Genomic DNA, 54,254 nt, shown 5'->3' on the forward strand with positions numbered 1-54,254 from the left:
TTCGGCTACACCCTCACCAGCGGCAACGCGATCACGGGGTTCACCTTCTCGGGCCTCGAGAACTACCAGCGTCTCGTCACCGACACCCGGGTGCGGGACGCCCTGCTGCTGACCGTCCGCTACGCCGTGCTCATGACGATCCTGCAGGTCGGCTTCGGCTACCTGCTGTCGCTGATGTACGTCTTCGTGCTGCGGAAGTGGTCGAGCGCGGTGCGCACGCTCGTCTTCTTCCCGGTCGTGCTGCCGACGGTCGCCGTGGCGCTGCTCTTCCAGCAGATGTTCGCGATCGCGCCGCAGAACGGCCTCGTGAACACCGCGCTGGAGGCCGTCGGCCTCTCGTCCGTCGACTGGTTCGGCGACGGCGGCACGGCCTTCCTCGTCATCATCGTCATGGACGTGTGGCGCTCCATGGGCTTCTACGGCGTGCTGCTCTACGCCGGCCTGCTCGACATCCCCGAGGAGGTCTTCGAGTCGGCCCGCATCGACGGCGCCTCCGGTCTCGGCCTCGTCCGCCGCATCGTCCTGCCCCTCTCGCTGCCCGTGCTGATCTCGTCGCTGATCTTCTCGGTCAACGGGACGCTCAAGGTGTTCGACAGCATCCTCGCCCTGACGAACGGCGGACCCGGCACCTCGACCAGCCCGCTCACCATCTACATGTTCGACACGTCGTTCCGGTTCGGGCAGTACGGCTACGGCAGCACGGTGGCGTTCCTCCTCACCGTCGTGTCGCTGCTCGTGACCGTGTTCATCTTCCGCGCGAACAGTCGCGACCTCACGAAGGACTGACCGATGACCTCCGTCGACACCACCGTCCCGGCGACGACCGCACCGCGACGGACGCCCGGGCCGGGCACCCGCCGCCGCCGATCGACCCGCGTGAGGGTCGGCCAGGTCGTCAGCGGCGCCCTGGTCGCGCTGCTCCTCGTCATCGTCGTCGGCCCGCTCGTCTGGATGCTGCTCGGCTCGTTCAAGACGCAGACCGAGTTCCTCGAGCAGCCGGTGTGGGCCCTGCCCGCGCAGTGGAGCCTCGACAACTACGCCTTCGCGTGGACCCAGGGCAACTTCGCCCAGTACGCGTCGAACTCGGTGCTGACGGTCTTCCCGTCGCTGCTGCTCGTGCTGCTCTTCGGCTCCATGGCGGGCTTCGCCCTCGAGGTGCTCGTGTGGAAGGGCCGCGGCGCGATCCTCATCACGTTCCTCGCCGGGATCATGGTGCCGACGCAGATGATCCTGCTGCCGCTCTTCGCCGCGTACTTCCGGCTGGGCCTGACCGGCACCCTCTGGCCGCTGCTCATCACGTACACGGCCACGAGCCTCCCGCTCGCCGTCTTCCTCATGGCGACCTTCTTCCGGGCCGTGCCGCGCGAGATCTTCGAGGCCGCGACGCTCGACGGCGCGGGCCTGATCCGCTCGTTCTTCCTCGTGGGCCTGCCCATGGTGCGGAACGCCCTCTTCACGGTCGGGCTCGTGCAGTTCTTCATGCTCTGGAACGACCTGCTGATCGCCCTGACCTTCACGAACTCGGGCTCGCTCCGCACCCTGCAGGTCGGGCTGCTGAACTTCACCGGCCAGTTCGGCTCGGTGCAGTACGGCCCGCTCTTCGCGGCCATCTGCCTCAACGTCGTGGCGATCCTCGTGATCTACCTGTTCCTCAACAAGCAAGTGCAGAAGGGGCTGACCGCCGGCGCGGTCAAGGGCTGACCATGAGCGCTACAGTCACCGACCTCCGGGTCGAGCACGGCCGGGAAGCGCTCGGCCTCGGCATCCCGCGACCCCGTCTCAGCTGGCGGCTCGACGCCCCGGCCGGGTGGCGGCAGGCCTCGGTCGAGGTGGCCCTCGACGCGGCGACGCGTGAGACGGCCACGGTCGTCCTCGACACCGTCGACCAGGTGCTCGTCGCCTGGCCCTTCGCCGACCTCCGCTCGCGCGACCGCGTGGCGCTCCGCGTCCGCGTCACCGGCGCGGACGGCTCGGTGTCGCCGTGGAGCACGAGCACGCCGGTCGAGACCGGCCTGCTGCAGCCGACCGACTGGACGGCGCGGCCGGTCGGCGGCGCCTGGGCCGAGGAGCCCGGCACCGACCGCCGGCCCTCGCGGGTGCGGCGGGCGTTCCGGCTCGACGCGCCCGTCGCCTCCGCCCGTCTGTACGCCACGGCGCACGGCGTGTTCGAGGCCGAGCTCAACGGGCTCCGCGTCGGCGACGACGAGCTCTCGCCGGGCTGGACGTCGTACGACGCCCGGCTCCGCTACCGCACCCACGACGTGACCGACCTCCTCGCCGAGGGCGACAACGTGCTCGGCGCCTGGCTCGGCGACGGCTGGTACCGCGGACGGCTCGGGTTCAACGGCGGCTACCACGACCTCTACGGCGCCGACCTCGCGTTCCTCGCGCAGCTCGAGGTCGAGCTCGTCGACGGGAGGCGCGTGGTCGTCGCCACGGACGACCGGTGGGAGGCGCAGCCCAGCCCGGTCCTGTTCAGCGGGCTCTACGACGGCGAACGCCACGACCTGCGGCTCGACGACGTCGGGTGGTCGACGCCCGGCGGCGACCCCGAAGGCTGGAGCCCGGTGGCCGTGGGGGAGCGCGACCCGCGCACGCTCGTCGCGCCCGAGCAGCCGCCCGTGCGCTGCACCGACGAGCTCGCCCCGGTCGCGCACTGGACGACCGACCGCGGCACGGTGGTGCTCGACTTCGGCCAGAACCTCGTCGGGCGCCTGCGCGTCACGGTCGACGGCGAGGCCGGCCGCGAGGTGACGCTGCGCCACGCCGAGGTGGTCCAGGACGGCGAGCTCTACCGTCGCACCCTGCGTCTGGCGGCGGCGGAGGACGTCGTCACCCTGCGCGGCGACGGCCCGGTCACCTGGGAGCCGCGCTTCACGATCCACGGCTTCCGCTACGCCGAGGTCGAGGGGTGGCCGGGGGAGTTCGACCCCGCCGCGGTCGTCGCCCGGGTGCTGCACACCGACATGGAGCGCACGGGCTGGTTCGCCTGCTCCGACCCCGGCCTCGAGCGCCTCCACCAGAACGTGCTGTGGAGCACCCGGGGCAACTTCGTCGACATCCCGACCGACTGCCCGCAGCGTGACGAGCGGCTGGGCTGGACGGGCGACATCCAGGTGTTCGCGCCCACCGCCTCCTATCTGTACGACTGCGCGGGCATGCTCGGGTCGTGGCTGCAGGACCTCGCCGTCGACCAGCTGCCCGACGGGACGGTGCCGTGGTTCGTGCCGCGCATCCCCGGCGGGCCGTCGTGGGAGCCGATCGAGCCGGGCGCCGTCTGGGGCGACGCCGCGGTGCTCACGCCGTGGACCCTCTGGCAGCGGTTCGGCGACGCCGCGGTGCTCGCGCGACAGTGGGACTCGGCGAAGGCGTGGGTCGACCTGATCCTGTCGCGGGCGGGCGACGACCGCGTCTGGGACGAGGGGTTCCAGCTGGGCGACTGGCTCGACCCGGCCGCGCCGCCGGACGACCCGGCCGACGCCCGCACCGACCGGTACCTCGTCGCCACGGCGTACCTCTGGTGGTCGACGACGCACCTGGCGAAGACCGCCGCGGTGCTCGGGAAGGACGCCGACGCGGCCCGCTACGACGCGGTCGCCGAGGAGGTGCGCGCGGCCTTCGTCGGCCGCTACACGGACGGGCGCGGGCACACGACGAGCGACGCGCAGACCGCCTACGGGCTCGCGCTCGAGTTCGGGCTGGTCCGCGGCGACGACGCGCAGGCCGCGGGCGACCGGCTGGCCGAGCTCGTCGCCGAGGCGGGCAACCGCATCGCGACGGGCTTCGCCGGGACGCCGGCCGTCGCGCCGGCGCTCACGGCGACGGGCCACGTCGACCGGGCGTACGACCTCGTGCTGGAGCGCTCGTGCCCGTCGTGGCTCTACACGGTCGACATGGGCGGCACGACGATCTGGGAACGCTGGGACAGCATGTTGCCCGACGGCACGGTCAACCCGGGCGAGATGACGAGCTTCAACCACTACGCGCTCGGCGCGGTGGCCGACTGGATGCACGCGACGGTCGCGGGGCTCGCCCCCGCCGCTGCCGGGTGGCGTCGCGTGCGCTTCGCGCCCCGCCCGGGCGGGGGGCTGACGCACGCGTCGGGTCGTCACCTCTCGCCCTACGGCCCGGTGTCGTCGGAGTGGCGCGTCGACGGCGACAAGGTCCGGCTCACGGTGGAGCTGCCCGTCGGCACGACCGGCGAGGTCTCGCTGCCCGACGGCACCGCCGTCGAGGTCGGGCACGGCCGGCACGAGTTCGCCTGGGCGGCGCTCGCGCCCGTCACCGCGAGCTGAGGAGGCGCGGGTCCCGTCCCGCGGGCCCGCCCGCTCGGCGGTCGTTCATCGGGACACCTTGGCGGGCTCGCTCTGGCCGGCCGAGGCCAAGTGGCTCCTGGCCTGCGGATTCGCGTATGCGTGTCCCGCAAAAATGCCCGGTGATGGGGTATAAACGCTACAGTCCTGAGATGCTCATCGGATACGCCCGCGTCTCCACCTCGGGACAAGATCTCGCAGCACAACGCGACGGTCTTGCAGCACTCGGTGTTGACGATCAACACGTCCATGTCGATCACGGGCTGTCCGGCACGACTCGAGCCCGGCCGGGCCTTCGGGAGGCGCTGGCTGCGTGCCGTGCCGGCGACGTCCTCGTCGTCACGAAGCTCGACCGCCTCGCCAGATCCCTGCGGGACGCGACCGACATCGCAGACGAGCTGACGAAGAAGGGCGTCGCCCTGAACCTCGGGGGAGCGGTCTACGACCCTACCGACCCCGTCGGCCGGCTCCTGTTCAACGTCCTGGGCATGGTGGCCGAGTTCGAGGCCGACCTCATCCGTGCTCGCACCCGTGAGGGTATGGCGATCGCGAAGGCCGCTGGCAAGCTCCGCGGCCGCAAGCCCAAGCTGACCCCCTCGCAGGAGAAGCACCTCGTGCAGCTGCACCGCACCGGCGAGCACACGACCAGCGAGATCGCTGAGCTCTTCGGGGTTGCCCGCTCGACGGTCTACCGAGCCATTCAGCGCGCGACGGCATGAGCGGCCTGGCGATCCGCGGGGAGCTGTACAGCTAAGCGCTACTGATTGTCGACTCGTCCACCCAGCGAGCGAGCAGGCTAAACGCTGCCAGCTGCTCAAGGGCGAGATGCTCATCGTCCGTGCCAGCGGCTTGGTGCATGCCCGGATTACGTATGGCCGCGTAGAGGCCTTCCGCAAATGCTCGGGCACCACGATGCAAGCTCTTGAATGTGTCCCCACCATCGTCTGCTGCGAGGCGCAGTCTGCTTCTCCCACTCTTTGGCCCCTCCATTGAGAAGGCTTCATTGAAGAGAGCTGTCTCGGACACGTCCATGCGGCCCAGCTTTGCCTGAGTCTCGGCGTTGATTCGAATGGCCGCCTGCATGACCGCCTGGTGGAAATGTCCCGTGCGCCAGTATGAGGCGCCGTTTTTCCACGCCCACGGGTGTAGGTGCGCGGCGTCCATCTCGGGTGCCGTGTCGCCAAGCCGCGCCGCTACCTCCTGGCCGCGTTCGATGGCTGCTCGTCCACGAGATGCCTGAGTTCTCAGCCAGGAATAGTCTTTGTCTTTCGCGGGGCGCTCTAGCTGCCACTGAGGAAGACTTCTATCCAGGATCTGCTCGACGATGAGGCTTCGCTCGTCAGCCTCGGAGCGCGGTCCACGCATGACCGTTCCGAAGTAAACGACTCCGGGGCCAGTCCGTGGAACAACCTGAGCGGTGACGCTCAGGAAAGCATCCAGTTCGGCGACAGCCCAAGCTGCATCCATCTTCGACATCGTTGCTCACTTTCTTGCCTACCTGCTCGTACTGCACGGTAGCGGCGTCCTCCGTCAGAGCGGACGGAGTGCGCCCGAGAGGGATCCTCAGCCGATGCGCTCGATTCGGTGGGCTGCTAGCTTCCGGGCATGACCTGGCCTGTCGTCCACATCTCACACTCGCTCGACCACGACGTCGCCGCCGTCTCCAGTGTCGCCGGGAACCCCGAGAACCTCCCCGCGTGGGCGGCCGGTCTGAGCGCCGGGATCCGCCAGGAGGACGGGCGGTGGATCACGGACTCGCCCATGGGCGTCGTCGAGGTGGCCTTCACCGGGCCGGTGGAGCTGGGGATCCTCGACCACGACGTGACCCTTCCCGACGGATCTGTAGTGCGGAACGCCTTCCGCGTCGTGGCCAACGACCAAGGCAGCGAGGCCGTCTTCACCCTCTTCCGCCGTGACGGGATGTCCGAGGCGGACTTCCACTCCGACGCTGACGCCGTCCGCAAAGATCTCGATCGACTCGCGGCGCTGCTCGAAGAGCGCCTGCCTCGCGCCCGATAGGGGATCCTTGACGGGGAACCTGGGCGAACCCAGGAACCCCGCCATTCACAGCGGGGTCTGGGCTGCCCTCGCAACGTAGCCGTATGTCGGCCGAGCACCTAGTGCCCGGTGAAGGATTCCAGAGCGGACAGTGACACTGGGCATGCGCGGACGACCGGTGAGCGACGGCGGTCCCGCGGAGGCCACATCGCTTGCGGTGTCATCGAGCTTCGCTAGGCCGAGTCGTTCACGCGCTTCCAAGCAAGCTCCAGAGCCCCGACGACGGTGTTGGGGATGACCACAGTCATAGTCCTGCCCGAGACCACCGCGGTGACCACGGTCTCCTTGCCCGCTGTCACACAGGAAAGGACCTCGAAGTCGCTAGCAACTACCCTCTCCATCTTCGGCGGTTCACGCGAACTCGCTGGCGCGGAGCCGAACAGCAGGAGACCGTGGTGCAACTCGGCCGCGTAGGAGATGCCGTGCATCGTCCACTTCGAGCTGAAACGCACGCTCAACTGTAAGGCGGCTCCAAGCGCCGCTCGCGACTGACGCTGCCCGATAGACGATCGCTGACAGACCCAATCTGAGACCGCTGGCTGCGGCCGCGGCCATGACGGGGCCGGGTGCCCCGAGGTGCTCTGTCGCGAAGGTGTCGGGTGCCTGTCGGGTCGGTGTCGTGGACCTCGGCGCCGGTCGTTCTTAGTGTGAGGTTCATGAACGAGACACGGATCGTCGACCTCCGGGCCCAGATTGGTTGGACCCAGGAACGCCTCGCAGACGAGAGCGGCGTGACCGTCCGCACCGTCCAGAGGCTCGAGGCAGGCAACGACGGGAGCCTCGACACGCTGTCGCGAGTGGCGAAGGCATTCGGGGTTCCGGTTCGTGATCTCTTCGTCACCGTCGCCGAGGACGACTACGGCCGCTCGGTGACCGCTCTCGACGACCGGACGACTCGCCAGCAGGAACGGCGGGGCCGGATCGAGGAGGGCTTCCGAGCCCTGTACTACGGGGTGGGCGTGCTCTTCACGATCGCCGTGTTCGTCGCAGTCGCCACCGACGTCGTGTCGAACGTCGCGATCCTCTCGATTCCCGCCTACTGGGTCGCCGGGTGGCTGCTGTCGATGTTCCTGTTCCTCGTCGTCCTCAGCCCACGCCTCGACCGCGCCTATCCCCTCTCCTGCGCAGCCACGGACGAGGCGACGAGCAGCTAGAGGCAGCGGCCCGATAGGGGATCAGTAACTGCGACGACTTTGACGGCTGTACTTCTGGGGCAGCTGCTCACGCAGAATTCTTGCCGCCAGCCGACCAAGACATTCCGCCCGCTTCGCCGCGTGGTCCTTCCTGCTGGCGCTCGGCGTCTGCTTGAGCCCGAAGGCCTGCCCCTGGGTCGGTCGCGTCGAGTCGGGTGGCAAGAGCACGATCGCGACGTTCACGAAAAACTATGGCGAAGGTCGCCGCGAAAATACCGATAACGATCAGGGCGATGATGACGGTAGCGGTGTTCATTCGGCTCTCCTTTGATCGCGTGTGACCACCGTAGCCAGCATGAGCACGAGAGTCGACGCTAGGAGTGCGTCCCTACTTGGGAAGAGGGACTGCCCGATAGCCGATCCATCACCGGCCCCACTGCGTCACGACGGGCGGTGACCAGGGTGGCTGGCCGTGAATGCCGACCCGCCACCTGACTCGACGTCGTCCGGCTTACTGGCCAGAAGGACGGGGAGCGCTGTGCCAGCGGCGGGGGTGCCGCGGGACCGGTGTCGCGAGGCTGGACAGCATGAACAAACCGACCCCCCTGCCCCTCGAGGTGCGCGGACTCCGCAAGGCCCACCGCGGCCGCCCCCGCGTCTCCGACGTCTCCTTCTCCGTCCGGCCCGGTCGTGTCGTGGGCCTGCTCGGCCCGAACGGCGCCGGCAAGACCACCACCATCCGCCTCCTGCTCGACCTCGTCTCTCGGGACGGAGGCGCCGCTCTCGTCCTCGGCGCCCCCTACCGCGAGCTGGTGCACCCGGCTCAGCAGGTCGGCGTCGTCCTCGACGCAGGCGGCCTGCACCCGGCCCGGACCGGCCGACAGCACCTGACGATCGCCGCCCTGCGGGCGGGCGTCGGCGCCGACCGCGTCGCCGCAGTCCTCGCCGAGGTCGGGATGAGCCAGGACGCCGACCGCCGTGCCGGCACGTATTCGCTCGGCATGCGCCAACGGATCGCGATCGCCGCGGCCCTGCTCGGCGAGCCGCGCCTCCTCGTCCTCGACGAGCCCGCCAACGGCCTCGATCCCGCGGGCATGCACTGGCTCCGTCAGAGGCTCCGCGCCTTCGCGGAGGACGGGGGCGCAGTGCTCGTGTCGTCGCACCTGCTGTCCGACATCCAGGAGATCGCTGACGACGTCGTCGTCATCACCGAGGGCCGTGTCGTGGCCGAGACCACCATGGCCGCGGTCCTCGCCGACCGCACCGGGACCCTCGAGGGCTACTACCTCGAGGTCACCGGCACCGAAGGGGTGGTGCGCTGATGTTCCGCGCAGAGATCCTCGGGCTCGTCACCACGACGGCCACCAAGGTTGCCGCCACCGTTGCGCTGCTGGGCCTCGTCCTCACCCAGCTCGTGTTCGTCGTCCTCCTCCCCGCCCTCGCGTCGGGCCAGGTGGGACCCGGAGCGGAGGCCCTCGGCGACGATCTTCCCGTCGTCGACCTGACGGCCGCGGCGACACAGCTCGACGCTCTCTCTCCCCTCGGGACCACGCTCGGCGGCGGGTCGATCGGCCTGGCCCTCGTCGCGATCGTCCTGCTCGGGGTCCTCGCGGGGACGAGCGACGACCGTCACGGCGGCATCGTCGGCGCCGTCCTCGCGAGCCCTCGTCGCAGCCGTGTCGTCATGGCGAAGGCCGCCGCCGTCGGCGCCGGCGCCGCGGTCGTCGGGATCGTGCTGGCGATCGTCAGTCTGCTCACCCTGGTCGGTTCCCTCGCGCTGACCGCGACGCCTTTCACGGCAGCCACCGGCGCCGTCGTCGCGACATTGGCACGGGGGGTCCTCGCCATCACCTGCCTCGCGGTCGTCGGCCTCGCCGTCGGCATCCTCTGCCGGTCCCAGCTCACGGGGGTGCTCGTCATGATCGGCGCCCTCGTCGCCGAACCGATCGTCGCCGCCGTCGCCCAGCTCGTCGGCGGGGGAGCGGCGGCCTCTTGGACGCAGTTCCTGCCCGTCGCCCTCGCCCAGTCCGTCATCCACGGAGGCGCGGGCACGGTCAGCGGAGGGGTCTCGATCGCTGCCCTCCTGGCGCTCACGGCCGCGGCGCTCGTCGCGGCGTCCATCACGCTGTCCCGCCGCGATGTCTGAGCGGGAGGGGCGACCCCGCAGCCGCACGAAGATCGTCGTCGTCACCGCCTCGGTGTTGATCGTCGGCGCGGTCGTGTCCGGCATCTGGTCCCGTGTGTCCGGTCCGACCGGGGAGCCGGCATGGATCGGCGTGATCGAGACGAGGACAGGCCTGTGATGTTCCTCGCGAGCAGGGCGCGATGACCTCCGCCGCCCGCCCTGACGCCGATCCCACTGGGGGTCGGCGTCGGTCGTGGTTGACTCGCCCCATGGATCCGCTGCCGCGTCGCACACCCGCGTCGCGCTTCCGGTCGGCGTTCCCGTCGTTGCTGGTCGCGGCCGTCGCGCTCGGGTACGTCGCACTCGACCTCGGGGGTGAGCAGATCCCCGCGACGGTGCCGGGCGACGTGCCGCCCCTGGTGCACGCGGCCCTCGTGCTCGTGCAGGCGCTCGCACTGCTGGCGCGGCGGCATCGTCCCCTCGCCGTGTTCGCGGTCGTCGTCGCTGCCGATCTCGTCGTCCTCGCCACCACGGCGGGCGAGCTCGGCATCGGCGCCCTGGGCGTCATCCTCGCTGGGTACACGGTCGCCCGCCGCGTGGACCGCACCGTCCGGCTCGTCGCGCTCGTGGCCGCGGCGTCCGCGACCGCCCTGGTCGGGGCGGCGGCGATGGTCGTCGGCCCGGTGGGTTCGCCGGCCGGGGTCGTGCTCGCGACCGCGGCTGCCCGGGTCGTCGTGCTGTACCTGCTGCCGGCGGTGGTCGCCGAGCAAGTGCGTGGTCGTGAGCGCCTCCGGGAGGCGCTCGACGCCCAGGAGCGCTCGGTGGAGCGGGAGCGGCGGGAGGATGCCGACCGCGCCGTGCGGTCGGAGCGTGCCGCTCTCGCCCGTGAGCTGCACGACATCGCCGGCCACCACCTGTCCGGGATCATCGTCGGGGCGCAGGCGGCCACGGCCCTGGTCGCCAGCGACCCCGAGCGGGCGCGGGAGATGCTCCGAACTGTGCAGGACGATGCCCGCATCACGCTCGGCGACCTGCGACGCACCGTCGGCCTGCTGCGCGACGACGAGCCCGAGGCGTCGGGGCGGCCCGTCGCGGCACCCACCATGGCCGGCATCGAGGGGCTCGCAAAGGCGGCACGCGAGCGGGGCCAGGACGTCACGACGATCGTCGAGGGCGAACCTCGGCCGCTCGGCCCCCTGGCCGAGGCGACCGCCTACCGGATGGTGCAGGAGTCACTCGCCAACGCCGCGCGGCACGCCCCGGGAGCGCCCTGCCGTGTCGCCGTGACCTGGACGGACACCCAGGTCGAGGTGGTGGTGCGGAACGAGGCCGCCGATCCGGCCCTGGTCGCCCTGGGCCTGAGCACGAGCACGAGCACGAGCACGAGCACCGGCTACGGACTCGCCGGCATGGCCGAGCGCGCCGAGCTCGTCGGAGCCCGGCTGACGACGGGCCCCGACCGGCACCACGGCGGCTGGACGAACCGACTCATCCTCGTCGGCGACACGGGGCGCGCCTCGTGATCCGCGTCGTGGTCGCCGACGACCAGATGGTCGTCCGGGCCGGGCTGTCCGTCGTGCTGGGCGCCGTCGACGACCTCGAGGTGGTCGGCCAGGCCATCGACGGGGCCGAGGCCGTCAGCCTCGCCCGTGCCTTGCGCCCCGACGTGGTGTGTATGGACATCCGCATGCCCGGCACCGACGGCATCACCGCCACCCGGCAGATCACTGCCGACCCGACCATCGACGCAGGCGTGCTGGTCCTCACGACCTTCGACGTCGACGCCGACGTCTTCGCCGCGCTCGAGGCGGGCGCAGCCGGGTTCCTCCTCAAAGGCACGGACGAGGCCACCTTGGTCAGCGCTGTCCGATCGGTCGCGGCTGGCGAGGGCACGCTCGATCAGAGGCTCACCCGCCGCGTGCTCCGAGAGTTCGGCGAGCGTCGCGCAGGCGCCGTGGGGCGGGCGACGCGTGAGAACGCGGAGGGTGCCGGGCTTACCGCTCGTGAGCTCGACGTGCTGCAGCTGCTCGCTGTGGGGTCGTCGAACGCGGAGATCGCGCAGAGCCTGTTCGTCGAGCTGACGACCGTGAAGTACCACCTCGCCGGGCTCCTCCAAAAGACCGGTTCCCGCGACCGGCTGCAGGCAGTCCTCTGGGGTATTAGAGCCGGCCTCGTGCAGGTCGGCTGACCGGCGACCGTGATCGTTCGAGTTCGCACCACTACGAGTCGATGCCGTGATGATCTGGGAACCAGTGACCGTCTGGTAAAGGATCCTTTCTCGGGCCGCATCGGGGTAGCTTGACTCGGGGGTAGCCATGAAGGACGGTCCGGGCAGTCGTGCGGCTCTCGTCGCTGGGATAGTTGCGTTCGTTTTGGTCGCCGGAATCCTGATCTGGGCAGCGTTGATTCGACCTGAGGGCATGGCCGTCTTGCGTTCGCTGGGGTTCGACGCCTAGCCAGACTCCGCGTTCGGTAAGGGGCCGCTTACTCAGATCAGTTCCGGACTGACCTATTAAGACGGCTGGTGCCCCGTAGCTGCGGGGGAGTGGCTAGTCTCCGCCGGTGGGCGGTGACCGATTCCCTGTTGGGACGCCTTATCTATGCGATCGCCTAGCTACTGCGGACAATCTTGAGGAGGAGTCTGTTCAGTTCAGCGCTCTCAGATGCGTCGAGACCGACGTCCCTCAGATCGTTTGCTTCCAGCGCGATCACCCACGCCGCATGCAGAGCGGCCCGGCCATCTGTCGTGATCCGGACGGGGTTGCGCTGCCCTCGGGTGCGTGCGCCCGTGCGGGTGACGAGTCCGCGGCTCTCCAGCCCGTCGAGAAGAGGGGCGATGCTCTGGGGGCGGACCAGCACGGCGCGTGCGATCTCGGCCGATGTCATCTCGTCGTCGCGGTCGAGGAACGCGAGGACGCCGAAGTGCACCGGGTTCAGTTCGAGCTCGCCCAACCTCCCTGCGAGCCGGCCGCCGATGAGGCGAGCCGAGCGGACGAAGTTCCAGGTGAGGATGTCGTCGAGATCCGGTCGTTCGCCGTCGTGACCTGCCATGCGCTCATACTTCCAGCCGATCAGTACCGCGGTACTCTCGACATGCAGAGTCCTGTTACTGACGGAGAGGCCCACCATGTCCGACACCGGATCCGCTGTCCAGCGACACGGCGCCACGCGGTGAACGAGGAGCAGGAGACCTCGAGCATCCCCGCGACGCAGCGGCTCTCTCTCACGATCTTTGGAGCCAACGGCGGCACGGGCGCTGCCGCCGTGAAGCAGGCCCTCGCGGCCGGTCACCGGGTGACAGCGGTCACCCGCCACCCGGAGCAGTTCGCCCAACGCCACGATCGCTTGACGGTGTTCAAGGGCGACGCGACTGTCATCGCGGACGTGGTCGAGGCGATCACGGGAGCCGATGCGGTGCTGTCCGCGCTGGGGGTGCCGTACAGCCGTGTGTCGATCAGTCTCTACTCCGACAGTGCCCGCTGCCTCGTTGAGGCCATGGCGCAGACGGGCGGTCGCCGGTTGGTGGTCGTCACCTCGTCCGCCGTGGACCCCGACGGCTTCCCGGTGACTTCGCCGGTGAGCCGGATCATCGGCAAGTACCTCATCGGACCCGTCATCCACAGCCTGGGACGCACCATGTACGCGGACATGCTGCGCATGGAGGAGATCGTGCGGGGGAGCGGTATGGATTGGACGATCCTTCGACCGCCTGCCCTGTTCGACAAGGAGGCGGCGGGACCCGTCGAGGTGTCGCTGGCGCCGATGGCCGGGCAGTTCATCGCTCGACAGGACCTCGCGGCCATCATGCTCACCGAGGCGAGCAGCACGCAGCACCACCGGGAGACGCTGTACGTGCGCTCCCTCGATGGTCGACCGAGCATCCTGCGCACCATCTGGGACGACGGCATCGGGAAGAAGAAGAAGTAGTAGCCGAGCTTCGCGACACGTCTCCTCCGGGGCCACTGAACCCAGCAGCCACGCGGTGAGGTGATGCCTCCGCGCGCTGGCGCCGACGCGTCCGGCTAGGGATCGGCCAACGGACGACTTCGTCTTCGGCTTCGGCTTCGTTCACACGTCGGGCACGCTCACAGTAGGTCACGCGTTGGCGGTGAGGTATGACGTGAGGGAGGCATCGATCATCTCGAAGCGAGCGGCGCGCGTCCGTACGTCATCTCGCAAGGTGGCGACCTGGCGCAGAAGATCTGGGCAAGCCGCTTTGGATCGTTCTCCGACCGTGCAGGGCAAGACGTCTTTGACCAGGGACGAGGGCATGCCCATGTCGAGGAGGGAGCGGATCGTCTCGACCATCGCGACCGCGTTCGGGGCGTACTCGCGGTAGCCGTTCGACTGGCGCTCCGCGCTGAGGAGGCCCTGCTCCTCGTAGTACCGCAGAGCACGCGGAGTCGCACCCGTCTTCCTGCTCAGCTCACCGATTCGCATGGTGCCCTTCCTGGTCCTTGACCTTCACGCTGACGTCAGACTCTACGCTCCGAGCATGACCCCGCTGACGCACCCGATTCGCACCCGCCTGTCCGATCCTCTTGCCTCCGCCCCGGACCTCACCGGTCGGCGCGCAGTCGTCACAGGCGGGTCCAGTGGGCTAGGCGTGGTCACCACCCGGGCGCTCATCCGTCGCGGTGCCACAGTCGTGATCGGAGCCCGTGACACGGCGCGGGCCCAGCGCGCACGAGACCACCTGATCGCAGAGCTGAACCTGCCGGCTGGCCGCCTGATCGTCGCGCCACTCGATCTCATCGACCCACACTCGATCCGTGACTTCGCCAAGGCCATGGGTGACGCGCCTCTCGACCTGCTGGTGCTCAACGCTGGGATCAGCAGCGTCCCCCTCCGACACGACCACGCCGGCATTGAAAGCCAGTTCGCGACGAACCACCTCGGTCACTTCGCCCTGACGGGGCATCTGCTCCCGTTCCTCGTACCCGGAGTCGACCCCCGAATCGTCACCGTGTCCTCTGCCCTGTACACCGGGGCCACGCTCAACCTCGACGACCTCTCGAACCGCACCTCGTATTCACCCGGGCGCGCCTACAGCCGTTCCAAGCTGGCAAATGTGATCTTCGCCGTCGAGCTGCAGCGACGCCTCAGCGCACAGGGCAGTCCGGTCCGGAGCTTTGCCGCACACCCCGGCATGGCGCGCACGCCCCTCCACGCGACATACCCCTCCGCAGCCACGAGGGTTCTGACCGGCGCTGTTGCCCGAGTCATCGGCCGCGATCCAGGACCTGCCGACATCGGAGTTCTCACCGCCGCCCTGAATCAAGAGGCCACGCCCGCGCTGTTCTGGGGCCCTACCGGCTTTAAGACCGCCCCCGACGCGCTCGGGCAGCCCTTCGCCGCCGTGGCCTCCGACACCGCGACAGCCGCCGCCCTCTGGCTAAAGTCCGAGCAACTAACTGGTGTCGGAATCCTGAGCTGAAAACACAGGCCGTGGCCTTCGACCACTGAATTTCAGGCGTCCCGATAGACGATCGGTCATCGAGATCAGTTTCGGACTGACCTATCGAGACAGCCGGCGCCCCGTAAATGCGGGGGAGTGGCTAGCTTCCACCGGTGATCGGTGACCGATCGGCTATCGGACACTGAATTGTGCCCAGGAGTCGGGGGGCAGTTCAGGTCGACCGGGGACCTCACGTTGCTCGAACGTGCACGACCGGTCGAGTTCAGCAGAGACTGTGTGCCAGAACTTCGCTGCGACTTCGTTGCGGTCCTGGAAGGCAACAGCCCACCGACCGGGGTGCGCGGCGGTCAGCTCTGTCACGGCCGATCGTCCGATGCGAGAGCGTCGCGCCCCGTGCACGATGAAGAAGCTACTGATCACGTGCTCCTCGGTGTCGAGTCCGCGGAGGACCGCGAACCCGACCGGGTGCGGCCCGAGATGGAAGACGTGTGCGGACCAGCCCGGTTCGGAGAGGCCAGCATCGAGTCGTTCTTGTCGGAAGCGGCCGTGCTCGTCGGGAAGTGTGCCGGTGTACGCGGACATCTCGTGCCGGAACATGGTCCAGAGCTGTTCGAGCTGTGGGCGGTGTCGTTCGTCAGCGGCGTGGATGGTCAGGGGCGTGAGGGTGCTCATACAAGAAAACCTCCGCCGTGGTCGGCAGAGGTTTCGTTGCTAGGCAGTCTATCGCCCCATCCGGTTCCCCATCGTTCACTGGGAGCTGAGCAGACGTAGGGTCTTGCTCTCTACTTGCAGTTTCGGTCAAGCGCCCTCCATCGGGGATCGGCATACTGAGGCCGTGCCGATCCCGCCCCATCACGAAGCCACATTCGGGCGGCTGACTGATGCAGCCAGGAGGACGTTCGGGACGGACCACGTCTCCTTGACCCTGCTCGATCCCGACACGTATCGCCTGCCGTTTCTGGAAGTCCCCGGACTGTCGTTCATCGGTGAGCAATGGATCGTCGTCGAATTCGCTGGCGGCCGAAGACTAGAGCTCGAGTGGAACGTACCCGGTGTCGACCGGGCATTCAGTCTGCTCGAGCGACGGCAGCTGAGGATGACCATCGACAAGACCGCCTCAGGGGGCCTGCCAGGCTGGATCGAGGCACTCGTCGGTACTCACGGCCGGGTGACGGTCCACGCTGCCGTCGCTGAGTTCGACCTGGAGGTCCGGGTGGTTCCTGATCGGGGTTCCGCTTTGCCCTTCTACGTTCACGTGCGGCATGACGGCAATGTTGTGGTCGAGGGCTCGCAGCTTCACTGGTGGACCTTCGGCGCCGGACGCAGCGACGATGACGGCATGGCGGCAGCGAAGGACCTGATCGAACAGGTCGTGCTCTACGGCGGCAGCATCAGACGGACGTGGCGAGGCGTCACCTTGCTCGACGAACACGGTGATTACTTCTTAGGGCCGATTCCGGGACCCAGGCTGCCATTCCGGCCCCAGCGTCTCCACTTCCGCGCCTACAGCTAGCCCATCCTGCCCGCACAGAACGCAATTACGTTCAAGCCATATGTTCTGCATTTTCGACGGCCGCCCGATAGGGGATGGCCCTGCGGGCGGCGCTGGCTTCAGATGAGCCAGCTTGCGACGTAGAGGGAGACGGCGATGAGCATGACGACTCCGGCAATGCCTACGATGCGGAGTCTCGCCCGTCGGGGTAGTTCCTTGCCCTGGCTGTACTTGATGCCGATGTAGGCGAGCAAGCCAAGCGCCACGAAAAGCAGCGGCGAGAAGGCAAGGCGAAGCGCCTCTGAGGTCGTCATGGTGCATTCTCTCGCGCCTCAGTCATGGAGATCCGGGGGCGACCGACAGGGGGATCGGGTAGCGGGCGAGGCCTTGTCGAGGGCACCGCGTCTTGCGAAGACATCCGGACTGGTTGCTTGCAGGGAATGGGTTAGGGTCGAGGTTCAGGCGATGATCAGTTCTTGATCACCGTCGGACGGTCGTCGATGACTTGCTCGAGCTCGCCGACCGGGAGGATGCGTTTGGTGAACAAGCCCGCGCGTCGGTAGCGCTGCACGGAGACGACACTGTTCGCAGCCCCGGACTCGTGCACCTCGAAGAAGATGGCTTCGGACCGGCCGTCGGCGCCCGTGAAGTAGCCGTCCCAGACGATCACGGCGCTTTCCAGTCCCACCATGGAAGACACGACCTGGTAGGTCTGCTCGAGGGCGTCTTCCAGCCGTTCGGCCATGCATCGTCGCAGCTTTCGTTCGCGTCCGTCGTCGGTCAAGGCGAAGGGGAGCATCGGACCGCGGGACGGGACGGACGCAAGAGCGTGGTCGCGGGCGATCCGGAGGAGAGCGGACATCGAGCCGGAGACGTGGTCCATGTTCGGAGCATAGGAAAGCCGAACATGGACTGCCACGCCCATAAGAGGGGTCCGGGATTCGCTGCAGTCGCCCCCCGTCGACGTCCCGATGGACGATCGCTCAGCGGCCAATAGGTCCACCGGGGATCACGCTGGGCAGAGAGCCCATTCTTTAGGGCCTCGCTATGAGGGTGACGAGCACGAGGAGTGCCGGCACGCAGACGAACCCGAAGAGGGCTGAGCCCACAGCCCACACGACCTTGCTGTTCACGCCGACCTTTCGGTCGAGAAGTGCTGCGAGTGTGCCCCCGAAAGCCAGGAGCGGAGGGAGGGGCAGAAGGAACAACGCGAGTCGCGCGCCGCCCGAGACGTAGGGACTAGGCAGCAGAGGGAGCAAGACGAGAAGTACGAAAGCTGCCGCGAGAAGCGCAGCAGCGATGCGAGGGACCCGTCGCTGCTGAAGGCGAGACTGTATGCCGTCGTCGTAGGACATGGCCCCTCATCGCTCTGAATCGGTGACAGCTAGGTCGCAAGACTTGGTCTGCCCGATTGAGGATCGTCCTGCGGTCGCAGATGCTTTGAGGTCGAGGAGGGGCGTTACGCTCGCGTCAAGGGGGAACAGTGAGAGGGAAACGAACAGGTCCGCTCCTGTTGGTGCTGGGTTTGACTCTGACGGGCTGCGCGTCTGAGGTGGTTGATCCCTCGCTGGCCGAGCATGTGCGGTCAGAGGCAACAGAACTAGCGGACGACGCCTTGGCGTGGCCCGGTTCGGTATCGGCTCCGCGAATCACTATTGCGCGAGAAGACACCTGCACGTTCGCCGATGACCCGTCTGGCCTGTTCGACGACGCGAGTGGTACCCGTTGCCTTCAACAGGGCCGAGCTGTCTATGCCCTCCTCGACGCCGTAACCTCTGAGCAGGCGCTCGAGCAAGCTGCTGTCGCCCTCAAAGACTCAGATATCTCTCCGGTGGACCCGTTCGCAGACACAGAGGATCTCCCTTTGCTTGCCGATCCTGCCTTTGGCGTTCTCACGGCACATCCCGCGTCGAGAGCTTACGGAACGGACGAGACGACAATTGTCGTCGCGACAGTTGACGCTTTCTTAGACCGCGCTTATTTCCACCCAACAGACGTCGTCGTTTCGTCTACGGCTGGGTTGGAAGGAGACAAACTAGCAACGGCAATGAGTGCCACGGGGACCGCGTATGTGCTGGGGATCGAGTACAACCGTGAATACTTCGACAGCAGATCCGTCGGAGTCAACAAGGCCCCTCGCAACAATCCGCCTCCCTGCTTCGGCACGAGCGGCTACTGCCCCGGCGGGTAAGGCTCGTCGTGTCAGGTGAGTGGTGCCCGTTCGTCACTCGGCTCGGTGCTCTAGGTGACTCACTAGGGCTCCTTCTTGGGGCAGGACTCGGCAGTGCCTTTCACGCTTTCGAATCGATCACTGTGTCTCTGCGCCGACGACGCCTGCTCTAAGGGTGCCCGTTAGGGGATCGCCTGCCGGGCTATGCGCCGACGAGGTGAGCTAGAAGCAGGTTGAACAAGGATGGGTACGCGAGGTCAAGCGAGTTGGAAGGCAAGATGAGTGCCATGGCACCCTCGGACCTTCTCCTGGCGATCGGGCTTGTGTGCGTCGTCGTCGCCGTTGGGATGAACGTAGTCACGGCCGCTCGTTTCAGTGGTGGCAAGGCGATGTCGAAAGAGAGTCGCATCCGCTCTGCTGTGCTCACGGTCTCTATTGCTGTTCTGGGGCTGGCTTGCATGGTCGCTTGGTTCGTGCAGTCCTAACTGCTCCGCCAAGCGAGCACGGGGCCGTCGTGTGCCCGTTGGACGATGGGTCACCGGTCGAGGCGGCCCCAGGCATCATTGGGGCATGAGAGCGGGGACAGTCACGTACAGGAAGACCCTCGCTGGTGTCTTGGCTGTTCTCAGCGATGTGGACCCGTATGGTCTCGAGTCTGGTTCGCCGGACGGTGCTCCGTCGGATGAATACGAGATGGAGGCGGTTGACCTCGTTCGCATTCTTCTCAAGGCCGGCGTCGTCGCTACCCAGGATGTCGAGGCGGTCTGGATGCGCTGGTTCTCGGAGTCGCTCGTCCTTCGACTAGGACCGCCCCGAATGGCGCAGCTGGTCGATCGCTTGAACGCACTCGTGGACGGCGCCCGATAGGGAACCGGCTACTGATCAGGCATGAGCCTGAATTGTGTGCAACCGGTAAAAGTAGGGCATGACTCTCTCCGCCCAGCCGCCTATCGGTACGCCGTGGCACGAAGCGAATTTTGTGGCCTCCTTCGGACGGTTCTGGCGCGGTTACGTAACTTTCCGTGGTGGAGCGTCACGCGCGGAGTTCTGGTTCTGGACTTTGTGGTGGGTCCTCATCGCCTTCGCCATCAACATCGTTTTCCTCATCGGGGCAGTTGCATTGTTCACCGATCCGACTGGGTTCCCGGAGGCGCCGCCGGACGTCGATCAGGCTCTCGAGACCTTCAACCCCGTGCCGGTGTGGGGGTACCTGTTCTCAATTCTTCCGCCGGTGTCCCAGATCGCCGTCGGCGGGTTCGCCTTGCTAGCCCTTGTCGCTGTCCTGCCGTGGCTCACCGTCAGCGTCCGTCGCCTCCATGACGCCGGCTGGTCAGGGTGGTGGGTGCTGCTCGTTCTGGTGCCCTTCGGCTACGTAGCCGTAGGAGTGCTTCTCGCTCTGCCCTCAAGTCGACATGGTCTGCCACTTACGAACCTGACCGAACAAAGCAACCGATCGTTCTGATGCAGTGATGCAGATACTTGGGGGCTTAGTCATTGCTTTGGCTTCAGCGGTGACCATCTGGAAGGCCGACGAGCTCGCAAACCTTTTCAACTCAGCGCCCTGGAATAGCCGACGTGAAAACGGCGCCGACTTCTATCGAGGGTGGCAAATTCAGCTGGGCGGGCTTGTAGGCCTCTTAGTCGCAGCGGGCGTCATACTCGGCAGCCCATGACACTCGCTACGTCCCGGCCGCTACCAGTCGCGACGAGTTCCCCTCGTTCGCCCGGTAGGTCACGGGGTCGCGCTGTGGTCTAGCGCCGGCGCCTAGCTCGGGCGAGAAGGATGGCCCCGTAGATCACTGCCCCAACCCCGATAGGGATAAGGGCGAACTCAAGTCCCCTGGAGGAAAAGCCGACACGACCGCTCAGGATGATTGCCCACCACGCGACTCCACCCAAGACGGTCAGAGAACCCATCACGATCCAGTACACCGGTCGTGGATCCCGACCATCAGGCAACTTGTCGTTCCACACCCATCCAGAATGACAGCTTCGCCATAGCGTCACGAGCTCCCATGACGAAACCCATGAGGGCAACATGTGCTGCCCCTCCGGCGCCCGATAGGGGATCCCCTAACGGACACGATTGACGAACAAGGCTGACCGTGCGGCAGGTCGATGTCGGCCGAGGTTCGACCCGTGTCAAGCTTGCAAGGGACGCCAAGCCACATGCACGATCTCGGGCGTCCTGGCGACGACTACTTCCACGCTACGCTCTCGAGCGACCTCAGCGATGACAGCGTCGACCTCTTCAGGAACGCCCTCGTGAGGCAGGACGGTCGCTCCGACGTCGGCGGTCGCGAACATGTCCAGCAGGTCGTCGATGGCATCCCCCATGCCTCCATCCTTCCGCGTGCATAGGTTGCTGCGCAGCACGTGTCGGCATTCGTGACACGATCGTCACCGATACCTCTTCGCACCACCCAGCCCGGTCCCGGAGCAAGTCGGCATCGAGCTGCTCGGTGCTGGAACTACGTCAGCTGTGCCCCCACTGGCCGATCGCCTGCGGGACGCCGTGATAGCCAGTTCTGGCCTTCAGCACCTGCCTGGTGGGGTGTCGAGCTGCCGCTGTCTGATAAGACAAGGAGCGATGCCACACGACGACCTGACCCCTTCCCGTCCCTCAGCCGCTGCTCCCGGATTGTTCGCTGAGGACACCTCCTTGGAGTCCACCCGTCTCGGGGAGATCCTCCGCAAGGAGACCGTCGGCGGCATCGTCCTGGTCGTCGCGGCGGTCGTCGCCGTCGTGTGGGCGAACTCTCCGCTGTCGGGTGCGTACTTCGCGATCCGTGACTTCGAGTTCGGCCCGGCGGCCCTGGGGCTGCACCTCAGCGTGGGGGAGTGGGCTGCGGACGGGCTGCTGGCGATCTTCTTCTTCCTCGTCGGGCTGGAGCTCAAACGCGAATTCGTCGCGGGAGAGCTGCGGAAGATCAGCAAGGCGATCGTGCCGGTGGCCGCCGCGTTCGGCGGAGTCCTCGTTCCTGCCCTGATCTTCACCGCCATCAACATCGCCGACCCGGAAGCGGTGCGCGGGTGGGCGATCCCCACGGCCACCGACATCGCCTTCGCCGTCGCGGTCCTCGCCATCGTCGGCTCGAGACTCCCTGCTGCGCTGCGGATCTTCCTCCTCACCCTCGCGGTCGTAGACGACCTGATCGCCATCGGCATCATCGCGTTCGTCTACACCAGCGCCATCGAGGTGCTCCCTTTGGTGCTGGCCCTGGTCCCGCTCGCCGCGTACGTCTTCCTCACGCAGCGGTTCCGACGCTTCTTCGGCCTGCACCCGGCTGCGAACTGGTTCATCCTGCTGCCGGTCGCCGTCCTCGTGTGGGGACTCATCCACGCCTCGGGCGTGCACGCCACCGTCGCCGGCGTCCTCCTCGGCTTCGCCGTCCCCGTCATCCGCAGCCAAGCCAGCGGCGGACCGGGCACCGGCCCCGGGCTCTCCGAGGTCTTCGAGCACCGCTTCCGGCCCATCTCCACCGGCTTCGCCGTCCCCGTCTTCGCGTTCTTCTCCGCGGGCGTCGCCTTCGGCGGCCTCGACGGGCTGAGGACCGCGCTGTCCAGTCCGGTCACCATCGGCATCATCGCCGCCCTCGTCGTCGGCAAACCCATCGGCATCCTCGTGACGACGTGGATCACGACCCGCATCACCCGGGCAGAGCTCGACCGGACGATCACGTGGATCGACCTCACCGGTGTCGCCCTCCTCGGCGGCATCGGCTTCACCGTTTCCCTGCTCGTCGCAGAACTGAGCTACGGGCTCGGCAGCGACCACGACGACGACGCCAAGGTCGCGATCCTCATCGCCTCGGTCCTTGCTGCTGGCCTTGCGACAGCTGTCCTCAGGCCGCGCAACCGGCACTACGAGCACCAGGACGCCTAGCTGGCCAAGGGCTGATCGTTCAGCCAGTGCCTGAGCTGGCGGTGCTCGTCTTGTGCGCGGTGCCTCTGGCTGTGGCGGGGATCGTTGTCGAGATGTCATCGCCGATCGCCCCTTTACTCGGCCGTGGGCGCCTCTGAGCCGTCACCATGGATGGATGGCTACGACAACACCGTCCGCTTCCGGGCCCACCGCCGACCATCCCGCTTCCCTGACGGAGACCGTCTCGACCACCCCGCAACTGCGCCGATGGGTCTTCTGGCCCGCCGCCGTCGTCGTCCTCGGCTTCGTCGCCTACACCCTGATCGCCCCGGCCTCGGCTGAGGCGCTCTTCCTCGGCCTGCAGAGCGGCATCGTCAAGAACTTCAGCTGGTACTACGTTCTGATCGCCGCGTTCTTCGTCGGGTTCAGCCTGTTCCTCGGCTTCAGCAGGTTCGGTGGCATCAAGCTCGGCAAGGACAAAGACGAACCCGAATTCTCCACCGGCTCCTGGTTCGCGCTCCTGTTCGCGGCCGGCATGGGCATCGGCCTCGTCTTCTACGGCGTCTCCGAGCCCCTCAGCCACTTCGCCTCCCCGCGACCTGGCGTCACGGGCACGGAAGACCAGCTCGCGCAGCAGGCCCTGACCCAGACGTTCCTGCACTGGGGGCTGCACGCCTGGGCCATCTACGTCGTCCTCGGCCTCGCCCTCGCTTACGCGATCCACCGCAGGGGCCGTCCGGTCTCGATCCGATGGGCCCTCGAACCCCTCCTCGGCGATCGTGTCCGTGGCGGTTGGGGCAACCTGATCGACGTCATCGCCCTCGTCGGCACCCTGTTCGGCGTCGCGACGTCGCTCGGCCTCGGTGTCATCCAGATCGGCGCCGGCCTGGAAGCCGCCGGTATCGCCGACAGCAGCATCGTCAGCCAGATCTCGATCATCGCCGTCATCACCGCCGTCACCATCGTGTCGCTCGTCACCGGTGTCACCAAGGGCATGAAGATCCTCTCGAACTTCAACCTGATCCTCGCCGCCGCGCTGCTCCTCTTCATCCTGATCGTCGGACCGACCCAGTTCTTGCTCCGCGACTTCGTCCAGTCGATCGGTGCGTACCTCCAGAACGTCGTCGGATTGTCGTTCAACGTGACCGCTCAGCAGGGCGCCGCCGGTGAGGAGTGGCAGGGCGCCTGGACCACCTTCTACTGGGGTTGGTGGATGTCATGGGCGCCGTTCGTCGGCATCTTCATCGCCCGCATCTCCAAGGGCCGCACGGTCCGCCAGTTCGTCTTCGGCGTGCTGCTCGTCCCGACCGCGCTGACCTTCCTCTGGTTCGCCGTCCTCGGCGGCGCCGCCATCCACCAGCAGACCGACGGTGCCGGCGGCCTCGTCGGAGCCGACGGCTCGGTCGACGTCGAAGGGTCCCTCTTCGCACTCCTCGGCGGCCTGCCCGCCGGGACCGTCCTCACCTTCGGTGCGATCCTCCTCATCGGGGTGTTCTTCGTCACCTCGTCCGACTCCGGATCGCTGGTCATGGCGATGATCGCGTCGGGCGGTGACATCGAGCCGAAGAACTGGATGCGCGTGTTCTTCGCCCTCGTCGCCGCGCTGCTCGCCGTCGCGCTCCTCCTGACCGGCGGGCTCGACGCCCTGAAGACTGCGGCGATCACGACGGCGTTGCCGTTCAGCATCGTGCTGTTGCTGACGTGCTGGTCGACGATCATCGCCTTCAACCGTGAACGACGCGCGTACGACAAAGCCGAACGCGACGTTCTCCTCGAGCACGTCGGTGCCTACTACGGTCTCGAGGTCGACGCGCCCGCCCAGGCGAGCAGCAAGGGCCTGACCGGACCTTGGGAGGCGGTCAAGCGCCGCGTCCGCGGTGCTCGACAGGGTTCCGTCTCGGGCCCGGATGCGTCGGCGTCGGCGGTCGTCGCCGAGCCGCCGCTGCGGGTCGACGTCGTGTCGCCCGACCCGGCCATCGACGGCCGCCTCGACGAGGACGCACCCGCTTCCGCCGACCTGGACGGTACGAACGAGCGCTGACCTCGCAGTGTCGGCCTGACGGGCGTCCTCTCCTCGGAGGCGGCGCCCGTCAACGTTCCAGCCCGGCGGAGTTCCCGCCCGGCATCAGCCGATGACAGGGCGGTCCTTCGGGTAGTCGTACAGGAGGGTGCGGCGGCGGACGTTCTCGTCACCCTTGCCCTCGGCCGCGATCGCGAGGAATAGCAGCGCGTTCGTCATGACCTTGATGCCGCCGGCCGTGGAGGCGGACCCGCCGCCGACGAACATGAGGGCGTCGGTGACGAGGAGGGTGATGGGGTGAGAGGCGCCGGTGTCGACGAGCGCGAAGCCCCCGCTTCGCATCATGGTCGACGCGAAGAGCCCGTGGACCAGTTCCTCGTTCGCCGGGAGGTCGCCCATGGTCGCTGTGTTGCCCTACTCGAGGAGCGTCCACATCACCGCTCCCACGATCAGCAGCCCAGTGGTGACCGTCACGGTCACCTTCGTGTGGAGGTTCCAGCGTCGGAGGTGCGTCTTGTGGACCATGAGGACCATGAAGACGGGGAAGCCCAGGCTGCCGACGAACACCCCGACCATGAGCGGGACGGTGATGAACGGGTCGGTGGCGAACTGTTCGAGGCCCTCGGCGTGGGTGACGATGCCGGCGTTGTCGAAGGCCGAGATGGCGTAGTGCCCGGTAGGGATCGGCCACCGGTCTACTTCTAGACTGGCGCGGTGACGCCAGTGGGTGCGGTCGGCTTCGACCTCGACGGGACGCTGTTCGATCACCACGGTTCAGCCCGATCCGCCGCGGTCCACTTCCTCGGCTCGCTCGGCGTGGTCGCGTCCGACTCGACTCTTGCGAGCTGGTTCGCCGCCGAAGAGCTGCACTTCGAGCGCTGGCGGTCGGGCGAGATCGGCTTCTCGGAGCAGCGCCGTCAACGCCTGCGCTCGGTCCTCCCTCCGCTCGGGGTCGATGTCCCTGCCGTTGACGTCGATGTCGACGAGCTGTTCGACGTTTATCTGCGGGCGTACGAGTCGTCATGGCGGGCATTCCCCGATGCGCTTCCGCTTCTTCAGAGCTTGCGCGCGTCCGGTCATCGCATCGGGCTGCTGACGAACGGGACGGAGGCTCAGCAGCTAGCGAAGCTCCGGCATACAGGTCTCCTCGTCGAGTTCGATGTCGTCTGCACGTCTGAGCGCGTCGGTTTCTCGAAGCCCGACGTGAGGGCCTTCGCTGTTCTTGCCTCTGAGCTCGGAGTCGAGCCGGGGGCATGCTTGTTCGTCGGCGACGATCCGGTGAAGGACGTTGACGGAGCCAGGGCAGCCGGGATGCAGGCGCTGCTGGTCGACGGCCACAGGCGTCGTGGGCTTCCGATCGGTCAGTTGGTCGGGTCCGCCATCGCCAGGTCTGCGGGTGCCCGATAGGGGGTGGCTGGCCGATCAGGCCTGAGCGTGAATTGTGATGGCCGGGCTGGGTCTTGATACCGCAGGATGAAGTCATGGCACCGGTCCCCGACGACGTCATCGAGCGGTTCGAGTTGTTCGCCACTCGCGCCGGCGAGAAGTTCGGTGGCGCCGTCCGGGCAAGATCCCTCGGGTCAGGCAGCTTGACACTGCCGATGCTTCACGTGGGCCCGTTCTCGGTCGTCGCGGCTGACGGGCTGGTGATCGACATCGCCCCGACCTCAGGCATGCCCGCGCGGCGGTGGGAGCTGGGCTGGGATGAATCCGACTTCGCAGAGGCTTGGTTCCTGCTCACGGACCATCTCCTGACCGGGCGCCCCGAGCCTGGCAGTCTTGACGCATTCGTCGCCCGGGTCGTCGCCATGGTCGGCCAGGCTGGCGACGTCGAGGTCTCCACCGTTCAGGCCGAGTTCGACCGTGTCGTGACCGTGACCCCGCACCGGCATGGAGCCCTGCCTTTCGAGGTCCTAGTGACCAAGGACGACTCGGTCGTCGTCAGCGGTGACGACTTCGGTTGGTGGGATCTGGACGTCGACGGCGCTGTCATCGGCGGCTCGTATCGGGACGGAGTACATCGACTGCGTCCTCGTCAGCTGTACTTTCTCCCTTACATGCCCGGCCGCGCTCGTGAGACCGGGCACCCGTCTCACTAGACGATCGGTCACTGGAGGGTTCGGGAGCGCTCGAGATGCTGGACGAGACTCGCCGCATCACCAGTCATGGCCGTGAAGATGCGGTAAAGGGTCTCAGATCGATCGATCGGCCCCACTGCCCAGCAGTGTTTCCCGAGCCCGTAGGCGATGCCGGCCTCGATGTGCGCCGCTGCGCCAGCGGGAAGAACGAGCACGAACTGGTCGGCATCGCGAAGTGCGGCCAGATCCTGGTCGAAGAGCCTCTGGATGCCCGGCTCATGGAGGTCCGCGTCGTCCGCACCTCCCGGACGGGCGAAATCGGAAGCGCCTTCGTCGTACTCGGCTCGGACGAAGCTGTATGACGATGCCCCTGCGTCGTCGAGCGCTTGAACGACTTCGACGATGGCCGCACGGTTGCGCCAGCTACCTGCGACGAAGAAGTCACTCACGAGCCCACGGTACTGGTGCGCTCGCTCAAGACGGGGCTGTCCCGATAGCCCAGCAGGTATCGAAACGAGATGCTCGGCCCTAGCTTGGGCACATGCGGATGCTCGTTCTCGGCGGTAGAGGCCTTCTGGGCGGTGAGCTGCTGTCTCAGGCGCGAGCTCAAGAGATTGAAGCGATCGGTACTTCCACGCTTGCCACGACGCCGTCAGGTGGTTCGGCGTGGCGACAACTGGATCTCCGCGACCGGCAGGCGACCATCGAGCTGATCCAAGCCACTCGCGCCGATGTCGTGATCAACGTCGCGTATCGACAGTCGGATTGGGCCACGACAGCGGACGGTGCGGCCAACGCAGCGGTCGCGACGTCGGCGGCAGGCGCCCACCTCGTGTTCGTCTCGAGCGACGCTGTTTTCTCCGGCGCCCGTTCGCCCTATTCCGAGCGGGCCCTGCCAGACCCGCTCACTCCCTACGGCGCCGCCAAGGCAGCGGCAGAGACAGCAGTGCGCGCTGTCGCCGCTGAATCCACGATCGTACGCACGTCTCTCATCATCAGCAGCAACGGTGCGTCCGTGCATGAACGTCGTACACACGCGGCTGCCCGGGGCAAGGAGCAACTCTTCACCGATGATGTGCGCTGCCCAGTGCACGTCGAAGACCTCGCAGGGGCGATCTTGGAACTGGCCAGCGCGAGACGGAGCGGCATGCATCACCTCGCGGGCCCGGAGGCCATGAGCCGGTACGACCTCGGTCGTCTGATCGCTCTTCGAGACGGTCTCGATCCGTCTCGCATCCCCGCATCGCAGCGAGCACGTTCATCCATGCCAGGGCCGCTGGATGTCCGCCTCGATTCGCAGGCGACGCAACGTCGCATCGGCACACGACTTCGAGGTCCCTCCTCGTTCCTCACGACATCGGGCTAGGTGCGGCACCTTCGTTGTCCCGGTAGGGATTGGCCTTGGGCGTTGGCTCAGCGTGTCACGATGAGCGACAGGGCCACGACGAGCGCAACCAACACGACGAAAGCTGCCGTGAGCAAGAGACGGACCTTGAGCCGGGCCCAGGGCAGAGCCACGAAAGCCGCGGCCACAACGGCTGTTCCGATCCCCATGCTCTTGATGGCCTGAGCCACCCCCTCGGCAACCTGCGCCTCTGATTCACAGCCCGTCGCTGCTGTGCCGCACCACCCGATGAAGCCTGGAATCGCCGTGACAGTGAGTGTGCCCACGGCGAGGAGGCCCATCCAGGCCCCATGCGCGACCGCGAGAGTCGCGCGGCTCGGCCTTTGCTCCTCAGTTGACATGACCCTCCTCGGCAACGGGTTACGAAGCTGACGGATCTGGTGCGCTCCCCAGTGAAGGGGGAAGACCCTGCCCGATAGGGGATCGACTAACGGACGGTCACGAGAGCCGTACGGTGGGCGCATGAGCGAGATACATCTCACTGGTCAACTCGTCTGCGCCACTGAGGAACAGGCAGAGATCGTCAGATTCCACCTGGCGGATCACATCAAGCTCACGCGTGCCGAAGCCGGGTGCATCTCGTTCGTGGTCGCCCAGACCCGAGATCCGCTGGTCTGGTCAGTCGAGGAGCGGTTTGAAGACCAGCACGTCTTCGAAATTCATCAGCGACGCGTCGCAGGCAGTAAGTGGGGTCGGGTGACGGCCAGCATCGAGCGCCGCTATTCGATTCAAGGGCTGTCCCGCTAAGCCATCGTCGTCCGCACGGGTCCTGATGCGAGAAGTCCGGTGCCCGTAGGCTCGCGTCATGGTCTCGGCGATGAAGCAGACGGTAGTCGCCGACGGGGTGACGATCGCCTACAGGGTGTTCGAAGGTGCTGAGCCAGCAGTGGTTGTCCTTCATGGGCTCGCAGGGAGCAGCCGCGAGTTCATCGACACTGCGGAAGGCTTGGCCGGGCGCCGGGTCATCCTGATCGATCAGCGAGGCCACGGGCAAAGCACGACCAGGCCGGCGGACACCTCTCGCGAGGCCTACGTGTCCGACGTCGAGGCCGTCATCGGCGAAGAGACGTCGGGGCCGGTGACCCTCGTCGGCCAGTCGATGGGGGCGCACACGGCCATGCTCGTCGCCGCGGCTCGTCCGGACCTCGTGCGGCAGCTCGTCATGCTCGAAGGCAATCAGGGCGGTGGGACGGCTGATGAGCACAGAGCTCTCGGCGACTTCTTCCGGTCCTGGCATGTTCCGTTCACCGACCGGGCACAAGCCTTGGCGGCTCTCGGTGAGGGGCACCTCGAGCGTGCATGGGTGGAGGACCTCGAAGAACGGGCCGATGGCTTGCATCCCCGCTTCGACGCCGACGTCATGCAGGCCACGATCGAAGCGGTCGGTGAGCCGCGGTGGGCTGAGTGGGAGAGCATCACCGCGCCGACCCTGGTGCTCTACGCGGATGGTGGCATGTTCTCGGACGAGCAAAAGGCGGAATTCGTGACTCGTGGGCGTGTTGTCCGACGCGTAGATCTCACGGGCGCATCTCACGACGCGCACCTTGACACCTTCGATCAGTGGATCTCGGCACTTCGCAACGTCGTGGCCGAATCAGCACCCGCCTCCTGAGCGTCCCGATAGGGGATCGGGCACCGGACGCGCTCTAAACTCCGGACCTGGTGCCCAGAAGCCCATCGCCCACTGGATCACTTGCTGTGGTGCGAGCGCACTCGGAGAGGACTCCATCTTGGTCGTTCCGCGTCGTCGGCGAGCGTGGGCGGAAACGGTCCTCGACGTCGTACCGTCTAGGGATGCAGCAGCTCAGGGGCCTCGATCAGCTCGTATCGGAATGGCGGAGCTCCGGACCAGAACGTGCGCGCTTCGTGCCTGGCTTCGACCCATCAGGTGGAGGAGCAGCGGCGAAAGTTCTCGTGCTGATGGAATCACCCGGTCCTGCCACGATCAGGCAGGGCGAGGACGCGATCAGCAGTGAGGACAACCCGGGGCCGACGGCGTCTGCGTTCAAGCGAGCACGGATCGAGTCGGGTCTGGGCAGGAACGTCTACCTGCGATGGAACATCGTCCCGTGGGCCCTTGGTCGGGCGCCGACCGTCACTGATATCGACGACGCACGCCCTGCCCTGGCCCAGCTGCTCGATTCTCTGCCGCAGCTGCGGGCGATCGTGACCTTCGGCACCCCGGCCCTGACGGGCGTGATGAGGTACTTCACCCTGGAACCGCGTGCGAGGGTCGTGCCCGTGCTCGCGGCACCCCATCTGTCGCCGGCGAACGCCACCCGCGCCGGCGAGAAGCACCTGCGGGCCGTCACGGCCCTCCGGCACGCTTCGCTTCTCTGATCATCTCGGCGAGGAGTCGGGGCTGTGCTGCAACGCGGCGATCACGGCCAGGAGATCCTGCGCCCCGGCGCTCAGACCGGCCGACCACACGGCGCGGAACGGGCGTCTCAGGTCGACGGCTGCCGGGACGGTGACGAGGCGCCCGGCGCGGAGGTCGTCCTCGACCAGCAACGAGCTGATGACTCCCGGACCCACACCACCGGCGATGGCCGCCCGGATGGCGCCCGTCGACGACAACTGCGCAGCGGGTTCTGCCATCAGGGCAGGGTCGATCCCCAGCGCGAGCTCGAGGGTCCGGCGAGTGCCCGAGCCCGACTCCCGAGACACGAGCGGTGTGGATGAGAGATCCGCTGCCGTCACGGGTTCGGACTTCGATGCCCATGCGTGCCTGGGCGAGACGACGATGAGCAGTTCGTCGACACCCAGGACGGTCGTGGCGAGCCCGTCGGCCTCATCAGGGGTCTCCGTGAACCCGAGGTGCGCGCGCCCCGAACGGACCTCGCCGACGACCCAGTCGCTGTTGCCCGACTCCAGGCGCACCCGGACACGATCCGCTGCCGCTGTCATCCAGCGGGGCATCAGCGCCTCTGACACCGTCTGACTCGCCGCGACGAGGAGAGCGTCGGAGGCGCCGGTCGTCAGGGTGTGCAGCGATCGTTCGAAGGTGGTCGCCGCCTCGAGCAGGGGTCGGCCCCACTCGCACACCAGGAGTCCGTGCTCGGTCAGCGCCGAGCCCGCCCGAGAGCGGACGAGCAACGTACGACCCAGCCGCCGCTCGGCGCCCGTGATGCGAGACGACGCCGCCTGCTGGCTGATGCCCACCGATGTCGCGGCTCGGCCCAGACTGCCCGATCTCGAGATCGACTCCAGCAGTCGGAGCGTCTCGAGATCAACAGGGAGTCCGGTCACAAGGATCGATTGTGACACCACAAGCATCCGCCCGTATCGGCAGCCGGACGCACGTACGAAGATGGAGACATGCCTGCCGCGATCACACCGACTGTCGCCCTTCCCCGCACGCACGGTCTGTTCCGCCAGCTCGAGCACCGCGGGCAGATCGTGTCGAACCTGACCCCGAACTGGTTCGCGTCGATCATGGGGACCGGCATCGTCGCCAACGCTGCGGCGACCCTGCCGTTGCAGTTCCCGGGGCTGCGCCCCGCCGCGACCATCGTCTGGGCACTGGCCAGCGTGTTGTTGGTCGCTCTCAGCACGGCGACCGTCATGCACTGGGTACGTTACCGAGCCACCGCCCGGGGGCATCGACTCAATCCGGTGATGGCGCACTTCTACGGGGCACCGCCCATGGCGCTGCTGACCGTCGGCGCGGGCACCCTGCTCTTGGGTGAAGACGTCCTCGGTACGCCCCTGGCGGTCGGCATCGACTGGGTGTTGTGGACCATCGGTACGGTGCTCGGCCTCGTCAGCGCGATCGCGGTCCCGTACCTGACGTTCACCCGGCACGACACGGCCCCTGACAGCGCGTTCGGCGGCTGGCTCATGCCCGTGGTTCCCCCGATGGTGTCTGCCTCGACCGGTGCGCTGCTGCTGCCCTTCCTGCCCGAGGGGCAGGCGAGGCAGAACATGCTCTGGGGGTGCTACGCGATGTTCGGCTTGTCGTTGCTGGCGTCGATCGTGATCATCACGCTGATCTGGTCACGCCTGGCCCAGCACAAGATCGGCCCGGCCGGCATGGTCCCGACCCTCTGGATCGTCCTCGGCCCCCTGGGGCAGTCGATCACCGCAGCCAACCTGCTCGGTGGCAACGCCCACCTCGCCGTCGACCAGGGAACCTCGCACGCCCTGTTCGCCTTCGGGCTCGTCTACGGTGTGCCCACTCTGGGATTCGCCCTGATGTGGGCGGCACTGGCATCGGCCATCACCCTCCGCACCATCCGCCAGGGGCTCCCGTTCTCACTCACCTGGTGGTCGTTCACCTTCCCCGTCGGCACCTGCGTGACAGGCCTGAACGGTCTGGCCCTGCACACGGGACTCGTCGCGCTGCAGGTACTGGCGGTCGTGTTCTACATCGGGCTCGTCGGGGCCTGGATCACGGTCGCCGTGCGCACCTTCCACGGCAGCGTCATCCGCGGAACGCTCCTCGCGCCTCCCCGTCCTCTGGCCTGACCGCGGATGACGAGGGGGCGTGTGGGAGAGGCTCAGATCGAACAGGCGTCGTTCCAATCACGGCGATAGGCCTCGGGGTCACTGACGTCGACGATGGCCGAGGCGGCGCCCTTGGGCTCGTCACGCGACCGGTAGCTCTCGAACGCCACCGCAGTGCGGTCGTTGCTCGCCGGATCACGCACCCCGGAGGCTTCCACCCACAAAGTCCAGTTCCACCGGGTCCGGACGCCAGGCTGCAGCGCGCCTTCGCCGACGATCAACACCACGTCCGTGCCGGCGGTCGAGGACTCGAAGTCTGTGCCCGTGAATGCTCGGACGGACGACGTGAGGCCTCTCGCGCTGATCTCCCGAGCCAACTGACTACCCATGTCCGAGAGTTGCTCGCCAGCATCGCCGTCCACAGCCACGATGCCTCCACCTGACGGAAGCCGACTCAGCATCTCGGAAACCAAGTCATGGATGACGGTGTTGTTCATGATGCTTTCTCCTGCTCACTCGTTCGTCGAAACGGAAAAGGGAGTCGGCGGCCGCCGACTGACGCGGCTGCACGAAGCGGTCGCGAACCTGATGAGACCACGAGCATGCCCCGATGTTCAGCCCTCATGAGGGGCAGGCTCCGGCTGTGACCAGGTCGTCCTGGGCGGTTCCGGGGTGACGCCTGGGAATGCGTCGCCCCGGAAGTCAGAAGGGTGTCATGACGTGCCGATGGTGAGGCCGACGAGCCCGGCAGCGACAGCGAGCAGCAGCATGCCCGCGCCGCTGGCGATCCCCGCGACCCATTTCTTCTCGGCTACGAGGCGCACGGTCTCGACGCTGGCGGTGCTGAACGTGGTGTAGCCGCCCATGAGCCCGCCGCCCGCGACGAGCAGCCACTCTCGGGGCAGCCCCGCGTGGTCGGCGAGACCCGTGAGCAAGCCGAGCACGAACGACCCGCTGACGTTGATGACCAGGGTTGCCAGCGGAATGGGCGCCGACCGCGTGCTGCGGACGGCACCATCGACGACTAGGCGCAGGGCCGCACCCACGCCACCGGCGACCGCGATCGCGACGAAGAGCCATGGGGCGATCACGACGCCGCCTCAGAACGGCGGTGGAGGGCGGCACCGCCGGTGATGCCGGCCCAGGAAGCCACGGCGCCGAGCACGACCGAGCCCACACCGTAGGCGATGGCGATCGACGGCGCGTCACCGAACAGGGTCGCGGTGTCGACTGCGAGGGCGCTGTAGGTGGTGAATCCGCCGAGAACGCCTGTTCCGATGAGTAGACGCAGGTCGCGTCGGCGACCCGCGTCCGGCCCTCGTCGCACCAGCGACTCAAGGAGCAGCCCGAGCGCGAACGCACCGACGACATTGATCAGCAGGATCGTCACGGGGATGGTGCCCGGGGCCGCGGGGAAGCTCAACGCCAGGGCTTCGCGCAGGCCCGTGCCGATCGTGCCGCCGAGGGTGACGAGTCCGATGAACCGCCACCGCAGGTGCACGGGCCGTTCGGTGCCCGTGGAGTCGTCGACATCGAGGTCCGGGTCCTGGCCCAGCCCTCGGAACTCGTCGCCTCTGCTCGAAGGCAGCGGCGGGAACGGTGAGTCAGGTGAGGGTGAGGTCATGCATCGTCCTTCGTGCTGAGGCCGTAGGGAAGTCCGGGCTGATCGGCTTCGATATCGGTCAGGCGGTTGTACTTGCAGACCCGTTCCCCGCGTGCGGGGGCACCGGATTTGATCTGGCCGACCCCGGTGCCGACGACGAGGTCGGCGATGAACGTGTCGGTGGTCTCCCCGGAGCGGTGCGACACCATGCAGGCCATGTCGTGCGACCGGGCCGTCGCGATCGCGTCGAGGGTCTGGCTCACAGTACCGATCTGGTTCGGCTTGATGAGAACGGCGTCCGACCAGCCCTGATCCGCGCCTTCGGCGATCCTTCTGGGGTCAGTCACGTACAGGTCATCGCCGACGAGCTGAACCCGTCCGCCGAACCGCGACGCCATCAGCGCCCACCCGTCGTGGTCGTCCTCGTGGAACGCGTCTTCGATGCTCCTGATCGGGTACGCCTCGAGCAGGGCCCCGTACCGGTCCGCGAGACTTCCACGATCGAGGTCTTGCCCGGCGACTCGGTATCGGCCGTCTCCGTCGCCGAATCCGTTCGCGGCAGGGTCGAGGGCGATGGCGACGTCGTCCAGCGCTGCCCGGTGGCCGGCGTCGGTGATCGCCTGGACGATGAGGTCGAGGGCCTCCTCGGGGTTGCTGATCGCCGGGGCGAAGCCGCCCTCGTCGCCGAGCCCTGCGGTGCCGTAGCGCGTCTGTACGAGCGTCTTCAGGGCGTGGTAGACCTCTGCTCCGGTCTGTACCGCTTCCTCTTCACTGGTCGCCCCGACGGGAGCGATCATGAATTCTTGGAAGTCGAGGTCGTTAGCTGCGTGGGCGCCTCCGTTCAGGACGTTGAAGTGCGGGACGGGGAGCGTTTCGTTCGCCCCCGACAGCAGGGCGATCCACCGGTGCAGGGGCAGGCCGGCTTCGCGGGCCAGCGCCCGGGACGCCGCGATCGAGGTCGCGACGACGGCGTTGGCGCCGAGCCTTGACCAGTTCGACGTGCCGTCGAGGTCGGCGAGGGCACGGTCGATCTCGCTGATCCCGGCCCAGGGGCGTGAGGTGAGGAGGTCGCCGATCTCGGTGGTGACCATCTGCGCGGCTCGTCGGACGCCCTTGCCACTGAACGCTGCGCCACCGTCCCGGAGTTCGACGGCCTCGTGGGCACCGGTCGAGGCTCCTGCGGGGGCGGCGCCCGAGACGAGGGTGCCGTCGGCGAGTTCGAGGTCGACTTGGACGGTGGGGAATCCGCGGGAGTCCAAGATCGACCGCCCGAGGGCGGACACGATCTGGACGGGGTGTGCGCCTCCGTGGGTGACGTAGGTGCCGACGTCGTGGGTGTGGATGGTGCGGTCGCTGATGTAGTCGTTCACGTCAGGTTCCTCCTTCGTGGGTGATGACCGCGGCGGCGAGGGCCGCTGCGGCCGGGTCGAGGTACGTGCCGCCCCGCGTCAGCGGATGCCCATCGGAGGCGAGGTCGTACATCAGGGGGTGTCCGGTCGGGATGTTGAGCGCGGCGACCTCGAGCGGGGTCAGCGCGTCGAGCAGCAGGCAGAGTGCGCGGAGGCTGTTGCCATGGCCCACCACGAGCACGGTGCCGCCGGCGGTCCCGGCCTTGACCGCCTCGGTGACGGGGCGGACCCGGGCGATGACGTCGAGCAGGCTCTCGGCCCGGGTGCGGTTCTCGGGTTCCACATGACGGAGGGCATCCTGAGCCCACAGCTTCGCGAACAGCGCGTCAGAGGACGGCGGGGGCGGGGTGTCCAGGGAGCGCCGCCACAGGGTGAAGTCCTCCTCGCCGGCTGAGCGGCGGACATCAGCCTTGGTCCGTCCGGTCAGGTCGCCGTAGTCGCGTTCCCGGAGTCGCACGTCGACGGTGGCGGGCACGGGCCACTTGTTCTCGGCCACCATGATGCGGGCAGTCTCAGTCGCACGGGCCAGCGGTGAGCACAGGGTCGATGCCGGGCGGAAACCCGCCTCGTCGAGCAGGTGTGCAGCACGGCGGGCTTCTTCCCGGCCTCCGGTCGTCAGGGGTGAGTCGGTGATGCCGGTGAAGAGCCCGTCGGCATTGGCCTGGCTTTCGCCATGTCGCACGAGGGCGATCCGGGTCGTCACGGCCGTGCCTCTGAGACCGGCACGACGAGGACTGGCACGAGCTGATGGTGCATGAGGAACGATGCCGTGGACCCGTGCAGTGCAGCCTTCAGGCCCGCGGCCGGACCGTTCGAGGAGCCGACGACGATCATCACGGCGTGCGTGTCGGCGGCGACGCGGGCCAACGCCTCTGCGGGGTCACCGGCGAGGACACGGACGTCGACCGTGATCTGCACCTCGGTCCGGAGCCGGGCTGCCGCAGTCTCGACGGCGGATGTGTCGACGGCGTCGTACTCGTCTGGGTCGAGGGGAGCGGTCGCTCCTCGGCCGCTGCCGTCAACGGGGTCAGCGGGGACGCGAGAGTCGTCGACCCAGACGACGACGAGTCGCGCCGACAGCCGGGCCGCGATGCGGGCAGCGGTCGAGAGAACGACGCCGGCCGTTCGGGCATGTGCCCCGACGACGATGGTGTCGGTGGTCATCTAGTCTCCTATCTCGGTATCTGGGCACGCCAGTGGTTGAGATAGGGACTGTTGTCGACCTGAGTCGAGGTTGGTGACGGCGAGCCCCACCGCCGTGGCGTTTCCGCCACACTCAGTGAAGCACTTATCGGATCAGGCCGCACCTCCCGGCGCAAGATCATCTGGGGCTGGGGGAAGGCTGGGCAGATCGTCCCGAGAGAAGATCGACAGCCAGGCGTGGCCAGCTCGTCTGATGGCTCTGCTGCCGGTCGACACGACGTCGTGCGGGCGGACGAGTGCGCTCAGGTGGCCGACGAGTCTGACCAGACAGCTTTTGCACCCGAGTCGCCGATGCGAACGGTGGTGACGATCCCGCCGATGCTGGTGCCGACGACCAGCACCGTCAGCACGGCGCTGACGACCAGGCGCACGTCGTGCCGGAGTGTCGGCCGTGGGCGGTGCGCTTCCGCTGTGAGCACCCAGCGCTGCCACGCCCACTGCGCCACGGCGACGACGAACACGGCGATCGCCCACGGCAGCAGGGTGTCGCCCAGCTGCGTGTGGGCCTCGAGCAGTGCGCTGGGGCCGACCCGCTCTTCCAGCGACTCGCCGGAGGACGTCGCGAGGGGCACCGCGATCAGCGAGACCAGGGCGATCAGCGGGGTGATGACGCCCAGCCGTCGACGGAGCGCGGGCCAGAACGCCTCGACCAATATCAGCAGTGACGCCGTCGGGAACGCGACGGTAACGAGGTGGACGATGAGCGGGTGCATCGGGAGACCGTTGATCTGCCAGTCCATGGGGTCCTGCTTTCTCGTGAGGGTGGTGCCGGAGGGTCAGACGCGCAGCGCGGGTCGCGCCGGTCGTCGCACCGTGAGCACGACGACGAGGGCCGCGATCGCGGCCAGGAACACCACGCTCGTGACGGTCGACCCGAGGCCGAGCCCGCCGTCGGCGACCGGCTGCGACAGGAAGTCCCCGACGGAGGCGCCGAGCGGCCGGGTGAGGACGTACGCTGCCCAGAACGCGAGCACCGAGCCGACGCCGGCGAACCGGTGCGCCAGGGCGACGACGGCGATGGCCGCCGCGAACAGCAGCGCCGAGGGCAGGTAGCCGAGCGCGAGCTGCTCGCCGAGCAGGTCGCCGACCGCGGTGCCGAGCGCGAAGGTCATCAACACGGCGGCCCAGTAGAAGGCCTCGCGACGCGGGGTCGTGACCTCGTGGATCGACAGGGTGCCCGCGACGCGGTGCCAGGCGACGAACACGACGGCCAGCGCCACCGCGAAGACGGCCGTCGACACCCACAGGCTGACGCCGAGCGAGTCGGTCAGCGTGTCGGTGAGGAGGGTGCCGACGACGCTGATCAGCACGACCGCGAGCCAGTAGACGACCGGGACGTAGGCCCGGGTCCTGAACTGCACGACCAGCGCCACGACGAGCAGGGCAGCCATCACCACACTCGTCACGGTCAGTCCGAGTCCGAGGCCGTCGGCGAGGAAGTCGGCGAAGGTCTCGCCGACGGTGGTGCAGAGGACCTTGATCACCCAGAAGGCGACGGTGATCTCGGGGACCTTGTTGAGCAGGGCCCGGCGGTCGGGGGCCGTGGCCCCGGTCGGAACAGCGCGTGTCGTCATGCGATGACGGTCGCGTGTCGCCTCCCAGAAACCGCCCAGAGCCCGAGACGAGGAGGCGCGGGTCGGCCCGCCAGGGCATCTGGGCGGTTTCTGGGACGGCCGGGCGGAGGCTCGGCGCATGACCGTCCTGCACAGTCCGACCTCGTCGGCGCTCCCTCGCGACCGCACCGCGCCTCCTCTTTTCCCGGCCGTCCGCGCCGTCGTCCGCGACGGGGCGTGGGCGGTGTCAGGCGCGACCGGCTTCGCCGGCGTCGTCGTCGCGGGGCTGCTGATCACCTCGGGCACGGGCGGCGTGAACGAGGTCGACCTCGACCTCGTGCAGCACGCGAGCCGCGCGCACGTGCCGGTTCTCGACGAGGCCGCGCTGCTCGTCGACCGGCTGCTCGGGCCGCAGCTCGGCGCAGCCCTCGTGCTGCTGCTGTCCGTCGCGGTCTGGGTCCTGAGCCGTCGCGCGGCTGCGGCCCTCACCGTCCTCGGCGTCGCGATCGGGCCGTGGGCCGCGGCCGAGCTGGTCAAGCTCGTCGTGCAGCGCGACCGGCCCGACCCCGGGCTCCTCGCCGACCCGCTGATCATCGAGCCGCACTCCTTCTCGTTCCCCAGCGGGCACACGGCCCTCGCGACCGGGCTCGCGCTGGCACTCGTTCTGCTCGTCTGGGGGAGGCGCTGCGCGCCCATCGTGGTCGGGGCCTCCGCCCTCGCCGTATCGTTCGTCGGGCTGTCACGCGTCTGGGTCGGCGTGCACTGGCCGAGCGACACGGTCGCGTCCGTCGTGCTGGGCTGCTCGGTGGTCGCGCTGCTGCTGCCGCCGTGGCTGCGCCTCCTCGACCGGATCGGGCAGCGCTCAGACCCGACCCACCCCGTCGAGGCCCCGGCACCGAACCCCGACACGACCACCGATCCAGGACGGACCCGTTCATGAGCATCCTCGACCCCCAGACCCTCCTCGCCGGCATGGGCCCGTGGGCCCTCGGCGGCCTGTCGCTGATGATCTTCGTCGAGTCGGGCCTGCTGTTCCCCTTCCTGCCCGGCGACTCCCTGCTCGTCACCGCCGGCCTCCTGCACCAGAGCCTCGGACTGAGCGTCGCGGTGATCGCGCTCTGCGCGTTCCTCGCGGCGGCTGCCGGCGACCAGGTCGGGTTCTTCCTCGGCCACCGGTTCGGGCGCCGCTGGTTCCGCCCCGGCGCCCGCGTGCTGAAGACGGCGCACCTCGAGCAGGCCGAGGCGTTCTTCGAGCGCCACGGCGGCAAGGCGCTCGTCCTCGGCCGGTTCGTTCCCGTCGTCCGCACCTTCGTGCCGCTGGCCGCCGGGACCAGCGGCTACCCGTACCGCCGGTTCATCGTGTGGAACCTCACCGGCGCGTTCCTCTGGGCCGTCGGCATGACGGTGCTCGGATCGCTCCTCGGCGGCCTACCGTTCGTGGCGGACCACATCGACCTGCTCGCTGTCGGGCTCGTCGTCGTGTCGGTGCTGCCGATCGTGGTCACCGCCCTGCGGCGATCGCGCGCCGGCCGGGCCGAGCAGAGGGTCGCAGCGACGACGACGAGGGACGAGGAGGCGGTGGGTGACCGGTCCTGACACGCCCCCGCGCCTCCTGCTGGTCGAGGACGACCCGGCGCTCGGGCCCATCGTGGCCGACGTGCTCGGCGAGGCCTGGCAGGTCGACCTCGTGACGGACGGGCGCGGCGGGCTCGAGGCTGCCCGGGCAGGCGGGTACGCGGTCCTCGTCGTCGACCGGCGCCTCCCGGAGCTCGAGGGCACCGAGCTCGTCGCGGCTCTCCGTCGCGAGCACGTGACGACGCCCGTGCTGATGCTGACGGCGCTCGGCACGACCGCCGACCGCGTCGCGGGGCTCGACGGCGGGGCGGACGACTACCTGGTCAAGCCGTTCGAGTTCGACGAGCTGTTCGCCCGGCTGCGCGCCCTGACACGGTCGTTCGCCGCCGAGGAGCGCTGGCTCGACGTGGGGGAGGCCCGCCTGTACCCGGAGAGCCGCATCGTCGTCACGCCCTGGTCGAGCCGCGTCGTGCTGAGCGAGCGGGAGAGCGCGCTGCTCGCCGAGCTCGCCCGACGCCCGGACCACACCTTCGACCGGGCGGACCTGCTCGCGCGGGTGTTCCCGCACGGCGAGCAGCTCGGCACCGTCGACACCTACGTCAGCTACCTGCGCCGCAAGATCGACCGCGACGTCGTGTTGACCGTGCGCGGGCGCGGGTACCGGGTGGGTGCTCTGTGAGCGGGCTGCGCGGACGTGGACGCAGGCGCACGGGCGCCCAGGCCCTCCCCGATCCTGAGGCCAACCCCGAGGCCGCGGCCCTGCAGGCCGCCGCCCGGTCGATCGGCCGACAGATCGTGCTCGTCTCGGGCCTCGTCGTCGTCGGGGCCCTCGCACTCACCATCGCGTGGGTGCTGCACCAGACCGTCCCGCAGGAGCGCCTCGAGCAGGTCGCCGCCGCAGGCCAGGGCGAGGTGTTCGTCTCGGCCACGGACGTCGTCGCCGGCCTCGTCGTGCTCGGCGTCGCCGGCGTCGTCTTCGCCGGCCTCGTCACGGTCGTCATTGCCCGGCGGGCCGTCCGGCCGCTCGGCGAGGCCCTCCGGCTGCAGCGCCAGTTCGTCGCCGATGCGAGCCACGAGCTGCGCACGCCGCTCGCCGTGCTCGACGCCCGACTGCAGGCCCTGCAGCGGAAGATCGCCGGAGGCGCGGCGACCGCCGACGAGCACGTCACCTCCGACCTGGCGAGGCTCCGCGACGACTCGCGGGCCCTGGTCGACATCGTCGGCGACCTGCTCGAGGCAGCAGGAGGCGACCCTGCTGGGCCGGCTGGCGTGCCCGAGCCTGTGCGCATCGACGACGCGGTCGCGGACGTCCTGCGGTCGATGTCAGTGCTCGCCGACGAGCGCGGCGTGGTCTTGCGGCACGACAGCGCCACAGCCTCGTGGGTCCGAGTGCCTCGCGCGAGCCTCCGACGGGCGGTGCTGGCTCTGCTCGACAACGCGATCGGCCATGCGCCCCCGGGCTCGACCGTCACGCTGTCGACTCGTGACCAGCGCGGCTCGGCCGTGCTTGCGGTCACCGACGAGGGGCCAGGGATCACCGGCATCGAGCCCGCGCGCGTCTTCGACCGGTTCGCCCGGTCTGAGCCAGCAGACGGAGCCTCGTGGCGTACCAGCGGCGGCACCCGACCGAGCTTCGGAATCGGTCTCGCCCTCGTGAGGGAGATCGCCGTCCGCCACGGAGGCAGCGTCCGGGTCGCTTCAACATCTGCCGCGGGTACGACGCTCGAGCTGGTCCTGCCAGCCTCCACCGACACGACCTGACGCGATCCGTCGGGCGTGTCCCGAAGAAAGATGACCCCGGAGATTCGCACACCGCGACCCTGGAACCGCCGACGCCGCTTGGCCTTCGAGCGGCTCGAACCTCTACGGTCGCTGTCGTGCCTTCATCCTCCACGCCGGTCCTGCCGTGAACGCGATCGTCTCCTGGCTCGAACACCGGCAGATCGGCCTCTACCTGGTGGCGATCATGGCTGCCGGCGTCGTCGGCCTCACCGTGCCGGGAGCGCACCACCTAGAAGGAGCGATCGAGCCCGTGCTCGCGCTGCTGCTGTTCGCGACGTTCCTCGGGGTGCCGTTCGCGGCGATCGGGAATTCCCTCCGAGACGGACGGTTCCTGGTCGCGGTCGGGGTCCTGAACTTCGTCGTCGTCCCCCTCGTCGCATATGGGCTGTCCCGGTTCGTCGCGCACGAGCCGGCACTGCTGTTCGGGGTGCTGCTGGTGCTGCTGACCCCATGCATCGATTACGTGATCGTGTTCGCCGGCCTTGCCGGCGGCGCGTCTGAACGACTCCTCGCCGCTGCACCGCTGCTGATGCTGGCGCAGATCCTGCTCCTGCCGTTGTACCTGCTGTTGTTCATCGGCCCCCAGGGCGTCGCCGTGGTCGAGGTCGGCCCCTTCGCCCGGGCGTTCCTGCTCCTGATCGTCGTCCCGCTCACCGCGGCCGCGCTCGTGCAGGCACTCGCCCGGCGACACCGATCCGGTGTCGTCGTCGAGCGGACGATGCTGGGCCTGATGGTGCCGCTGATGATGGCGACCCTGTTCACCGTCGTGGCCTCGCAAGCGGGTGCTGTCGGGGAGTCCGTGGGGCAGCTGCTCGTGCTGGTGCCGATCTACGCCGGATTCCTCGTCGTCATGGCAGGCCTCGGCATCGGCGCCGGCCGCATCTTCCGACTCGACGTGCCAGCCACCCGAGCCCTCGTGTTCAGCGGCGCGACCAGGAACTCGCTCGTGGTCTTGCCGCTCGCGCTGGCCCTGCCGGCGTCGCTGTCGCTTGCTCCGGTGGTCGTCGTGACCCAGACGCTCGTCGAGCTCATCGGCATGGTGATCTTCGTCCGACTCGTCCCACGCCTCGTCCCGAACCCGAACGGGCGAATCGAATCTGAGGCGGCTGGACCGGTGTCTCACTGACCGGACGCCTCGCGTCAGCGTCGACTGTATAGTCAGCACATGCTGACTCTTTCCTCGCGCGTCGACGTCATGAACCGCCTCGGGCGCGCCATGGCCGATCCCACCCGATCACGCATCCTGCTACACCTGCTCGACGAGCCTGGCTACCCCGGCGCCCTGGCCGAGCAGCTCGAACTCACGCGGTCCAACGTGTCGAACCACCTGTCGTGCCTCCGGGGCTGCGGCATCGTCGTCGCCGTCCCTGAAGGCCGGTCGACCCGCTACGAGATCGCTGACGCTCACCTCACGAAGGCACTCACCGCCCTCGTCGACGTCGTACTGGCTGTCGACGACGGAGAGCCCTGCACCGACGACAGCTGCGACGTTCCTCTCTGCCGCGGAACCGGCGCATGACCACGACCGCGCTTCCCGCCCTGCTCGCGCCGGCCCGCCGGCTGCTCTTGCAACGTCGCATCCGGATCATCGTCGCGATCACGATCACCTACAACGTGATCGAGGCGATCGTCGCGATCGCCGCCGGCACCGTCGCCTCCTCGACCGCCCTGATCGGCTTCGGCCTCGACTCGATCGTGGAGGTGCTGTCGGCCGCCGCGATCGCGTGGCAGTTCGCCGCCCCCGACCCGGAGAAGCGAGAACGGGTCGCGCTGCGCGTCATCGCCGTGTCGTTCTTCGGCCTGGCCGCGTACGTCTCCGTCTACGCAGTGCTGGCGCTGACCGGCATCCGCGAACCCGATCACTCCCCCGTGGGCATCGTTCTCGCCGCGGTGAGCCTGGCGATCATGCCGTTCCTCAGCCTGGTCGAACGCCGCACCGGCACAGAACTGGGCTCGGCGTCAGCGGTGGCCGACTCGAAACAGACCCTGATCTGCTCGTACCTGTCATCTGCGGTCCTCATCGGCCTGGTCCTCAACCTCGCCTTCGGGTGGACGTGGGCTGATCCGGTCGCGGGGCTCGTGATCGTCGTGTTCGCCGTCCGGGAAGGCCTCGAGGCGTGGCGCGGCGACGCGTGCAAGACGCCCGTGTCGGCCCTGACGGGCGAGCGCCAGGTCGAGGCCTGCGACTGCTGCTGATCTGCTCACCCTCGGCGGCATCACCACCAGCGTCGTGTACTCCGGTCCCGTCCCTGCCCGCCACATCACCCCGGCGTAGCGATCACCCCGCCCGATGGGGGATCGGCCACCGGACGGGGTGGAATCGCCACCATGCCGGAGAGAGCGACCTGTTGGATGATGGATCAGTGAACAGGACCGACCGTCTCTACGGCCTCGTGGAGGAGTTGCGTGCCGTGTCACCGCGGCCACGAAGCGCGCGTCGTCTCGCGGAACGGTTCGAGGTGTCAGTGCGCACGATCGAGCGGGACCTTGCTGCGTTACAGCAGTCGGGCCTGCCGATCTGGGCGGAGCCCGGCCGGACCGGTGGGTACGTCATCAACGCGTCAGCGACGCTCGGACCGGCAGGATTCACGCTGGACGAGGCCCTTGCAGTGCTGATCGGGCTCGGATCCCTCCGGCACAGCCCGTTCCGGCAGGCCGCCCAGACCGCCGCCCGGAAGATGCTCGCGGTCATGCCCGACGGGGACGCTGCACGTGCCAGCGCGCTCGCTTCCCGGGTCCACTTCCTGGAAAGCGAGGATGACGCAGTTGTGCCGGCCGAGTTCGCGGCGGCCCTCCGTGCGGACCGTGTCGTGCGGCTTCGGTACCAGGACGCCAGCGGCGCTGGCTCCACCCGAGACGTCGAACCATTGGGTTCGATCGGGAAGGACGGGCGGTGGTACTTGATCGCGTGGTGCCGACTCCGTGACGGGGTGCGAGCGTTCCGGGGAGACCGGATGCTCTCAGTCGAGGTGACCGACGAGCGGCCACCGCAGCGCACTCTCCGAGCCGAGGACCTCGCGATCCCCTACGGGCGGCTGCGATCCGTCATCGACGATTGATCCGCAACCGGTGATATCTGGAAACACCGACAGGACGGTGTCGCGAAGACCGGTGAAGCTGATGCTCACACCTCGTCAGCTCTACCGAAGGAACCCCATGTCGTTCGCCTCCATCCGCATCGTCACCGACGACCTCGACGGCCTCGTCGCCTTCTACGAGCAGGTCACCGGCCAGCAAGCAGAGCGCCCAGCACCGGTCTTCGCCCAGTTCAGCGGCCCGGGCGCGAATCTCGCGATCGCGAGCACTGCCACCGTCGCCATGCTCGACGGTGCACTGACCCCTGCGACGAACAGATCCGTGCTCATCGAGTTCGAAGTCGCTGACGTCGACGGTGAGTTCGCGGAGCTTCAGCCAGAGAGTGAGGACGTCGTCCTCGAACCGACCACGATGCCATGGGGCAACCGGTCTGCTATGGTCCGCGACCCCGACGGCAACGTCGTCAACCTGTTCAGCAAGCCCACCACGAACTAGCGCCGGTCGCGTCCGGTAGGGGATCGCTCAGCGGTCGCCCTGGGGGAGGGGCAGGAACGATCGGGTCGTGGGGCCACCCGGGCCCGTGGGGGCAACTCCGACGAGCGCTTCCCGGATGATGTCGCCGAGGTCGACCCGCTGCACGGGATCGGCACCGAGGTCACGTCGGGCCGAGCCGTGGTGGCGGATCACGATGTGAACGACCCGGTAGCGACACGGCTGGTTCTTCGTCGACGCCGGCGCGGCCTAGGTCGCCGATGCTGCCCGCAGGGACGCCTCGAGGTGTCGAGTGCCGTGACTCCTCGCTAGCTGAGGCCAGGTCGTGCATGTGCGCGTCCGTCCAAGGACGGGGTCTGTCTCAGGAGGGGATCGCTGGCCGGGCCCTCGCAGTGGGGCGTCGCGACGATGTGCGCTTCCTGCCATCCTTCGATCGTGTGCCCCCGATCGCTCTGCCTGCTCGTCGTGACCCTCTGTGCTGTCAGCCTCGTCGGGTGCTCCGAGGTCGATCCCGGTGAGCAGGCCGGCGACATCGCTCTGTGGCTCGACCAGGCGCCTTCAGCGGTGCGGGACGACGGCGACGAGCTGGCCGTCTTGGCAGCGGTCGCCGATCGCGGCGAGGAAGCGGGCGGCAGCGAGATCTCGGTGACCTTCGAGGAGCCCGTGACGATCAGGCGAGTCGAACTCGAGTGTTTCGGCGACGGATCCGTCGAGGGGCTGTTGGGTCTGACGTCGGCTGCGGGTGCCGTCGACACGACGTCCGCCCGTGCGAGCTGCACCGAGGGCGTGCTCGAGCTGGACATCCCGGAGTCGTCCCGCGAGGGCGTGACGAAAGTCAGCTTCTCCTCGGTGGCGAGCACCGAGAAGGGCGCGTGGCGCGTCATCGTCCGATAGGGGATCGGGCCGCGGGCATGGACATTCCTCCGTCTGCCGGACACGTACGAGGTGAACCCACCTTGGAGGAACGATGAACCCCACCCCCGATCACCTCGACGTGCTCCTCGCCGACAGTGCGCCCGCGGAGACGACCTCGAGCCCTGCACTGCGCCACGACCTCGCCGTGATGGCGGTCGAGGCCGGGGCCGCCGCGCGCCTCCGGCGTCGGCCGCTCCGCGTCGCCGCGACCGCGGGCCTCGCAGCGCTGCTCGTCAGCGGTGCCGGGACGGCTGTCGCAGCCTCGGTCTTCGACTGGGCGCCGTGGGCCCAGGACCCTGACCTCGCTTACCCGTTCATCCTGCCGAGTGGTCGAGCCTGCGAGGCCCGGGTCGCCGTCTACGACATCGAGAGCGTCGACGGCAACGGGGCCGTCACACGATCCGACCCGGCGAACGACAGCGACTTCGCCCGCCACCTCCGAGACCTCGACCTCGTCGACCAGGCCGACGTCCAGGCCTCGATCACGGAGGTGCGCCAGCGGGACTCGAGCATCTCCTACGTGGCCGTCCTCCCGGACGGACACCTCGAGGACGTCCACGCCACCGCAGCCGGCCCGACCGAGGACGACGTCTACGCCGCAGCGGTGTCGATCGCCGTGAGGGACGTCGTCGACGCCGAAGCTGCGGCATACGAGGGCGGCCATGAGTACACCGGCGAAGAGTCGATCCTCTGCGAGACGGTCGCCCCGTGATCGGGAACCGGAGGCGCGCCCTCCGCTCTGCCTTGGAGGCCAGCTCCGTCGACCTGTTGTCGTACCTGCGGAGGCGCGCTGACCTCGACGACGCGCCTGACCTGCTGGGCGAGACCTTCGTCGTCGCGTGGCGCCGCCTCGACGACCTGCCCGACGAACCCGAGCGGGCCCGGATGTGGCTCTTCGGCATCGCCCGGGGCGTCCTGCTCAACCATGCTCGGGGCGTGCACCGGCGGTGGGCGCTTGCTGATCGCCTCCGGGGGCACGCCGCTCTGGCGCAGGCCACGGCACCGCCGGCGGACGCGCACCTCGAAGTCAGGGTCGCCATCTCACGGCTCGAGCCGGACATGGCGGAGCTCGTCCGGCTCATCCACTGGGATGGCTTCACCATCACCGACGCGGCTCACGTCATGGGGGTCCCGGCATCGACCGCACGGGGCCGCTATCAGCGCGCCAAGGAACTCCTCCGCCTCGCCCTCGACCCCGCGGTGGCCCCCTGAGCCGAGCTCGCGACCTCGTCGCCGACGGCACCTGCAGAACGCGTCAGCTGTCGCGACAGCCGATCGTCGACGGGACGCCTCAGGCCGTCAGGTGCTGCGTGATGCTTCCCTGGCCGTCGACTAGGGAGACGTCGGCGAGAGCCCCGTTGACCAGCGGCATCTGCGGGGGCTGGTGGCCGGTGTCGAAGTCGAGGATGACGGGGAGATCGACGTCTCCCAGTGCGCGTCGCACGGCATCTTCCTGGCTCAGTTCCGGGGTGTCCGGGCCGTTCGTGCGCCCGATCAGGACGCCCTGGGCGGCGTCGAACCACCCGGCCAGCCGGAGGGAACGAAGCATGCGCAGGACACCGATCGCGTCGGAGCCCGCGGCCTCGAGGTAGATGAGGGTTCCTTCGGGGGCGTTCTCGCGGGCGAATCGGGGCACGTCTCCGTATGGTGTGCCTGCCAACAGCGACACGGTCTCGAGGCATCCACCGATGAGGCGTCCGCTGATGCTGATGTCGCTTCGGCCGTCGAGCGTGCGCCACCTGGTCGGGGTCTCGTAGACGCGTTCCCGGTCGAGGGGCTCATCGCTCCAGGCGGCCCACGGGCGTGAGCGGCGACGCGGTGCGCTGCGTTGCTCGAACGAGCTCCCGGCCAGCATGCTCGCGACGTCTGTCCAGCGGTGGAACTCCGTCGGCAGCTCCCATGGCTCGTCCATGAGGTTCGCACCGTGCATGGTGGCGAGCCCGGTGAGGGTGGTCAGCGGCAGGAGCAGGGTCGAGATGTCCGACCAGCCGACGAACCAGGTCTGGGCATCCGCGAGGGCAGCCCAGTCGATGCCGTCGAGCAACTCGATGGCCAACTCACCTCCCCAAGGGGGCAGTACCGCGTCGCCGGAGCCGAACGAGTCGTGGAGGTCCTGGACGCGGTCTGCAGCCGACGCGGGAACGAGGCCGCCGATGGCGGCGTGATCCCGGACGTGAACATCGAGGCCCTGGGCGGTCAGCGAAGCAACGGCTGCACGGAGACGCTCGTGGAGTTCTTCAGGGACACCCATCGACGGAGCGGGCACCTCGATGCGCCCTCCTGCCCGGAGCGGTGTCGGGTACGTGATGCCGGCCATCCGTCGACGCTAGCAACGCGCCGTCTGCTCCCGCCTCGTCGTCCCGACATGCCGTCCTCGTGCAGACGCTCGTGGGTGCTCTTCAGGGCCCTGTTCCCGCCGTTGCGCCGAGTCGCACCGCGAGCTCCATCGAGCGCAGGCGGGCCGGGGAGAAGTCGTAGGGCATGCTCTGGATGATCGCCGCCGCGCTCGTGACGCGCGAGCCCTGTACGGGGTCGGGCGACGCGTCGGCGTCCTGGGACGGGTGGAGCTCGTCCCAGGCGTCGAAGATCGCGTCGTCCTCGTCTAGCTGACCGGATTCGTCGATGACGCGCATCAGCGTGGTCTCGAAGGCGTGACGTTCGGCCGCCACCTGCGTCACCCGGGGATCGTCGACGGCGACTGTGTCGTCGAGCGCCTCCTCAGCGGCGTCGACGCGGTCGGACTCGACGCGCAGCTCGGGATGGAGGGCCAGGGCGAGGAAGCGCCCCGCCTGGGCGACGGCGCCGAGGGGACCGAAGATCCGCTCGTTCACCAGCAGGGCGTCGAGGTCGTCCTGGCGCAACGAGCCCTCGGGCGCGGCCTGGAGGCGGCTGGAGACGATGTCGTCGAGCAGTCCCAGCCGGCTGCCGAGGGTGCGCATGCGCCGCACCGAGGCGAGCTTCTCCTGCAGTTCGGCTGCCTGAGCGGAGAGGGTGTCCTCGAGGTGTGCGAGGACGTCTGCTACCCCGTCGTCGCTGTCGGCCGCGGCGGGTGCGGCACCCGCGAACGCGTCGCGGATGTCGTCGAGGGCGATCCCGGCGTCGGCCATGCGTCGGATCCAGAGCAGCCGGATGATCTCCTCGTAGCCGTACCGGCGGCGGCCGTCGCTGCCGCGCTCGCGTTCCGGGAGGAGGCCGACCTGGTGGTAGTGGCGGATCGTGCGGGGAGTGATGCCGACGAACGCCGCGGCGTCGCCGATCAGGACCTGACGGGGCGGGGCCGGGAACGGGTGCATGGCGGACCTCTCGGAGCGGGACGGGACGTGCTTCGAGGAGACCACATGACGCTGCGGCAGGTGCAAGCCCATCTCATCTCGGATGCTGGCCCCGACGAGGTCACGGGTGCATCGCCTCCCCCAGGGGCGGGCCCGGGGCGGGCGATCCACATGCCCGCCCCGGGATGCCGTCAGGGAGTGGGGTCGAGGAGGCGCCCGGTCCAGTCGCGCAGAGCGGCGACGGCCCGGCGCGACAGGGTCGCTCCCGGCATCATGCTCGTCGACCCGTGGAACGCCCCCGGCCACACGTGCAGCTCCGCCTGCACTCCCGCCGCCCAGAGCGCGCTGGCGTAGGCGACGGTCTCGTCGCGGAACACCTCGGCGCTGCCGCAGTCGACGTACGCCGGCGGAAGGCCCGCCAGCTCGTCCGCGCGGCCGGGAGCGGCGTAGATCGACACGTCGTCGCCGCCGCGACGGTCGCCGAGGTAGGCGTCCCAGCCGAACCGGGTCATGTCTCGGTCGGCGACGCCCACCCCGTCGAACTGCCGGGCGGAGACGGTCGCGTCGCGGTCGTCGAGCATGGGGCTGACGAGCACCTGGCCGACGACGGCCGGCCCCTGCCGATCGCGGGCGAGGAGCGCCGTGCCCGCCGCGAGCCCTGCCCCGGCGCTCTGGCCGACGAGGACGATGCGATCCGGGTCGACGCCGAGCTCGTCGGCGTGCGCGGCGACCCAGACGAGGCCGGCGTAGCAGTCCTCGACCGGGTAGGGGTCGGGGTGCTCCGGGGCGAGACGGTAGTCGGGGCTGACGAGGACGACGTCGTGCACGAGCAGCCAGTCGTCGTACGAGTCGAGGTTGCCGAGGTGGTGGCCGAACATCATCCCGCCGCCGTGGATCGCGTAGGCGCAGGCCGCCGTCCCGGTGCGGCCGATGCGCTGGACCACCGCCAGGGCGATCGGCTCGCCGAGGTGCCCGGGGACGGTGATGCTGCGCCTCTCGAGACCGCGGGCGCGCAGTCCTTCGTCGAGCTGCGCCTCCGTCATGTCCAGCTGCCGCATCTGCGGCAGCATCGCGGTCTCGAGGCGGGGGCGGCCGCGGGCGTCCATCGCCTCGAGGAAGGGCACGTACTCGGCGTCGAACGGGGGACGGGGCAGGGTGGTGGCGTCAGGCACGAGAGGGCTCCTGGGTCGTGGGGGTGAGCGTGGTCGAGGGGTCGGGTGCAGTGGTGAGGGGCGCCAGGTCGGCGGTTCGTGCCCGGAGCATCCCGACCACGACGAGCCCGGCGGCGACGGCGGCGAGACCGAGCCCGGCGACGGTGAGGGCGTCCTCGAAGCCCGCGAGCCGAGCGGCCGTCCACGGGGTGGTCGTGATGCTGCCGGTGACGAGGGCGGCGACGATCGTGCCCGCGGCGGCGACCGCGGCTCCTCCCACCAGCTCGCTCGACGTGTCGACGAGGGCCGCGCCGACCGAGGTGCGGTCGGCCGGGAGGCCCGTGAGCACGGAGGCTCCCGCGACGACCCCGACGACGCGCATGCCGGCGGCGACGAGCACGAGCGCGACGAGCACCCAGACGTACCCGTGACGGCTCAGGGCGCCGAAGACGGCGAGGCCCGACACGACCGCGGCCGCGCTGATCCACGCCGCCCGGCCGAGGCCGACCCGCTGCACGAACGGCCCCACGAGGCGGCCTCCGGCCAGGAGCACGACGACCTGCGGCAGCGTGCCGACAGCGGCCAGGGCCGGAGGCCAGCCCCAGCCGAACTGCAGCTGCAGGGTCACGAGGTACGACAACCCGGCGACGGCGAGGCCCGACGCGGCCTTGAACGCCAGGCCGCTCGACACCAGGGGGCGGGCGAGCAGGTGCAGGTCGACCACCGGGTGCCGCGCCGTCCGCAGGCGCACCACGAACCCGGCGCCGCACGCGACGGTCAGCACGACGGCGGCCCACCCCCACGAGGAGGCGGTGGCCGGCTCGACGAGGACGGTCGGCGTCACGAGCAGCCCGGTCACGGCGGCGGTGCCGAGCAGTGCGCCACCCACGTCGACGGGGACGCGCCGCAGCCCCGCCGCGTCGTCGCGAGCGACGCCGACGCGGATGCCGACGAACGCCAGCACCGCGATCGGCACGTCGGCCAGCAGCAGCACCTGCCACGGGGCGACGGCGAGCACGAACCCGCCGACGGTCGGGCCGACGGCGAGGCCGACGAGCCCCGCGGTCGAGATCACGGTCAGGGCCCGGACCCGGAGGCCCTCGTCGTCGAACAGCCGGAACGCCAACGCCATCGACCCGGGGGTGGTCATCGCGGCGGCGACGCCCGTCAGCACCCGGACGGTGACGAGCTGCTCGGTCGTCGTGACCGCCACGGTGGCGAGGCTCGCCACGGCCAGCAGCGCGAGGCCCACGAGCATGACGCGGCGGCGCCCCACACGGTCGGCGACGGCGCCGAAGAGCAGCATCAGCCCGCCGAAGGCGACCGCGTAGGCGCCCGACACCCACTGCAGGCCCGTCGTCGACGAGCCCAGCTCGCGGCCGATCGTCGGCAGCGCGACGTTCAGCACCGAGGTGTCGAGCATCTCGAACAGGAACACCGCGGACAGCCCGGCCAGGGCGATCCACGCATCGGAGAGCCGGGGAGGCGCGTCGCCGGCACGCAGCCGACCGCGGGAGACAGAGGTGAGGGGGGACACGAGACGCACTCCTTCTGGGAAGAAGTGGCGACTCGTTCGATGCCGCGTGCGGGTGCGTCGCAGAGCGCGACGCCTTTTACCTCAGTGATGGGAACGATACACCGGCTGCCGCCGGAGGAGGACTCCGGCAGTCCGGCCGCTCATGCAGGTGCCCGACAGGGGATCACGCACCGAACGTGTCCAGGCGCCTGGCGGCCCAGGCGCTCGTCCGCCAGGCTGTCCTCGATGACCGACACCGACGCCTCCCTGCTCATCAGACGGTGTCGACGTGCCGACGTGCCGCTCCTGACGGCCTGGACGAGTGCCGATCCCGTGGCGTGGGTCGGGAGGAGAGCGCTCACGGACGAGCTCGAGACGGGCGCCTACCGGCCGGAGTGGTCGTGGATCGCCGAACGGGACGGGCGGCCCGTGGGTCGAGCGCTGTGGTGGGGCAGGGCGGGGGCGGACGTGCCCTCGACCCTCGACTGCCTCACCGTCTCACCCGGGGTCCCTGTGCCGGAGGACGTCGGAACGGCGCTGGTCCGAGCCGGTCTTGACACGTTCGGCTCGCACGGCGACCTCGAGTTCAACGTCGACGTCGCGGTGTCGTGGGCCGGCGATCCGGCTGCGGCCGAGGCAGTCCGCTGGCGTCATGAAGCAGCCCACCGTGGTGGCTTCGCCCGCACCACCGAGCGGATCAGCTTCGCGTGGACCTCGTCGGACCCCATGCCGCCCCGATCGACCCGTCTGCGCTTCGAGTCCGCCCCTGATGCCTTCTTCCAGGCGATGTTCGCCGACGTCGCGTCGGGGTCGCTCGACGGCCACACCATCGACATGGCCGCCCGTGAGGGTGTCGAGGCCCTGGCCGAGGACGACTTGGCCTTCTACCTCTCCCTCCCCGGCGACCGGGAAGCGTGGCGCTCAGCCCGCCTCTCGGACGGGAGGACCGTCGGATTCATCGTGCCGACCAGGACCGCCTACGACGCGAGCATCAGCTACCTCGGCGTGCTGCCCGGACACCGAGGCCACGGCTACGTGCACGACCTCCTCGCGGAGATGGTGCACGTCCACCACGAGGACGGCCAGCCCCGGATCGTCGGCACCACCGACGCAGCCAATCGACCCATGCGAGCCGCGTTCGAGCGGGCCGGGTTCTCCGTCACCAGGGTGCGCCTCGTCCACTCCCGGTGAGTCGGGTCAGGTGCGCCGCCGACCTGGATGAGGACGCCCGCGAGGGGGGTCACCGGGGCGTGGCTCGGGACCCGACGTCCAGCGACGCGAGGTGTTCAGCGTTGCCTCGCAGAGCTGGCTTGTACCTGTCGAGCTCTGGTGCGTCGACGTGATCGGCCAGGAGGTCGAGGAGGCGTGCCAGGGCCGTGTCGACCTGTCCCGCCGCGTGGAGGGTGAGGGCCTCGAAGGCTCCCAGAGCGACCGAGTCCGGGAACTCCCCCCGTGCCCGGGCGAAGACGTCCAGTGATTCCTCGATCCTGCCGAGGTTGCGGAGGGTGCTCCCGTACTGGAGGTAGCAGCGTCGGCGGATGTCACCCGCCAGTCCTTCCTGCATCGATCGCTCGTAGAAGCCGAGTGCCGTCGCTTCTTCTCCCGCCGTGTCGTAGGCGCCGCCGAGTTCGTAGAGGACCCGCGGATCCTCGGGGTGCTCCCTGTGGAGGGGCAGGAGCGCGTCGATGGTCGGGCGCATGTCGTCCCGGTCGCGGGCGGCGAAGATGCGGTCGAGCTGCGCTTCGAGGGTGTCTGGCATGACAGGTTCTCCTAGAGGGATCGGACAGGGCCTGCCCGACAGACGGTCGGTGACGGGCGCCGCGGGCTCGGGCGAGATGCGCCGCACCAGGTCGTCAGCGGCCTGAGAGGCGCGACGTAGGATCTCACGCATGGTGCGGAACGGCAGCCCAGGCTGGCTCGGATCGCTCTTCCGTGCGCGTCCGTGGGTAGCAGCCGTCGTCAGTGCGGGCTTCCTCGTGATCATCCTCTGGGGCGGGACGTCCGTCGGGTGGGATCCGTGGGCTCCGATGGGTCGGGGCCTGAAGAGTCTGCCGGTGTGGCTGATGGTCGCGGTCGGGGTGCCCTTCTTCGCCACGGGCGTCGTCGTCGGGGTCGTCCTGCAGTGGCGGCTGCTGAGGCAGAAGTCGCAGGTCCCTCCCGGACCGAGCCGCGAGCTCGAGCAGCTCCGACGCGACGGACCGGGCTGGCTCAGTCGTCGAGCGG

Annotated in this window: 63 protein-coding genes and 1 pseudogene (2 of these 64 cut by a window edge); 38 read left to right on the forward strand and 26 right to left on the reverse strand. The window is 68.8% G+C overall.

The features are described from left to right. The 4 genes from EDF38_RS01290 to EDF38_RS01305 form a co-directional block, all read left to right on the forward strand. A protein-coding gene (locus tag EDF38_RS01290) for a carbohydrate ABC transporter permease (protein ID WP_123353598.1) crosses the window boundary here: on the forward strand, positions 1-786 show its 3' portion. It extends 99 nt beyond the left edge of the window; only the last 786 of its 885 coding nucleotides appear in the window; its start codon lies off the left edge, out of view; it ends in the stop codon at positions 784-786. A 3-nt stretch (positions 787-789) separates the two neighbouring features. Further along, entirely contained in the window at positions 790-1,701 is a 912-nt protein-coding gene (locus tag EDF38_RS01295; RefSeq protein ID WP_123353599.1) for a carbohydrate ABC transporter permease, read from the forward strand. Between the two features lie 2 nt (positions 1,702-1,703). Next, positions 1,704-4,295 (forward strand): glycoside hydrolase family 78 protein, encoded by a 2,592-nt coding sequence (locus tag EDF38_RS01300; protein WP_123353600.1) that lies wholly within the window; start codon positions 1,704-1,706, stop codon positions 4,293-4,295. 170 nt (positions 4,296-4,465) lie between these two features. After that, entirely contained in the window at positions 4,466-5,032 is a 567-nt protein-coding gene (locus tag EDF38_RS01305) for a recombinase family protein (protein ID WP_123354939.1), read from the forward strand. A 31-nt stretch (positions 5,033-5,063) separates the two neighbouring features. On the opposite strand, the gene EDF38_RS01310 is transcribed toward EDF38_RS01305, so the two are convergent. After that, positions 5,064-5,789 carry a TIGR02391 family protein gene (locus EDF38_RS01310; protein WP_123353601.1) on the reverse strand — a complete coding sequence of 242 codons (726 nt, stop codon included), beginning with the start codon at positions 5,787-5,789 and terminating at the stop codon, positions 5,064-5,066. Positions 5,790-5,918: 129 nt separating this feature from the next. Here EDF38_RS01310 and EDF38_RS01315 point away from each other — a divergent pair, with 129 nt between their 5' ends. Then, complete coding sequence (locus EDF38_RS01315) at positions 5,919-6,332, forward strand: SRPBCC family protein (RefSeq protein ID WP_123353602.1); 414 nt, start codon at positions 5,919-5,921, stop codon at positions 6,330-6,332. A gap of 212 nt (positions 6,333-6,544) precedes the next feature. Here EDF38_RS01315 and EDF38_RS01320 read toward each other — a convergent pair whose 3' ends face one another. Continuing rightward, on the reverse strand, positions 6,545-6,823 hold the full coding sequence (locus EDF38_RS01320) for a hypothetical protein (RefSeq protein WP_148061419.1): 279 nt from the start codon (positions 6,821-6,823) through the stop codon (positions 6,545-6,547). 204 nt (positions 6,824-7,027) lie between these two features. Here EDF38_RS01320 and EDF38_RS01325 point away from each other — a divergent pair, with 204 nt between their 5' ends. Then, entirely contained in the window at positions 7,028-7,525 is a 498-nt protein-coding gene (locus EDF38_RS01325; protein WP_123354940.1) for a helix-turn-helix transcriptional regulator, read from the forward strand. A gap of 67 nt (positions 7,526-7,592) precedes the next feature. Here EDF38_RS01325 and EDF38_RS15690 read toward each other — a convergent pair whose 3' ends face one another. Then, on the reverse strand, positions 7,593-7,820 hold the full coding sequence (locus EDF38_RS15690; protein WP_148061420.1) for a hypothetical protein: 228 nt from the start codon (positions 7,818-7,820) through the stop codon (positions 7,593-7,595). 271 nt (positions 7,821-8,091) lie between these two features. On the opposite strand from EDF38_RS15690, the gene EDF38_RS01330 reads away from it, so the two are divergent. The 4 genes from EDF38_RS01330 to EDF38_RS01345 all read left to right on the forward strand — a co-directional run bounded on the left by EDF38_RS01330 (position 8,092) and on the right by EDF38_RS01345 (position 11,817). Further along, entirely contained in the window at positions 8,092-8,826 is a 735-nt protein-coding gene (locus EDF38_RS01330) for an ABC transporter ATP-binding protein (protein WP_123353604.1), read from the forward strand. Then, positions 8,826-9,650: a hypothetical protein gene (locus tag EDF38_RS01335; RefSeq protein WP_123353605.1), complete on the forward strand. Its 825-nt coding sequence runs from the start codon at positions 8,826-8,828 to the stop codon at positions 9,648-9,650. Before EDF38_RS01330 ends, EDF38_RS01335 begins: the two co-directional genes overlap by 1 nt. 248 nt (positions 9,651-9,898) lie before the next feature. Further along, complete coding sequence (locus EDF38_RS01340) at positions 9,899-11,152, forward strand: sensor histidine kinase (protein WP_123353606.1); 1,254 nt, start codon at positions 9,899-9,901, stop codon at positions 11,150-11,152. Further along, entirely contained in the window at positions 11,149-11,817 is a 669-nt protein-coding gene (locus EDF38_RS01345) for a response regulator transcription factor (protein ID WP_123353607.1), read from the forward strand. The genes EDF38_RS01340 and EDF38_RS01345 overlap by 4 nt, the downstream gene beginning before the upstream one ends. A 422-nt stretch (positions 11,818-12,239) precedes the next feature. On the opposite strand, the gene EDF38_RS15695 is transcribed toward EDF38_RS01345, so the two are convergent. Then, on the reverse strand, positions 12,240-12,758 hold the full coding sequence (locus EDF38_RS15695) for a MarR family winged helix-turn-helix transcriptional regulator (RefSeq protein WP_148061421.1): 519 nt from the start codon (positions 12,756-12,758) through the stop codon (positions 12,240-12,242). Between the two features lie 42 nt (positions 12,759-12,800). On the opposite strand from EDF38_RS15695, the gene EDF38_RS01350 reads away from it, so the two are divergent. Beyond that, positions 12,801-13,556 carry an NAD(P)-dependent oxidoreductase gene (locus tag EDF38_RS01350; RefSeq protein WP_158613293.1) on the forward strand — a complete coding sequence of 252 codons (756 nt, stop codon included), beginning with the start codon at positions 12,801-12,803 and terminating at the stop codon, positions 13,554-13,556. Between the two features lie 168 nt (positions 13,557-13,724). On the opposite strand, the gene EDF38_RS01355 is transcribed toward EDF38_RS01350, so the two are convergent. Beyond that, complete coding sequence (locus EDF38_RS01355) at positions 13,725-14,069, reverse strand: MerR family transcriptional regulator (RefSeq protein WP_123353609.1); 345 nt, start codon at positions 14,067-14,069, stop codon at positions 13,725-13,727. A 55-nt stretch (positions 14,070-14,124) separates the two neighbouring features. Here EDF38_RS01355 and EDF38_RS01360 point away from each other — a divergent pair, with 55 nt between their 5' ends. Beyond that, a complete protein-coding gene (locus EDF38_RS01360; protein WP_158613294.1) occupies positions 14,125-15,066 on the forward strand; it encodes an SDR family NAD(P)-dependent oxidoreductase in 942 nt (313 codons plus the stop codon). A 153-nt stretch (positions 15,067-15,219) separates the two neighbouring features. On the opposite strand, the gene EDF38_RS01365 is transcribed toward EDF38_RS01360, so the two are convergent. Continuing rightward, the gene (locus tag EDF38_RS01365) at positions 15,220-15,720 is read right to left on the reverse strand and encodes a GNAT family N-acetyltransferase (RefSeq protein WP_123353611.1); all 501 of its coding nucleotides are present in this window, start codon (positions 15,718-15,720) and stop codon (positions 15,220-15,222) included. A 163-nt stretch (positions 15,721-15,883) separates the two neighbouring features. On the opposite strand from EDF38_RS01365, the gene EDF38_RS01370 reads away from it, so the two are divergent. After that, positions 15,884-16,561, forward strand: a complete 678-nt coding sequence (locus tag EDF38_RS01370; RefSeq protein WP_123353612.1) for a hypothetical protein — start codon at positions 15,884-15,886, stop codon at positions 16,559-16,561. Positions 16,562-16,659: 98 nt separating this feature from the next. Here EDF38_RS01370 and EDF38_RS01375 read toward each other — a convergent pair whose 3' ends face one another. Next, entirely contained in the window at positions 16,660-16,854 is a 195-nt protein-coding gene (locus EDF38_RS01375; RefSeq protein ID WP_123353613.1) for a hypothetical protein, read from the reverse strand. A gap of 155 nt (positions 16,855-17,009) precedes the next feature. After that, positions 17,010-17,423, reverse strand: coding sequence for a hypothetical protein (locus EDF38_RS01380; protein ID WP_148061423.1), 414 nt, complete (start codon positions 17,421-17,423; stop codon positions 17,010-17,012). A 1,902-nt stretch (positions 17,424-19,325) separates the two neighbouring features. Between EDF38_RS01380 and EDF38_RS01395 the strand changes: the two genes are divergently transcribed. Both EDF38_RS01395 and EDF38_RS01400 read left to right on the forward strand, forming a co-directional pair. Then, positions 19,326-19,577, forward strand: coding sequence for a hypothetical protein (locus EDF38_RS01395; protein ID WP_148061424.1), 252 nt, complete (start codon positions 19,326-19,328; stop codon positions 19,575-19,577). Between the two features lie 58 nt (positions 19,578-19,635). Beyond that, positions 19,636-20,172, forward strand: coding sequence for a DUF805 domain-containing protein (locus EDF38_RS01400; protein ID WP_123353618.1), 537 nt, complete (start codon positions 19,636-19,638; stop codon positions 20,170-20,172). 680 nt (positions 20,173-20,852) lie between these two features. On the opposite strand, the gene EDF38_RS01410 is transcribed toward EDF38_RS01400, so the two are convergent. Further along, positions 20,853-21,047 (reverse strand): hypothetical protein, encoded by a 195-nt coding sequence (locus tag EDF38_RS01410; RefSeq protein WP_123353620.1) that lies wholly within the window; start codon positions 21,045-21,047, stop codon positions 20,853-20,855. A 253-nt stretch (positions 21,048-21,300) separates the two neighbouring features. Between EDF38_RS01410 and nhaA the strand changes: the two genes are divergently transcribed. After that, positions 21,301-22,596 carry a Na+/H+ antiporter NhaA gene (gene nhaA / locus EDF38_RS01415; RefSeq protein WP_123353621.1) on the forward strand — a complete coding sequence of 432 codons (1,296 nt, stop codon included), beginning with the start codon at positions 21,301-21,303 and terminating at the stop codon, positions 22,594-22,596. Between the two features lie 154 nt (positions 22,597-22,750). Next, positions 22,751-24,616 carry a BCCT family transporter gene (locus EDF38_RS01420; protein ID WP_123353622.1) on the forward strand — a complete coding sequence of 622 codons (1,866 nt, stop codon included), beginning with the start codon at positions 22,751-22,753 and terminating at the stop codon, positions 24,614-24,616. 84 nt (positions 24,617-24,700) lie between these two features. On the opposite strand, the pseudogene EDF38_RS16135 reads toward EDF38_RS01420, so the two are convergent. Then, a pseudogene (locus EDF38_RS16135) lies at positions 24,701-25,366 on the reverse strand (potassium transporter TrkG). On the opposite strand from EDF38_RS16135, the gene EDF38_RS01435 reads away from it, so the two are divergent. After that, positions 25,310-26,002, forward strand: coding sequence for an HAD family hydrolase (locus EDF38_RS01435; protein ID WP_123353625.1), 693 nt, complete (start codon positions 25,310-25,312; stop codon positions 26,000-26,002). The pseudogene EDF38_RS16135 and the gene EDF38_RS01435 sit on opposite strands and share 57 nt — an antisense overlap. Positions 26,003-26,076: 74 nt before the next feature. After that, complete coding sequence (locus EDF38_RS01440) at positions 26,077-26,694, forward strand: hypothetical protein (protein ID WP_123353626.1); 618 nt, start codon at positions 26,077-26,079, stop codon at positions 26,692-26,694. An 8-nt stretch (positions 26,695-26,702) separates the two neighbouring features. Here EDF38_RS01440 and EDF38_RS01445 read toward each other — a convergent pair whose 3' ends face one another. Beyond that, positions 26,703-27,122 carry a hypothetical protein gene (locus EDF38_RS01445; RefSeq protein WP_123353627.1) on the reverse strand — a complete coding sequence of 140 codons (420 nt, stop codon included), beginning with the start codon at positions 27,120-27,122 and terminating at the stop codon, positions 26,703-26,705. 92 nt (positions 27,123-27,214) lie between these two features. Here EDF38_RS01445 and EDF38_RS01450 point away from each other — a divergent pair, with 92 nt between their 5' ends. Next, positions 27,215-28,039 (forward strand): sugar nucleotide-binding protein, encoded by an 825-nt coding sequence (locus tag EDF38_RS01450; protein ID WP_123353628.1) that lies wholly within the window; start codon positions 27,215-27,217, stop codon positions 28,037-28,039. A 47-nt stretch (positions 28,040-28,086) separates the two neighbouring features. Here the strand turns inward: EDF38_RS01450 and EDF38_RS01455 are convergent, their stop codons facing one another. Next, a complete protein-coding gene (locus EDF38_RS01455; RefSeq protein WP_123353629.1) occupies positions 28,087-28,419 on the reverse strand; it encodes a hypothetical protein in 333 nt (110 codons plus the stop codon). 121 nt (positions 28,420-28,540) lie between these two features. Here EDF38_RS01455 and EDF38_RS01460 point away from each other — a divergent pair, with 121 nt between their 5' ends. The 3 genes from EDF38_RS01460 (at position 28,541) to EDF38_RS01470 (ending at position 30,418) form a co-directional block, all read left to right on the forward strand. Then, a complete protein-coding gene (locus EDF38_RS01460) occupies positions 28,541-28,825 on the forward strand; it encodes a putative quinol monooxygenase (protein WP_123353630.1) in 285 nt (94 codons plus the stop codon). 58 nt (positions 28,826-28,883) lie between these two features. Continuing rightward, the gene (locus tag EDF38_RS01465; RefSeq protein ID WP_123353631.1) at positions 28,884-29,690 is read left to right on the forward strand and encodes an alpha/beta fold hydrolase; all 807 of its coding nucleotides are present in this window, start codon (positions 28,884-28,886) and stop codon (positions 29,688-29,690) included. Between the two features lie 182 nt (positions 29,691-29,872). Next, positions 29,873-30,418 carry a uracil-DNA glycosylase family protein gene (locus EDF38_RS01470; protein ID WP_123353632.1) on the forward strand — a complete coding sequence of 182 codons (546 nt, stop codon included), beginning with the start codon at positions 29,873-29,875 and terminating at the stop codon, positions 30,416-30,418. On the opposite strand, the gene EDF38_RS01475 is transcribed toward EDF38_RS01470, so the two are convergent. After that, the gene (locus EDF38_RS01475; RefSeq protein ID WP_158613295.1) at positions 30,419-31,345 is read right to left on the reverse strand and encodes a LysR family transcriptional regulator; all 927 of its coding nucleotides are present in this window, start codon (positions 31,343-31,345) and stop codon (positions 30,419-30,421) included. It abuts the gene before it with no gap. A 51-nt stretch (positions 31,346-31,396) separates the two neighbouring features. On the opposite strand from EDF38_RS01475, the gene EDF38_RS01480 reads away from it, so the two are divergent. Beyond that, the gene (locus EDF38_RS01480) at positions 31,397-32,545 is read left to right on the forward strand and encodes a TDT family transporter (protein ID WP_123353634.1); all 1,149 of its coding nucleotides are present in this window, start codon (positions 31,397-31,399) and stop codon (positions 32,543-32,545) included. A 32-nt stretch (positions 32,546-32,577) separates the two neighbouring features. Here EDF38_RS01480 and EDF38_RS01485 read toward each other — a convergent pair whose 3' ends face one another. The 8 genes from EDF38_RS01485 to EDF38_RS01520 form a co-directional block, all read right to left on the reverse strand. Continuing rightward, positions 32,578-33,021, reverse strand: a complete 444-nt coding sequence (locus EDF38_RS01485) for a hypothetical protein (RefSeq protein WP_123353635.1) — start codon at positions 33,019-33,021, stop codon at positions 32,578-32,580. 216 nt (positions 33,022-33,237) lie between these two features. Continuing rightward, positions 33,238-33,612, reverse strand: a complete 375-nt coding sequence (locus EDF38_RS01490; protein WP_123354941.1) for a CrcB family protein — start codon at positions 33,610-33,612, stop codon at positions 33,238-33,240. Then, positions 33,612-34,148, reverse strand: coding sequence for a CrcB family protein (locus EDF38_RS01495; protein ID WP_123353636.1), 537 nt, complete (start codon positions 34,146-34,148; stop codon positions 33,612-33,614). Before EDF38_RS01495 ends, EDF38_RS01490 begins: the two co-directional genes overlap by 1 nt. After that, positions 34,145-35,497 (reverse strand): phosphopyruvate hydratase, encoded by a 1,353-nt coding sequence (eno, locus tag EDF38_RS01500; protein WP_123353637.1) that lies wholly within the window; start codon positions 35,495-35,497, stop codon positions 34,145-34,147. Before eno ends, EDF38_RS01495 begins: the two co-directional genes overlap by 4 nt. Before the next feature lies 1 nt (position 35,498). After that, positions 35,499-36,239: a 2,3-bisphosphoglycerate-dependent phosphoglycerate mutase gene (locus tag EDF38_RS01505; RefSeq protein ID WP_158613296.1), complete on the reverse strand. Its 741-nt coding sequence runs from the start codon at positions 36,237-36,239 to the stop codon at positions 35,499-35,501. Continuing rightward, on the reverse strand, positions 36,236-36,700 hold the full coding sequence (locus tag EDF38_RS01510) for a universal stress protein (protein WP_123353639.1): 465 nt from the start codon (positions 36,698-36,700) through the stop codon (positions 36,236-36,238). The genes EDF38_RS01505 and EDF38_RS01510 overlap by 4 nt, the downstream gene beginning before the upstream one ends. Before the next feature lie 281 nt (positions 36,701-36,981). Continuing rightward, on the reverse strand, positions 36,982-37,479 hold the full coding sequence (locus EDF38_RS01515; protein WP_123353640.1) for a DUF2231 domain-containing protein: 498 nt from the start codon (positions 37,477-37,479) through the stop codon (positions 36,982-36,984). A gap of 36 nt (positions 37,480-37,515) precedes the next feature. Continuing rightward, complete coding sequence (locus EDF38_RS01520; RefSeq protein WP_123353641.1) at positions 37,516-38,313, reverse strand: hypothetical protein; 798 nt, start codon at positions 38,311-38,313, stop codon at positions 37,516-37,518. A gap of 118 nt (positions 38,314-38,431) precedes the next feature. Between EDF38_RS01520 and EDF38_RS01525 the strand changes: the two genes are divergently transcribed. The 12 genes from EDF38_RS01525 to EDF38_RS01580 all read left to right on the forward strand — a co-directional run bounded on the left by EDF38_RS01525 (position 38,432) and on the right by EDF38_RS01580 (position 47,304). Next, on the forward strand, positions 38,432-39,232 hold the full coding sequence (locus EDF38_RS01525) for a phosphatase PAP2 family protein (RefSeq protein WP_123353642.1): 801 nt from the start codon (positions 38,432-38,434) through the stop codon (positions 39,230-39,232). Continuing rightward, complete coding sequence (locus EDF38_RS01530) at positions 39,229-39,888, forward strand: DedA family protein (protein ID WP_123353643.1); 660 nt, start codon at positions 39,229-39,231, stop codon at positions 39,886-39,888. Before EDF38_RS01525 ends, EDF38_RS01530 begins: the two co-directional genes overlap by 4 nt. Then, positions 39,875-40,546 carry a response regulator transcription factor gene (locus EDF38_RS01535; RefSeq protein WP_123353644.1) on the forward strand — a complete coding sequence of 224 codons (672 nt, stop codon included), beginning with the start codon at positions 39,875-39,877 and terminating at the stop codon, positions 40,544-40,546. Before EDF38_RS01530 ends, EDF38_RS01535 begins: the two co-directional genes overlap by 14 nt. Continuing rightward, positions 40,543-41,628: a HAMP domain-containing sensor histidine kinase gene (locus EDF38_RS01540; RefSeq protein ID WP_123353645.1), complete on the forward strand. Its 1,086-nt coding sequence runs from the start codon at positions 40,543-40,545 to the stop codon at positions 41,626-41,628. Before EDF38_RS01535 ends, EDF38_RS01540 begins: the two co-directional genes overlap by 4 nt. A gap of 145 nt (positions 41,629-41,773) precedes the next feature. Further along, entirely contained in the window at positions 41,774-42,775 is a 1,002-nt protein-coding gene (locus EDF38_RS01545) for an arsenic resistance protein (RefSeq protein WP_370275474.1), read from the forward strand. Positions 42,776-42,814: 39 nt separating this feature from the next. Continuing rightward, on the forward strand, positions 42,815-43,168 hold the full coding sequence (locus EDF38_RS01550) for a helix-turn-helix transcriptional regulator (RefSeq protein WP_123353646.1): 354 nt from the start codon (positions 42,815-42,817) through the stop codon (positions 43,166-43,168). Beyond that, on the forward strand, positions 43,165-43,845 hold the full coding sequence (locus EDF38_RS01555; RefSeq protein ID WP_123353647.1) for a cation transporter: 681 nt from the start codon (positions 43,165-43,167) through the stop codon (positions 43,843-43,845). The genes EDF38_RS01550 and EDF38_RS01555 overlap by 4 nt, the downstream gene beginning before the upstream one ends. Before the next feature lie 167 nt (positions 43,846-44,012). Beyond that, entirely contained in the window at positions 44,013-44,708 is a 696-nt protein-coding gene (locus tag EDF38_RS01560; protein ID WP_123353648.1) for a YafY family protein, read from the forward strand. 97 nt (positions 44,709-44,805) lie between these two features. Next, entirely contained in the window at positions 44,806-45,180 is a 375-nt protein-coding gene (locus tag EDF38_RS01565; protein ID WP_123353649.1) for a VOC family protein, read from the forward strand. Between the two features lie 561 nt (positions 45,181-45,741). Then, the gene (locus EDF38_RS01570; protein WP_148061425.1) at positions 45,742-46,071 is read left to right on the forward strand and encodes a hypothetical protein; all 330 of its coding nucleotides are present in this window, start codon (positions 45,742-45,744) and stop codon (positions 46,069-46,071) included. Positions 46,072-46,144: 73 nt separating this feature from the next. Further along, positions 46,145-46,804 carry a hypothetical protein gene (locus EDF38_RS01575; RefSeq protein ID WP_123353651.1) on the forward strand — a complete coding sequence of 220 codons (660 nt, stop codon included), beginning with the start codon at positions 46,145-46,147 and terminating at the stop codon, positions 46,802-46,804. Between the two features lie 32 nt (positions 46,805-46,836). Next, entirely contained in the window at positions 46,837-47,304 is a 468-nt protein-coding gene (locus EDF38_RS01580) for an RNA polymerase sigma factor (RefSeq protein WP_233572119.1), read from the forward strand. A 79-nt stretch (positions 47,305-47,383) separates the two neighbouring features. Here the strand turns inward: EDF38_RS01580 and EDF38_RS01585 are convergent, their stop codons facing one another. The 4 genes from EDF38_RS01585 to EDF38_RS01600 form a co-directional block, all read right to left on the reverse strand. Further along, entirely contained in the window at positions 47,384-48,409 is a 1,026-nt protein-coding gene (locus EDF38_RS01585) for a S66 peptidase family protein (RefSeq protein ID WP_123353653.1), read from the reverse strand. Between the two features lie 82 nt (positions 48,410-48,491). Continuing rightward, entirely contained in the window at positions 48,492-49,385 is an 894-nt protein-coding gene (locus EDF38_RS01590; protein ID WP_123353654.1) for a MerR family transcriptional regulator, read from the reverse strand. Positions 49,386-49,555: 170 nt separating this feature from the next. After that, entirely contained in the window at positions 49,556-50,536 is a 981-nt protein-coding gene (locus EDF38_RS01595) for an alpha/beta hydrolase (protein ID WP_233572120.1), read from the reverse strand. Further along, positions 50,529-52,052, reverse strand: a complete 1,524-nt coding sequence (locus EDF38_RS01600; protein WP_370275475.1) for an MFS transporter — start codon at positions 52,050-52,052, stop codon at positions 50,529-50,531. Before EDF38_RS01600 ends, EDF38_RS01595 begins: the two co-directional genes overlap by 8 nt. A 225-nt stretch (positions 52,053-52,277) precedes the next feature. Here EDF38_RS01600 and EDF38_RS01605 point away from each other — a divergent pair, with 225 nt between their 5' ends. Beyond that, entirely contained in the window at positions 52,278-53,222 is a 945-nt protein-coding gene (locus EDF38_RS01605; protein WP_158613297.1) for a GNAT family N-acetyltransferase, read from the forward strand. A gap of 49 nt (positions 53,223-53,271) precedes the next feature. Here the strand turns inward: EDF38_RS01605 and EDF38_RS01610 are convergent, their stop codons facing one another. Continuing rightward, positions 53,272-53,790, reverse strand: a complete 519-nt coding sequence (locus EDF38_RS01610) for a tetratricopeptide repeat protein (RefSeq protein ID WP_123354945.1) — start codon at positions 53,788-53,790, stop codon at positions 53,272-53,274. A gap of 130 nt (positions 53,791-53,920) precedes the next feature. Here EDF38_RS01610 and EDF38_RS01615 point away from each other — a divergent pair, with 130 nt between their 5' ends. After that, on the forward strand, positions 53,921-54,254 hold the 5' portion of the coding sequence (locus tag EDF38_RS01615) for a phage holin family protein (RefSeq protein ID WP_148061427.1). The gene runs 101 nt beyond the window's last position; 334 of the gene's 435 nt are visible here — the first part of the coding sequence; the start codon lies at positions 53,921-53,923; its stop codon lies beyond the right edge, outside the window.

This window comes from Frigoribacterium sp. PhB160 (assembly GCF_003751785.1).
Classification (GTDB): domain Bacteria; phylum Actinomycetota; class Actinomycetes; order Actinomycetales; family Microbacteriaceae; genus Frigoribacterium.

What these genes read in the sequence shown, in the direction of transcription:
- EDF38_RS01295 (WP_123353599.1), top strand. Translation starts at nt 790, where the DNA reads ATGACCTCCGTCGACACCACCGTCCCGGCGACGACCGCACCGCGACGG.
- EDF38_RS01300 (WP_123353600.1), top strand. Translation starts at nt 1,704, where the DNA reads ATGAGCGCTACAGTCACCGACCTCCGGGTCGAGCACGGCCGGGAAGCG.
- EDF38_RS01305 (WP_123354939.1), top strand. Translation starts at nt 4,466, where the DNA reads ATGCTCATCGGATACGCCCGCGTCTCCACCTCGGGACAAGATCTCGCA.
- EDF38_RS01310 (WP_123353601.1), bottom strand. Translation starts at nt 5,789, where the DNA reads ATGTCGAAGATGGATGCAGCTTGGGCTGTCGCCGAACTGGATGCTTTC.
- EDF38_RS01315 (WP_123353602.1), top strand. Translation starts at nt 5,919, where the DNA reads ATGACCTGGCCTGTCGTCCACATCTCACACTCGCTCGACCACGACGTC.
- EDF38_RS01325 (WP_123354940.1), top strand. Translation starts at nt 7,028, where the DNA reads ATGAACGAGACACGGATCGTCGACCTCCGGGCCCAGATTGGTTGGACC.
- EDF38_RS15690 (WP_148061420.1), bottom strand. Translation starts at nt 7,820, where the DNA reads ATGAACACCGCTACCGTCATCATCGCCCTGATCGTTATCGGTATTTTC.
- EDF38_RS01330 (WP_123353604.1), top strand. Translation starts at nt 8,092, where the DNA reads ATGAACAAACCGACCCCCCTGCCCCTCGAGGTGCGCGGACTCCGCAAG.
- EDF38_RS01335 (WP_123353605.1), top strand. Translation starts at nt 8,826, where the DNA reads ATGTTCCGCGCAGAGATCCTCGGGCTCGTCACCACGACGGCCACCAAG.
- EDF38_RS01340 (WP_123353606.1), top strand. Translation starts at nt 9,899, where the DNA reads ATGGATCCGCTGCCGCGTCGCACACCCGCGTCGCGCTTCCGGTCGGCG.
- EDF38_RS15695 (WP_148061421.1), bottom strand. Translation starts at nt 12,758, where the DNA reads ATGGTGGGCCTCTCCGTCAGTAACAGGACTCTGCATGTCGAGAGTACC.
- EDF38_RS01355 (WP_123353609.1), bottom strand. Translation starts at nt 14,069, where the DNA reads ATGCGAATCGGTGAGCTGAGCAGGAAGACGGGTGCGACTCCGCGTGCT.
- EDF38_RS01360 (WP_158613294.1), top strand. Translation starts at nt 14,125, where the DNA reads ATGACCCCGCTGACGCACCCGATTCGCACCCGCCTGTCCGATCCTCTT.
- EDF38_RS01365 (WP_123353611.1), bottom strand. Translation starts at nt 15,720, where the DNA reads ATGAGCACCCTCACGCCCCTGACCATCCACGCCGCTGACGAACGACAC.
- EDF38_RS01375 (WP_123353613.1), bottom strand. Translation starts at nt 16,854, where the DNA reads ATGACGACCTCAGAGGCGCTTCGCCTTGCCTTCTCGCCGCTGCTTTTC.
- EDF38_RS01380 (WP_148061423.1), bottom strand. Translation starts at nt 17,423, where the DNA reads ATGGACCACGTCTCCGGCTCGATGTCCGCTCTCCTCCGGATCGCCCGC.
- EDF38_RS01400 (WP_123353618.1), top strand. Translation starts at nt 19,636, where the DNA reads ATGACTCTCTCCGCCCAGCCGCCTATCGGTACGCCGTGGCACGAAGCG.
- EDF38_RS01410 (WP_123353620.1), bottom strand. Translation starts at nt 21,047, where the DNA reads ATGGGGGATGCCATCGACGACCTGCTGGACATGTTCGCGACCGCCGAC.
- nhaA (WP_123353621.1), top strand. Translation starts at nt 21,301, where the DNA reads ATGCCACACGACGACCTGACCCCTTCCCGTCCCTCAGCCGCTGCTCCC.
- EDF38_RS01420 (WP_123353622.1), top strand. Translation starts at nt 22,751, where the DNA reads ATGGCTACGACAACACCGTCCGCTTCCGGGCCCACCGCCGACCATCCC.
- EDF38_RS01440 (WP_123353626.1), top strand. Translation starts at nt 26,077, where the DNA reads ATGGCACCGGTCCCCGACGACGTCATCGAGCGGTTCGAGTTGTTCGCC.
- EDF38_RS01450 (WP_123353628.1), top strand. Translation starts at nt 27,215, where the DNA reads ATGCGGATGCTCGTTCTCGGCGGTAGAGGCCTTCTGGGCGGTGAGCTG.
- EDF38_RS01455 (WP_123353629.1), bottom strand. Translation starts at nt 28,419, where the DNA reads ATGTCAACTGAGGAGCAAAGGCCGAGCCGCGCGACTCTCGCGGTCGCG.
- EDF38_RS01460 (WP_123353630.1), top strand. Translation starts at nt 28,541, where the DNA reads ATGAGCGAGATACATCTCACTGGTCAACTCGTCTGCGCCACTGAGGAA.
- EDF38_RS01465 (WP_123353631.1), top strand. Translation starts at nt 28,884, where the DNA reads ATGGTCTCGGCGATGAAGCAGACGGTAGTCGCCGACGGGGTGACGATC.
- EDF38_RS01470 (WP_123353632.1), top strand. Translation starts at nt 29,873, where the DNA reads ATGCAGCAGCTCAGGGGCCTCGATCAGCTCGTATCGGAATGGCGGAGC.
- EDF38_RS01480 (WP_123353634.1), top strand. Translation starts at nt 31,397, where the DNA reads ATGCCTGCCGCGATCACACCGACTGTCGCCCTTCCCCGCACGCACGGT.
- EDF38_RS01485 (WP_123353635.1), bottom strand. Translation starts at nt 33,021, where the DNA reads ATGAACAACACCGTCATCCATGACTTGGTTTCCGAGATGCTGAGTCGG.
- EDF38_RS01495 (WP_123353636.1), bottom strand. Translation starts at nt 34,148, where the DNA reads ATGACCTCACCCTCACCTGACTCACCGTTCCCGCCGCTGCCTTCGAGC.
- EDF38_RS01510 (WP_123353639.1), bottom strand. Translation starts at nt 36,700, where the DNA reads ATGACCACCGACACCATCGTCGTCGGGGCACATGCCCGAACGGCCGGC.
- EDF38_RS01515 (WP_123353640.1), bottom strand. Translation starts at nt 37,479, where the DNA reads ATGGACTGGCAGATCAACGGTCTCCCGATGCACCCGCTCATCGTCCAC.
- EDF38_RS01520 (WP_123353641.1), bottom strand. Translation starts at nt 38,313, where the DNA reads ATGACGACACGCGCTGTTCCGACCGGGGCCACGGCCCCCGACCGCCGG.
- EDF38_RS01525 (WP_123353642.1), top strand. Translation starts at nt 38,432, where the DNA reads ATGACCGTCCTGCACAGTCCGACCTCGTCGGCGCTCCCTCGCGACCGC.
- EDF38_RS01530 (WP_123353643.1), top strand. Translation starts at nt 39,229, where the DNA reads ATGAGCATCCTCGACCCCCAGACCCTCCTCGCCGGCATGGGCCCGTGG.
- EDF38_RS01550 (WP_123353646.1), top strand. Translation starts at nt 42,815, where the DNA reads ATGCTGACTCTTTCCTCGCGCGTCGACGTCATGAACCGCCTCGGGCGC.
- EDF38_RS01555 (WP_123353647.1), top strand. Translation starts at nt 43,165, where the DNA reads ATGACCACGACCGCGCTTCCCGCCCTGCTCGCGCCGGCCCGCCGGCTG.
- EDF38_RS01565 (WP_123353649.1), top strand. Translation starts at nt 44,806, where the DNA reads ATGTCGTTCGCCTCCATCCGCATCGTCACCGACGACCTCGACGGCCTC.
- EDF38_RS01575 (WP_123353651.1), top strand. Translation starts at nt 46,145, where the DNA reads ATGAACCCCACCCCCGATCACCTCGACGTGCTCCTCGCCGACAGTGCG.
- EDF38_RS01585 (WP_123353653.1), bottom strand. Translation starts at nt 48,409, where the DNA reads ATGGCCGGCATCACGTACCCGACACCGCTCCGGGCAGGAGGGCGCATC.
- EDF38_RS01590 (WP_123353654.1), bottom strand. Translation starts at nt 49,385, where the DNA reads ATGCACCCGTTCCCGGCCCCGCCCCGTCAGGTCCTGATCGGCGACGCC.
- EDF38_RS01605 (WP_158613297.1), top strand. Translation starts at nt 52,278, where the DNA reads ATGACCGACACCGACGCCTCCCTGCTCATCAGACGGTGTCGACGTGCC.
- EDF38_RS01610 (WP_123354945.1), bottom strand. Translation starts at nt 53,790, where the DNA reads ATGCCAGACACCCTCGAAGCGCAGCTCGACCGCATCTTCGCCGCCCGC.